The sequence below is a fragment of the Flavobacterium album genome (genome assembly GCF_003096035.1).
Taxonomy (GTDB): domain Bacteria; phylum Bacteroidota; class Bacteroidia; order Flavobacteriales; family Flavobacteriaceae; genus Flavobacterium; species Flavobacterium album.
Window position 1 is genome coordinate 673,358 of sequence record NZ_CP029186.1, and the last position, 57,671, is coordinate 731,028.

Genomic DNA, 57,671 nt, shown 5'->3' on the forward strand with positions numbered 1-57,671 from the left:
TATTCAAGATGGCTATCGTTCCGTTCCACTTTTGGGCACCGGATGTGTATGAAGGATCGCCTGCGCTTACTACCGCTACGATGAGCACACTGGCCAAGATTGCTGCTATTGCCGCTTTCTTCAAATTGCTGGTGGGCATGAACAATGAGATTCCGGGGTCGTATGTTACCGTAATAGGGATTGTTGCCGTATTGTCAATGACAGTGGGTAACCTTATGGCATTAAAACAGGACAACGTAAAAAGGATGCTTGCTTTTTCGGGTATCTCGCACGCTGGCTTTATGCTCATGACTTTCTATAACCCGATAGCTACACAAGGCACTCTGCTGTATTATACTGCGGCTTATTCGCTTGCCGGTATTGCGGCATTTGCTGTAGTGCTGTTTGTTTGCAGGACAAAAGGTGACGAAGACATTTACAATTTCAACGGATTGGGCAAAACACACCCGGTTATGGCTGGCGTTTTAACCTGTTCCCTGTTATCAATGGCGGGTATCCCGATATTTTCAGGGTTCTTTGCCAAGCTGTTCCTTTTCAACCAGGTGCTTGCGACAAACCACGTAGTAATCGTTATCATCGCTGTAGTAAACTCCATCATAAGCGTGGGTTACTACTTTAAGCTGATACTGGCCATGTACACTAAGGACGATACCGAAAAAAGGGAGCCGCTGCCGTTTATGTATGGTGCCGTAGCGATTGTTTCGCTATTAGTGAGCATTGCCATTGGACTTTGGCCTTCGATGGTTACAGGACTTATACGATAAAATTCCTTTATAAAATATACAGCGCATTGCTTTCGGGTAATGCGCTTTTTTGTTTTAGACCTAAAAGGTTCTGCGCAAGAAGTAAATTTTTCATTCAAAATAAGATTATATTCTTATAATGATTAAATTTGCTTTATGTATGCACTCATCGATTGCAATAATTTCTATGTATCCTGTGAAAGGGTTTTCCAGCCGAAGTGGCAGGGGAAACCTGTTGTGGTATTGTCCAACAACGATGGCTGCATTATTTCGCGCAGCGAAGAAGCAAAGACACTGGGCATCGGCATGGCGGTGCCGGAATTCAAGATCAGGCCGCTGCTGAAGGAATATAATGTAGGTGTTTTTTCGTCCAACTACCCGCTGTATGGCGACCTCAGCGAACGTATGATGGAAACCATGCGGATGTTCACCCCTAACGTAGAAGTGTATAGCATCGACGAGGCCTTTCTTGATTTTACGGGGATGAACATTGCCGATTTTCATGACTATGGGCTGCAGATGCGCACGCGCGCGTGGAACTGGCTCAGCCTGCCGATATGCGTTGGGATCGCGCCTACCCGGGTGCTTGCAAAGGCCGCCAACCGCATTGCCAAGAAATTCCAGGACAAGACCGGCGGTGTTTACGTGATCGATAACGATGAGAAACGCATAAAGGCGCTCAAATGGCTGAAGATCGGTGATGTATGGGGCATTGGCTACCGCTCTGCCCGCAAGCTGAAGGCGCTGAACATTAATACTGCTTACGACTTTATACAGCCTTACTTTGAGCAGTGGATCCGTAGGAATATGGGTGTGGTGGGCCTTCGCCTGAAAAGCGAGCTCGAAGGACAGTCGGTATTAGGCCCCGACCCTATTGATATCGATAAGAAAAGCATCGCCACGACACGGAGCTTTCCTAAGCAGCTTACCGACTACGACCTCATCCGTGAACGCGTTTCTACCTTTGCGACAGTAACGGCTGAGAAACTCCGGAAACAGGGCTCGTGCTGCCATACCGTAATCGTCATGCTGGTAGCCGACAAGCACAGCATCGAAAACCTGAAGTACCATTACAGCCGGGCAATGACGCTGCCCTTTCCTACCAATTCTGCACTGACGATAAACAATGCTGCCATACAGCTGCTGAAAACCCTTATGGATAGTACCGATACCATACGGTTCAAGAAAGCGGGCGTTATCGTGACGGAACTTATTCCCGAGGACAACAGGCAGTTTAACCTTTTTCTCGATGAGAACCCCAAGCACCTGGAACTGATGAAAGCCATGGACAAAGTAAACCGCAAAATGGGTGACCGCATGATACGCCTCGGAACGCAGGAAAAAAAGACATGGGACATGAAGCAGGATATGCTTTCTCCTGGCTATACCACCAAATTTGGCGATATCCTGACAATAAACTGCGAATCATGAAACAGGCATTGACATTCTTTCGGCCCGATGATGAGAGCACCCCGGGTTTGCCGTTTGTAACGCACGGCATTTCGGCAGGGTTTGCATCACCGGCACAGGATTTCATGCAGGAGCGCATCGACCTGAATAAAGAACTTGCCAAAAACTGGCTGACTACATTCTACATAAGGGTTTCGGGAAACTCGATGATGAATGCCGGGATAGCCGATGGCGACCTGCTCGTTGCCGACCGCAGCCTGGAACCTGCTGATGGAAAGATAGCCATTTGCCTCATCGATGGCGAGTTTACCGTAAAGCGCCTGAAACTGGATAAAGACTGCCTGTACCTTATGCCCGAGAATCCTGCCTACCAGCCCATAAAAGTGAGCGAAGAAAATAATTTTACGGTTTGGGGAATCGTGACGTATGTGGTGAAGAGTTTGTAAACTACAACTTTCTTTTCTTCCATTTTTTTGGTGATCGTGAAGTATGAAAAACACCAATATAAACAGTATATCCTCCTTGACAATATAATGTATGCCATAAGGAAAACGGTAAATGAAAAACACTTTAATTTTTCTATACCTATCCTGGAAAGCTAAAGGACTTAGGGCAATCTCACTTATACCCGCTTCAAGGCAAAGTTCAAAATCATAAGACAGGCCTTCCCGTTGCTCATCATACCACAGAATAGCATCTTCAATATCCAATAGTGCTTCATCGGTAAAATGAATTTTTATTTCCTGAGGCCTTTAATACGGCTTTTAACTTCATCCCATGTATATAGCTGGGTCTCGCCTCTTTCAAGTCTGTCAAGCCTAATGTCGAGTTCCTGCTTTATCTCATCTGAAAGTTCCAGGTCTTTTTTGGAAATGCTGTCCCATAGCTGCTCAGCAAGTATAATCTTTTCGGCATTGCTATATTTTTCAATATCTTTAACTTTCATGATACTGTTTTTTATAAAGATATAAAATTAATGATATATCTTTCAACTCCAAAATGACAAACGCATTGTTTGGTTATAAACTTTTGGGGTTTGTAACTGAAGCTGCGACCTGCCTATTCCGCAAAAAGGCTGTGACTTAAACTTATTTCGTCACGATCTGCATGGTTTCCCTGCTCACTTGGCGCACAAGCACTTCCTTATTCTTGGCAACGGCATCTGCCGATCTTTCATTGAAATGCCTGATCGTGTAGAGTGATACATTGTCGTTGTAGGTCACCTTGAACTTTTTGGAAAGAATGGTTTTTAGTTCCTGGAAGTTGCCGAACTTATCGTCCACACATACAGAGAAGCTTATCGCTGAATTCTGTATCAGGTGAACCTTCATTTTGTATTTGTGCAGCAGAGCGAATATCTCGCTGATATTTTCTTCCATAATAAAGGAAAAATCAAGCGACGAAAGCGATATTAGCAACTGGTCTTTTTTTACGATAAAGCATGGCGCATGCGGCTCAAGGTCGGCACCCTTGCTAACGCTGGTTCCCGGCAGCAACGGATTGACAAACGACTTTACGTACAGCGGGATTTCCTTTTTTTGTAAAGGCTGCAATGTTTTGGGGTGGATAACCGTAGCACCGTAAAATGCGAGCTCTATGGCTTCACGGTAGGATATCTGGTTTAGGAGCACGGCATTCTCAAAATAACGAGGGTCGGCATTCAGTACGCCCGGCACGTCTTTCCATATCGTTACGCTTTCGGCGTTAAGGCAGTAGGCAAAAATAGCGGCTGTATAATCGGAGCCTTCACGGCCAAGGGTAGTCGTAAAGTTATTTTCGTCGGAACCTAAAAAGCCTTGTGTGATGTTAAGGCTTTTCTTCTTTACATTTTTCGAAATAAGTTTCTGCGTCTGGTCCCAATCGACGATCGCATCACGGTAAGTGTTGTCGGTCTTGATGAACTCACGCACATCCAACCACTGGTTTTTGAGTCCGCGGTAATTAAAATAGTGGCTTACAATGGTGGTCGATACAATCTCACCCTGGCTCACGATCTGGTCGTAGACAAAGTTATAGTTGGGCGACTTGTTATTCTTCAGGAAGCTTTCGAGATCGGAAAAGATATGGTTCACTGCGGCAAACACAGGGTGCTTGTCGTCGTCAAAAAGGTCGATGAGTATCTGGTTGTGGTATTTTTTCACTTCCTGGATGGATGACTGCAACTCAGGTGATTTGGACACATAATCTTTTATCACCACCTCCAGCGCATTGGTCGTTTTGCCCATTGCCGAAATGACAAGCAGCACGTCCTCATGCCCTACCTGCTGCAATACCTCATACACATTTTTGATACCATCGGCATCCTTTACCGATGCCCCACCGAATTTGAATACTTTCATCCTGAATATAATTTAATACTACCTTTCAAATAATATTTAACCACATAGATACATAGGCTTATAATTATCTCCAAGGCTTACGATATGTTTATTTGCAAGTGCACATAATGAAGCGACGCTTCATCTATGAGCCACTTATGCCTCATTTGTCCTTAATAAAGCCATAATGGCTAAGTGCCTATGTGGTTAAATTTTTTTTAAAGCTTTTATATCTAACGTAAACTTTGTAATGCCTTCCTCGTTCATCTGCACTGTAAGCCAGTCCTGCAATATGGCTGCACCCGAACGTTCGTAGAATTGTATCGCGTGGGTGTTCCAGTTGAGCACTACCCACTCTACCCTGCGCACACCATCGGCTTTAGCGAATTTAATTACTTCCTTATAAAGCGCACTGCCAGCTCCGGTGCCACGCTTGTTTTCCTTCACGATCAGGTCTTCCAAATGAATAGTCCTGCCTTTCCAGGTAGAATAACGGTAATAGAACAGCGCCATTGCGATAACCTCCCCATCGGCCTCAGCCACAAATGTATGGAATAACGGGTTGCTGCCAAAACCGTCTCGCACCAATTCGTCTACCGTTACCACGACAGCATCGGGCTCTTTTTCGAATGCGGCAAGCTCTTTAATAAGGCCCAGTACAGCGGGCATATCTTCCTTTTTCCCTTCTCGGATAACCATAGTAATTCCTATAAAATAAGCCCAAAAATACGCTTTAAAAATGTTTAATGATAAGTTTCGGTTTCATATCACAAAAATTTCGATATTTGTGCCCTCAACACAACTATAACGTTTTCGTAATGGAAGAAAGAAATAAGACATTAGGCGAGTTCATCATCGAGAAGCAGGAGGATTTCAAATATTCTTCGGGTGAATTATCAAGGCTCATCAACTCCATAAGGCTGGCCGCCAAAGTAGTGAACTACAAGGTAAACAAAGCCGGACTGGTAGATATCATCGGGAAATTCGGCGAACAGAACATACAGGGCGAAGACCAGCAGAAACTGGATGTATATGCCAATGAGATCTTTATGCAGACGCTCATCAACCGCGAGATCGTGTGTGGTATCGCCTCAGAAGAGAATGACGATTTCCTTACGATAGAAGGTAATGATGGGTCGCATAACAACAAATATGTAGTGTTGATTGACCCGCTTGATGGCTCTTCTAATATCGACGTGAATGTTTCGGTAGGTACGATATTCTCCATTTACCGCAGGGTAACGCCGGTAGGCACCCCTGTAACGCTTGAGGATTTCCTCCAGCCGGGTGTGAACCAGGTAGCGGCGGGCTACGTGATCTACGGTACATCGACCATGCTTGTGTATACTACCGGAAATGGCGTGAACGGCTTTACGCTGAACCCGGCCATTGGTACGTTCTACCTTTCACATCCTAATTTCATGTTCCCAAAAGATGGAAATATCTATTCGATCAATGAAGGCAACTACGTGCATTTCCCGCAAGGCGTAAAAGATTATATCAAATACTGCCAGCTTGAGGAAGGCGACAGGCCGTACACCTCCCGCTATATCGGCAGCCTTGTGAGCGATATCCACCGCAACATGATCAAGGGCGGTATCTATATCTACCCGACCAGCTCGAAAGCCCCTAAAGGCAAATTAAGGCTGCTTTACGAATGCAACCCTATGGCGTTCCTTGCCGAGCAGGCAGGCGGCAAAGCTTCGGACGGTTTCGGGCGCATCATGGAGATACAGCCTACGGAACTGCACCAGCGCGTACCGTTCTTCTGCGGAAGCTACAACATGGTAGAAAAAGCAGAGGAATTTATGGCGAAATATAAATAAAAGCGGCTGAGTTGCTGAGTTTCTAAGGCACTTAGCCTTTTACCGGATATAAATAAAAATCCCCGACACGATAATGAGTCGGGGATTTTTATTATGTAAACGCAATCCTCAAAAGCTAAGAACCTAAGTATCTCAGCAGCTAAGAACCTCAAAAAATTACTTATTCATGTGCTGCATTTCATATACGAATGTATCGGCATCCACATTCAGTACAAGCAGCGATAGTGCTTTGTCAACAATATAATTTACGTTGCCGGGGGTGAAGCCGAGTGCAAGCGCAAAGCGTGTAAGGATCTCTTTTTGCTTTGGCCCAAGTATATGATCGGCATATACCATCCTTGAAAGGTCGTACAAACGCTCCAGACGCTGCACATGCAGGTGTGGCGGGTTGATAGGATATTTCAGGGGATTTGCCAGTATCTCTGCATATTCCTCCTGCGAAATTTCAAGCTGCTTGGCCAGTTTATCAAGGAAAAGCCTTTCTTCAGTACTAAGGTGGCCGTTTTCCATTGCAACCCTTACAATAGCGGAAAAGTGCCCTTTGTTCCTGTCTTTAAAGCCGCTATCAAATAGATCCGAAATTGACATATTGTATCTGTTAAAAATTTGGTGCAAATATACTTCTATATTTCAGCCTGATATAATTTTTTATAAGATTTTTGCCTAATCTCCCGTTATAGAAAGATTACCTTAAAGATAGTTCATAAAAATGATGTAAGTTTACATTTTAAACGAATTCAATACCATGTCCGATTTTTGGCTGTACTTCAATATTGGCCTGAAACATGTGCTCGACATCAACGGCTACGATCATGTGCTGTTCCTCATGGCGCTTTCGCTGCCCTATACTTTTAAGGACTGGAAAAAGGTACTGGTACTGGCTACGCTTTTCACCATTGGGCACACGTTGTCGCTGGTGCTGTCGGTATTTGGCGTAGTGACGGTAAATGCTGCCGTCATTGAGTTCCTTATCCCGGTAACCATTCTGATAACCGCACTTTATAACATTTTTAGATGGGCAAGGAAATCAGGCGGCAAAAACGACAGCCTTACCTTCATTTCGGTGACCACGCTATTTTTTGGCGTCATCCACGGCCTGGGCTTTTCCAACTATTTTAAAGTGGTGCTTTCCCCTGCCGCCGACGAAAAGCTGCTCCCGGTACTGGAATTTGCATTAGGCATAGAAGCTGCACAAATTATTATCGTGGTGGCTATGCTGCTGTTGTCGTTTGTGGTACAGGAATTCCTTCGGTTTGCAAAACGCGACTGGATCCTGGTCATATCGGCATTTATAGCCGGTGTGGTCGTGCCAATGATTATAGGAAGTGAGATATGGTAAAAAATTAATTAACCCGATAACTATCGGCGGGATTTTTAAATGAAAGAGAAGAAACAAAATAAATACGACAGGGCCTACCTGAGGATCGCCCGCGAGTGGGGACAGCTCTCCTACTGCCAGCGCAGGAAAGTTGGCGCAATTATTGTGAAAGACAGAATGATCATTTCCGATGGCTATAACGGGACGCCATCGGGATTTGAGAATTGCTGCGAAGACGACAGCGGCCTTACCAAATGGTATGTACTGCACGCCGAAGCCAATGCGATACTGAAAGTGGCCCGTTCAACACAATCGTGCGAAGGCGCAACGCTCTATATCACCATGTCGCCCTGCAAAGACTGCAGCAAGCTGATACACCAGTCGGGCATCAAAAGAGTGGTATACCAGGAAACCTATAAAGACAATTCGGGAATAGAATTCCTTGAAAAAGCGGGTGTAGAAGTGGCGTGCCTCCCGGACCTTGACCAGATACAATGAAAATAAAGAAGTTATATTTACCCATACTGCTGTCGGTTACCCTTTGCATAGGGTTGCTGCTGGGCAGTTTTCTTAATTTCCCTGCCGAAAAGCGCGGGCTGATAGGGAGTTCCAATAAAAGCAAGCTCAACAAGCTGATTGATTTTATTGACAGCGAATACATTGACGACGTGAATACCGATTCGATTGTTGACCTTACAGTGAACAGCATCCTCGAAAAGCTGGACCCGCACTCGGTTTACATTGCCAAAGACGAGATGGAGCAGGTTGCGCAAAGCATGAAGGGCGACTTTGTAGGTATCGGCGTGAATTTTTACATGTATAAGGATTCGGTTGCGGTGATCAAGCCCATACCGGGCGGCCCGTCTGAAAAGGCAGGCATCAGGGCCGGTGACCGCATACTGTTTGCCGGGAAAGACAAGCTGTTCGGGCGCAAATTGCCAAATGACAGCCTGTTCTCCAAACTGAAAGGCAAGGAGGGTTCCCAAATAGCCCTTACCATTTTCAGGAAAAGCGAGAATAAGAAATTCAACATTAACCTGACGCGCGATGTGGTGCCGATAAAAAGCGTTGATGCCTCGATACTGGTGGGCAAATCTACCGGTTACATCAAGATCAACCGCTTTGCAGAGACTACGTATGACGAGTTCCATACTGCGCTCGTGAACCTTAAAAAGCAGGGTGCCAGGTCGCTCATCATCGACCTGCGCGATAATGGCGGCGGCTACCTTGAAATGGCTGTGGAAATTGCCGACGACCTGCTGCCGGACAACCGTATTATCGTAAAGACAAAGAATAAAAAGAATCGCGAGGACATAACCAAAGCCACTAAAGGAGGTATTTTTGAAGAAGGGCCGCTGTATGTGCTGATCAACGAGAACAGCGCTTCGGCCAGCGAGATCCTGGCGGGCGCGATACAGGATAACGACCGTGGCACTATCGTAGGCAGGCGCTCGTTCGGGAAAGGGCTTGTGCAAAGGGAAATGCCATTGGGCGATGGCAGTGCTGTGAGGCTTACCGTGGCGCGCTACTATACCCCTTCGGGACGTTCTATACAGCGGAGCTATGCCGAAGGTGGTGAAAAATATTTCAGTGACTTCGAAAAACGATATGAAAGCGGCGAACTCTATTCGGCGGACAGTATTAAAGTTGCCGATACACTAAAATTCAAGACCCTGAAAGGCCGTATCGTGTATGGCGGCGGTGGTATTATCCCAGATCTGTTCGTGCCCCAGGAAGGCAAGCATGGCGATGAGCAGCTGGCCATGATCATGCAAAGCGGGGTTGTAAGCTATTTTGTATTTGAGCAGTTAGATAAAGAACGGACACAGTTCAAGGGGTTGCCTTCCAACCTTATTTCCGAAAAAGTAAATGCGACCGATAAATATTTTACCGCATTCGACACCTACCTGAAAAAGAACGGGCTGGTATTTAACCTTGCCAAACACAAAGATAGGGTAAAACGCTACCTCGCAGCCGAATTTGTACGCCAGCTGCTGAACGATAAAGAATATTATACATTGCTGTTGCGTGAGGATAATATGGTAAAGGCGGTTTTAGACAAAAAGTAGTTTTCGGTCGCAGTTTTCAGTCTGAGCTAATTCTGATTGAAATAATAACTGAACTTGCTATTTGGTTAAAGGGTCTTGAAGAAGGCAAAACCCAATTATACACTTGGGAAGAGGTTAAGAGTCATATAAATTCTTTACGTTGAAAGATCGCTTCGTCGTTCATCCCTGACTTTTCAGGCAGGCCCGCGATGACAGTGCGAATAGAAGCGCTAAACAGTAACACACCCTACAGGCAACCCGAAACCCTAAACCCGGAACCGACTAACTTTAAAAAGGAATACACTACTTTTGCCATTTTGGAGTTATACTGTAGTGATGCTGAAAAAGAGGTTTTTACTGGTGTTTTTATGTTGTTTTTCTGCGCTTTACGGGCAGGAGATCACTACGCCGTATAAAAACCGGAAAATAACCGCCGAACGTGACACGATAAAGATCGACAGCGTGAGCATCAACCAGGCGTTTTTTAAGTTGCAGGATGGTGCGGGGAAAGATATCGACACCAGCTATTACAAAGTTGATTTCCGGAATAGCACGCTGGTATTCCGCAATGGTTTTGCATCGCAGGACACCCTTACGCTGCGCTACCTCAGCTATCCCGACTACCTTACCAAAAAATACAGCATTTACGACCAAAGCCGCGTGGTGAGCAACGAGGCGGGAAAGGAAAACCTGTACAAGGTAACGCGCGACCCGCTCAATACCTTCAAGCCTTTTGACGGGCTTACCACCTCGGGCAGCATCACGCGGGGCATCACTGTAGGTAACAACCAAAGCGCTGTGGTCAACTCCAATCTCGACCTGCAGATTACCGGAAAGCTATCCGACAAGGTGAGCCTTCGCGCCTCGATCCAGGATACCAATATTCCTTTACAGCAGGGCGGCTATTCGCAAAAGCTGGATGAATTCGACCAGATATTCATCGAAATGTTCAGCGATACCTGGAACATCCGTGCAGGCGACCTTTTCCTGGAGAACCGCCAATCGCGTTTCCTTAATTTCAATAAAAAGGTACAGGGGCTTTCGACTGCTTTTACCTTTGGTAAAGAAGGTTCTAAAACCTCGATATTTACGGCAGCGGCATTGGTACGCGGCCAATATGCCCGAAGCACCTTTACCGGGCAGGAAGGCAACCAGGGGCCGTACAAGCTGCGCGGCCCGAATGATGAATTATACATTTTGGTAATATCCGGGTCGGAGCGCGTGTTCGTTAACGGCATCCTTTTGGAACGCGGCGAAAACAACGATTACATTATCGACTATAATGCCGGCGAGATCATCTTTACCTCGCTTTTCCCAATCACGTCCGAGATGCGTATCAACGTGGAATACCAGTATTCCGAGCGCAGCTATACGCGTTTTGTTACCTATGGCGGCGTTACCCATGAGCGCGAAGACTGGAGTATTGGCGGGTATGTATATTCGGAAAATGATGTGAAGAACCAGCCGTTGCAGCAAAACCTGAGCGCAGACCAGGTAGCCACATTACAGCAGGCCGGTGATAATGCCAACCTGATGACGGCGCCTTCTGCGTATGTGGATACCTATTCGGAAAACAAGATATTGTACCGTAAAACCACGGTGAACGGTGTCGAGGTTTTTGAATATTCTAATGACCCGGATGAAACTTTGTATAACGTTCGTTTCACCCTGTTGGGCAATAACCTGGGCAACTACATTTTGGCGAATGCCGCCGCTGTCGGCCGCATTTATGAATATGTTGCTTCCGTGGATGGCGTGCCGCAGGGAAATTACGAGCCTATCATCCGCCTTACCGCCCCAACAAAAATACAGATAGCCACAGTGCTTGGCAAATACAATCCGTCGGAGAAAACATTTATTGATTTTGAGGCCGGACTGAGCAACAACGACCTCAACTTATATTCGCCCATTGATGATGCCAATAATAAAGGCCTGGCCGGAAAGCTCGATGCCAAACAGCGGCTCTATACCGGGACGTGGGAACTGGATGCCTTTGTCAATTACCAGTTCATACAGAAAGATTTCAGGACCATAGAGCGGTTGTTCAATATCGAGTTTGGCCGCGACTGGAACTTAGCGAATATACTCACTACCAACTCGAACCAAACTTACCTGATAACCGGAACCACCTTTCGCCTCCCGCAAAAAGGGCAGGTGAATTACCAACTGGAAAAGCTCGATTTTTCGGGTGCCTTTACCGGGACACGCCATGTAGTAGATGGCCGCTTTAACTTTAAAAACCTGCTGGTTCAAAACCGCGGGAGCCTGCTGAATAGTGACAGCGATTATTCTACCTCGACATTCCTCCGAAATGAGGCTTTGGCCAAGTACCATTTCTCGAAAAACTGGGTAGGCGGCACCGTACGGCTGGAAGACAACCGCGAAAAGGTGAAGGCTACCGGGCAGTATACCTCACTGAGCCAGCGCTTCAGCGAGGTGGGCGCTTTCGTGGGCCGTGGCGACAGCACCAAGGTATTTGTTGAGCTGGGCTACCTGCGCCGCACCAACGACAGCCTTGTGAATGGGATGCTCAAAAAAGTGAATACGTCCAATTCCTACTACCTGAAATCGCGCCTGCTGCAAACCGAGAAGAGCGACCTTACTTTGTTTGCCAATTACCGCCGCCTGAAATTTGAAGACCCTGCGTTTAAAGACGAGCCATCGCTCAACTCCCGCCTTTTGTATAATGACAGATACTGGAACCAGCTTGTGCAGGTAACAACGGCCTACGAAACCACATCGGGCACCATAGCGCAGCAGGAATTTACCTATCTCGCCGTTGAGGCCGGACAGGGGGTATACACCTGGAACGATTATAACGGCAACGGCATACAGGAATTGCAGGAGTTTGAGGTAGCGCCCTTCCCTGACCAGGCGACATTTGTGAGGGTTTTCCTGCCCAACCAGGTATTTATCCGGACGCACCAAAACAAGTTTTCACAGTCAGTTACCCTGAATCCCAACCAATGGCAAAACGAGAAAGGTTTCCGCAAGTTCCTCTCCTATTTTTATGACCAGGCCTCCTACCTGATCGACCGGAAGATTGAGCGCAATAGCGATAACTTTGACCTCAACCCGTTTTCTACAAGTGAAGAAAACCTGCTGGGGCTCACATCGGGTTTCCGCAACAGCCTGTTTTACAACCGTGGGAAACAGGATCATTCGGTTACTTACACCTACATCAATAACCGCGCAAAAACATTGCTGACCGTTGGCTCTCAGGAAAACAGCAACAGTTCGCACCAGGTGCAGTATGCCCACCTCATACAAAAAACCTGGCTGCTTAGTTTTTCGGGTCAAACGCTAAAAGCAGAAACCAAATCGGAGAATTACGGAAGCAAGAACTTTGAGATCGGGGGCTATCTGGCGGGTCCGAAAGTGTCATACATCTTTTCACGAAATGCCAGCTGGGACCTTTTTTATGAATACCGCAGTAAGGAGAACCGCATCGGTGATATGGAAACGCTTTCGCAGCAGCGCTTTGGCACCTCGTTCAATTATGCTTCGGAAAAGCAGTTTACCGCAAGCGGCGAATTCTCGTTATATAAAAATGATTTCACGGGCAACCAGCTCTCCCCTGCCGCCTACAGCATGCTCGAAGGCTTATTGCCGGGACAGAATCTTACCTGGCGCCTGCTGCTGCAAAAGAATCTCACACAGTTTCTTGATATCAATATCAACTACCAGGGACGGAAGAGTGAGACCAGCAAGGCGATACACACGGGAAATATACAGTTGAGGGCTTATTTTTAAAGGTCAATGGATCGCGGATTTAGCGGATGTGCGCGGATTACCATTGTAATTATAAAAGGCATTGAAGTTTTTTAAACCTATAGCTACTGAGTCCTTAAAAACACAGGGATTCGGATGCTCCAGGAACCCTGTAAAAGAATTAATCAAATCTTTAAATTATTTAGTTGGCAGGTATTAAAGGATTGTCAGCAATTATATGCCGCTCCTCCGGAGCTCATAGGAGGGTTTCATTTGCATTTTGCTATAAATATTCCGTCCCTCCGGGACTCACGAGTGGCAGCCCCAGCGGGGCGGTATGTTTATAGAAACGTTGAAGTAAGTGGCTAGAACTCCGGAGGAGTGATATGGAGATCATTGCGGCTCAAATAATCATTCCATTTGTATACATAATAGCCTTAAAACAGAAAGGGGCGCTTCACGTCGAAGACACCCCTTTCAAAAAAAAACCAACTAGTTATCTTAAATACTTACTGCTTCATTATTTTAAGCGAAGCTGATGCCCCGTTAGCAGTAAGTACCTTTATGCTGTAGCTTCCTGCAGGAAGTTTCGACACATTTATTTCTATTTTGTCTCCCTGCGCTTTTTGCGAAATTACCTTTTGGCCCAGCAGGTTATACACCGCTGCTTCGGACAGGGTTGTATTATTGCTGATAGTTACAACATCATTTACCGGGTTAGGGTAGGCCACCAGGCTTTTCAGTTCAAAGTCGGAAGTACCAAGCTGCTCTTGTGCCATAATCATAAGCATATCGCTTTCGCAGCCATTTATGGTTTGCGTTACATGGTACATTCCGCCATCTTCAAGAACGGTGTCGGTACCCACTTCAATAAGGTCGCCGCCATCGTTGAGCATATACCATTTTATAGTGGCTCCAACAAACACTGATATTTCAAGATCGGCAATGGTTTGCCCTGCGGTGAATTGCTGTGTTTCATTACCTCCGGGTGTTGCCGGGATCGGATTTACTATTACATTGATGGTCTGCGGCGGGCTTTCGCACTCCCCGATGCTTTGTGTTGCGTTATAGGCTGTGCCGTTTACCAGCTCTGTCGTTGCCGGCAATTCGCCGCCTCCCGCTGCAAGGTGCCATTTCAGTGTAGTTCCTGCTGTAGTGTTTAGATCCAGGTCGGCCAAAGTTGCACCTTCACAGAAAGCCTGTGTTTCGTTGCTTGTCGATGGCCCCGGTACTGCGGTCACCGTTACCTCTATAGGAAGCCTTTCGCTCACACAGCCGCCCATGGTCTGGCTCACATAGTAGGTCGTTGTTGCAAGTCCCATATCCCCCGGTAGTTCAGCGCCGCCGGTGGGCACGGCATACCAATGCAATTGTGCGCCTGCCATTGGTGTGGCCATAAGGTTGGAAACCTCGGCGCCCGAACAGAAATCCTGTGTAGTGTCCGATGTTGTAGGCGCTGCCAGCGGAACATAGCTTACTGCTACTGTAGCCCTTGTGCTTTCGCAGCTACCAACGGTTTGCGACACATAATAGTTTCCTGCTGTAAGTATCGTAGTCGCTGCAAGCGGTGCACCGCCTGTTGGTGCAGCATACCAGTTTATAGTTCCTGTACCTGTCGCGGTAAGGTTGGCAACGGTAGCTTCTGAACAAAATTGCTGTGTGGCACTTGCTGTAGGCTGTGCAACGGTGGTTACGGTTACCGGTACCGGTATCCTTGCGCTTTCGCAGGCATCAACCGTTTGGGATACATAGTAGGTTGTGCTTGTAAGCGCTGTTCCGCCTGTAAGTGCTGTTCCGCCTGTTGCTGCCGCATACCAGTTGAATGTTGCACCTGCTGCGCCTGTTGCTACAAGGTTTGATACGGTTGCTGCATTACAAAATGATTGTGCTGAGGCCGTTGGCGCATCCGGGGCGATACAGCTGAACGCGTTATTAATGGCGTAGCCCCTGTTATTCTGGTGGTAGGCAAGAGAGAACGATGCCGTGGCCGAACGGGAGTAAGCAAAGTCGATGTTGGTATCGGCATATACAAAAGTATAGTCATTGGTATCGCCTGTATTGAAAGCCCTTGTAGCAACGATGGTCCTTGTACCTCCGGCAACGGTGTTGGATGTTACCGTCCAGTTGTTAATAGGATCTGTAGACGGGGCTATTCCAACGCCGTTGTGCACGGCATCGACCAAAGTAGTACCGTTATAATATACAACGTCCTTGCCCGCATGCATACCATCGCCTTGCACGAAAGAGCCGAACTGGAGGGCATACCACCTGTCTGACGGGCCGGTAAATGTAAGTGTAGCTGTTGATGTGGTGTTGTTCAGGTCGATTTTGGCCGTCATTCCTGTGAGCAGGTTGACAACTCCCGTGGTCTTGCTCTGTGCATAAAGGCCCGCACCGGACAACAGCACTGCCGCAATAAGTAACAGTTTTTTCATTGTTTAGTTTTTTAAAAGGTTAATGACTTCCTGGTTTTTGGTGAAAACCGCATAATCGTATGGGGTTTTGCCTTCTTTATCGGTTTGTTTTTTATCTGCCTTGTGCTTAAGCAGCAGCTTCATGAATTCAATATTTTCAAATTCAGTAGCATAGATGAGCGGGGTTATCCCGGTTGGGTCGGCAATATTCGGGTTAGCCCCTTTTTCGAGCAATGCTTTTGCCAGCCTCACGTTGCCTTTTACGGCCACCGCAGCAAGGGCAGTCCCACTGGAGCTGTCGTAGTCTACATTCTTTACATTTTTAATGAGGAATTCCGCCACCTCGTTGTTGCCGCGGTAGCAGGCAAGGATAAGCGGTGTAAAGCCCATCGGGTTTACCGCATTGATGGTGTCTTTTTTTATCGCCATAAGCGCTTTCATTTCTTCTACCGTTCCACGGCGGGCGGTATCGAATACATCCATCTTGGGGGCAGCCTGTGCATTGCAAAATACAGAGGCCAGCAGCGTGATAAGTACTATTAGTTTTTTCATGTGTTATTTGGTTAAGGAAAGGTTGTATGTGATCGTTACTTTTTCGGCTACTTTCTTGCTTACCATCTTTGGCACTTCAATGCCAAAATCGGCAGGCTTCACCTGGAAGTCGCCTGTGATAATGATGTTACTGCCGGATATGGAGACCTTGGCTGTATCGGTAATCTTTTTTGTTTTCCCGTGCATGGTAAGGTCGCCCGAGATATTGAATGTTCTTGGTTCCGATGTCAGCTTTGCCACATCCAGACCTTCTATTTTCCCTTTGAATGTCGCTTTCGGATATTTGTCGGTTTCGGCATAGCTTTCGTTGAAGTGTTCTTCCATCAGCGCCACCTTGAAACGGAAGCCTTTCATCAGCGCCAGTACCGCAATGTCACCATTGGATGCATCCAAAGCCGCCGAAGTACTTTTATTCTCTGCGGCAACTTCTTCAAAAGAAGGCACTGATGCTTCAAACTTCAGTACTCCCGCCCTTGTGCTGTATTTCTGCCCGTAGAACAATGCGGGGGTAAGTATTAGAAACAGAAAAAATAGGTGTTGTAACTTTTTCATTGTGTGTTATTCTTGATTTTCATTATTTAAAACCTACAAGGTTTTGAAACCTCGCAGGTTGGGAACTGTATCAATTCTCCGGTAGCCCATCCGCATTCCATTGCAGTATCAGGTTTATCTTGTCCTGCGGCATCCTGCCCGTTTGCGGCATTACGCCCGGCTCGCCATTCTGGCGCTGTATCCTTTGGAGCAGGTTGGTATTCTGTACTGCATCCTTAAGCTCGTTATACGTGCCTAATGGCCTGAACTCCGAAACACCTCCCGAGCCATGGCAACTAAGGCAGTTGGCCGCAATTATCGGCTGTATGTACTGCTGGTAAGTAACCGGGCCTTCTATTACCTGGTTGTCCTGCAGGTCTTCATACGTATTCGATTCACAGCTGTACAAACCCATTATAAGCAATGAAGCCGCTATATATTTTTTTATCCTTTTCATATTAAAAAACCCTGTATAAGTTAAACCCGAAAAAGAAATCGCCTTTACCCCAATCGCCCGACGCATGGGTGATGTAGCCGCTTTCGGTCATTGCCTGCGAATTGGTAAACAGCAGCTGGAAAATATGCCCGCCGGTCTCCACATCCAGTCCTACAGAGAGCGGGTTACTGTAAAAATCGGGCTTGTCGAAATTATATACATATTCCACGTTGAGCGACAGCCTTTTGGTCAGCTTTACCCTTCCGCCGGAACCTAACGAGAACTGGTTCTCATTCTCAACAGTTGGCTCATACAGGTTTTTGTGAATGAACGACGGCACCAGCTCAAACGAAAGCCTGTCCGAAAATTTCCTTGAAACAATTACCTGGCTGATATACGAAAGCCTGTCGGAAAAGCCGAGCTTCGGGTAATCCTTTTCGCTAAGTAAACTGTTCATATCGATAGTATTGTAGCCTACCACATCAACTGGAAAATTGTCACTCTGCCTTGCCACCCTGTATTTTAGGCCGGCTTCATACACCTTCAGCATCGTATGCCTTGACGCACTTACAGAAAGCCAGTCGGTAATGCCGTAAATCCCGCCAATTTTCGTGGTAGCCATATCAAAACCGAAAAACTCCGATATCCCACCCTTTACGGTTCCGAAACGGTGTGAGACCACAAAATAAAATTCCTTTTTGGCAGGCATTTTGGTAGTTTGAAGCGTTACCACCTGCAGTCCCTTGAAGACGGCGGTGGCGTAATTGTTTTCTACGCGCGTAGAGTCGAGCTCTGTAAGCAGGTCGTCTTGTGCATTGGCTGCCACACTGCCCAGCAGGCACACGGCAAGTAAAAGTATTCTCATCTTGGTTGGTAATATATTTATTCTTTGATCGTGCACTGGTCCAGCTTGACTTCGCCGAAAAGCTCATCGTAACCGATGCACCTTCCTTTTATGGTTACTGCCTTACCTGTGCTTTTTTTTTTGGGCAGCATGTCAAAGCCGCAAACCACAACAGAATCTATTGTGGCAACAGAATCTGAAACACCGGTTACTTTTCCCTTCACTTCAATAGTTTTATTCAGGTATTTTTGGTCGGCTGCCATTGCATCTTTTTTATACTCGCCTACCAACTTGCCTGCTTCCAGCGTACTGGCAGCCTCTTCGCTGCTGATATCCCTCGCATCTTTATACAGGTAGCCTTTGTAAAACCCTGCGGCCCCAAGGGCTATCACCAGGACTGCCGCAACTATTATTATTGTTTTTTTACGCATCGTCAAAGCATTGATAAGATGAGAACCCACGATTAATTTTAACAAAACTATTGAAGATAGCGAAGCCACAACTAAAATAATGATGGATGGGATTTTCTATTTAGAATTTGAAAGCCCTGAATGAGAATTTGATTAATGGATATAAAAGCAGTACAAGCACTGTATCTATAAAAATAGTCTATCAGGGAAGTAGGGTATTTGATTATTAAGATGTTGTAGTTATTTATGTTGCCTATATTAAGAAATAGTTTGCGAATTGCATGCTGCTTTTTATAAAAATGCAATAAAAACAATTATCAATTTAATCCAACCAATTATGCAAAAAAAATTACATCGCCGGCCATTTTTGGGCCGAATTAGCCACAGGCTTTTTTTATTGATTACCCTGCTTACTTTTACGGCAGGAATGAATGCCCAGATAACCTCTTTCCCATGGACGGAAACATTCAACAGCGACTCCCCCACACGCGCCAGCTGGACCCAGATTTATGAGCTGAACAACATGTCGTGGACGTTTACCCAGGATGCTACTACAGGAAGTTACAGCCTTGACCCTTATGACGGTGATTTTGCTAATTTCCCAGGCGACTCGCATAACTTCGATACTACAAAACTCGTGAGCCCAGTGCTGAACCTTACCAATATGAGCAATGTAACGCTGAACTTTGTTTACGTAAACCCATTGTGGAGCCCTGACCAAAACTGGCTGACCATTTATTACCGTACTTCCGCCGCAGATGCGTGGGTGCAATTGCAGGAATACCACAACGATGTAACCACCTGGACACCATCAGGAAGCATCAGCCTTCCCAATCCCTCTGCTACGTACCAGATAGCTATAGAATGTAAAACTGACTATGGCTATTCTACATTGGTAGACCAGGTTGTTGTTAACGGAACGGCAGGCGGTGTAAATGTTGCCAGCGTAGATGTAACAACGCAAGGAGGCGTACCTGCAACTATTACCACAGCAGGAGGTACATTGCCGCTAACGGCTACGGTAAACCCGTCAGGCGCTAACCAGGCCGTAACATGGTCGGTAGTAAGCGGCCCCGCTACAGTAAATACTTCGGGCGTTGTGACCGCCACCGGCAACGGCACAGTAACTGTAAGGGCAACCTCTGTAGGCGACCCGACAATATTCGATGATATCGTCATTACTATAAATGCCCCGGTTGCCGTTACCGGAATTATGATAGCAACACAAGGCGGTGTACCTGCAGAGATCACGACTGCAGGCGGCACATTACAGCTGACCGCAATAGTTAGCCCCGCAGGCGCCAACCAAGATGTAACATGGTCGGTAGTAAACGGATCGGCTTTTGGTTCTGTAAGCGCTACGGGGGTAGTTACCGCCATAGCGAACGGAACGGTCACAATAAGGGCTACATCGGTTGCCGACCCGACTGTATTTGATGATATCGCTATCACCATAAACATTCCTGTAGCTGTTACAGATGTTGTGATATCTACCCAGGGAAATGTTCCTGCTGAGATTACAACCGCAGGCGGCACACTCCAGCTTGAAGCTACTGTAAACCCTTCGGATGCCAGCCAGGACGTAACATGGTCGGTTGTAGCAGGGAGTGCTTTCGCTTCGGTGAACGCTTCGGGTGTTGTAACGGCAATTGCCGATGGTATTGTTACTATCCAGGCCACTTCGGTTGCGGACCCAACCAAGACCGACATACTTGATATTTTGATCGATACCGTGACACCTGTTACCGGTGTAGTGATCACTACCGAAGGCGATGTCCCAGCCGAAATTACAACAGGAGGCGGGACGCTACAGCTGGAAGCTACCGTAAACCCATCGGGCGCCAGCCAAGAAGTGACATGGTCGGTGGTAGCAGGCGGCGCTTTCGCTTCGGTAAGCGCATCAGGCGTTGTTACGGCAATTGCCGATGGCATTGTTACCATTCAGGCTACATCGGTTGCCGACCCGACTAAGACAGACATTATCGACGTTGTGATCAACACCGTAATACCTGTAGAAAGCGTAGAGGCAGGTACCGAAGGCGATGTCCCCGCAACAATCACTACAGCAGGCGGTACCTTACAGTTGGTAGCTGTAGTGAACCCATTGGGTGCTGACCAGGCAGTGACATGGTCAATAGTAAGCGGATCCGATTTTGCCACGTTGAGTGAAGACGGCCTGGTGACTGCCAACGCCGACGGAACGATTGTGATCCGGGTAACTTCGGTTAGCGACCCTACCAAATTCGACGATATCACCATAACCATATCAGGAAACCTTGGTACAGGCGACTTCAGCATCAACAGCGTAAAGGTGTATCCTAACCCTGTTACCGATGTAGTGCATATCACTGCCGCGGACGCGATAAAAACAGTTGAGATATACAACATGCTTGGCCAACAGATGGGTGCCAAAGCAATGAACGGTAATCAGGGCCAGATTGATATGGGATCATTCGCTTCAGGCAATTACATATTGAAAATAAACACTGAGAATGCTTCAAAAACGGTTAAGATCGTAAAGGAATAATACCATTTATGTATATAGAATAGTCCAATCCATTTAAACCTACAAGGTTAAAAAAAACCTTGCAGGTTGAGAACGTAATCATAGTTTATTGATTTCCTGCAAGGTCTTTAAGACCTTGCAGGTATAACTAAAAAAACTTTGGGCTATTTTATAGTTATAATTGGCATAAGAGATTCGTTTATTATAAATAGTAAACCCGCGGCCTTAAATAAGCTGCGGGTTTTGTTTTATTGATACGGTAAAGACTTAATGGCTCTCCGTATACTTCTTAAAGTTATTCAGTATCATCTGCCAGCCCTGTTTCTGGAACTCTTCCGGATGCTCGTTCTCGGCATCGAAAACCACGGTAACTCTCGTTTCCTCTCCAAGATCGGCAAAGGTAACGGTGCACGACCTGCCACCGAACGAGTAGGTGAATTTTTCCTTAGGTACCACTTCATCATAAACAGCCTCAAAGTCGAAACCAAAACTACCGTCCTTCGCTTCCATGCGGGCTTTGTAGGTTCCGCCCACCCTCATGTCGTTCTCAGCACTGGGGCACTGCCAGTCGTCTGCCGCGAAATTCCATTTGGTAATGTGCTCCGGATTGATATAATACTCCCAAACCTTGTTCCTGTCTGCGGCAATAGTTGCCTCAACCGTTATTTTTCCCATAATTTTTAGTATTAGTTATTTAGCATTACAAAGAAATGACAAACCTTTTTAAATAAAAGGGTGGATTAAAGTCAAAATAGAGGGGGATTTTTAGCCAATAATGGAACGCGGATGACGCGGATTTTGGCAGATTTACACGGATTTCCCTCCAGTGGGCTATCAGCCTTATTTCTTCCAATTTTCGAATAGTTCGTCAAGGCTGTTCAGTGTCATCGTGAATCCTTCTTTGAAGCCCATCTGGATCATCATTTCGAGATCGGCCAGTTTTTCATGCGTGATTTGGATCTCAACTGTGGTTGTATCGCCATTATCAAAAAAATCAAGGTTCCATTCAGATGTCGGCATGCCTTCGGCCAGGTTCCCATCTTCATCGCTAAAGGTATTCAGCTGCTTGAAATTCGTTTTTGGCGTGATAGAAGTATAATCCTGTACGCCCCAGTGCTTCTGCCCTTCCGGACTAACCATGGCATACAGCCTGCGGCCTCCTTCTTTAAAGTCCATCGACTTGGTTTCAGACTTCCACGGTTTTGGCGCCCACCACTGGTCCAGTAGCTCTTGTTTTGTAAAAACATCCCACACCAAAGCGCGTTCTGCGGCGAAATCCCTTGTTACATGTACTGTGTTTGTTTCCTTGTTTACAGTAAAATCGAAATTTAGATTGCTGTTCATGATTTATTGTTTTTAAGTTTAGCTAATACATCGTCGAGCTGGCTGAAACGGCTTTCCCAGATTTTACGGAATTGCCCAAGCCATTTATCAATTTCTTTCATTTTATCTATTTCAAGCTGGTAATAAATTTCCCTCCCTTTTTGCTCCTGCTTTATAATGTCGCACTCGGCAAGTATTTTCAGGTGTTTGGATACTGCCTGCCTCGTGGTGTCAAAATGCTCGGCAAGGGCATTGGGCGTCATGGCCTGCGCCGATATGAGCACCAGAATAGCCCTACGTGTAGGGTCGGCTATTGCCTGGAAAATATCTCTTCTCATAAGTTCATTTCAAATTATGCAATCATTCAGTTGCAAATATATACGCAATTATTTGGTTGCGCAAGTTTTTTGATAATTAATTTTATCTGGGCTTAATTCGTTCATATCTTTAGCATTGAGTTGAATGATTACTTAAAAAATATTGTATGGATTTTATTTTTATAGACCGAGCTACTAAGAGATTTCAAACTTTTACTGGGGATAAAGAAAGAGCAGAACATATCAAAAAGAAAACAGCGCAATTGCAAGTAGTGTATCCAAATTTTGAAATATATTATAATTTCAATAATCCTCCTGAAGAAGAGTTAGGAAGTGATTGGACACAAAACCAAGATATATATGATATAGCAATATTTAATTTCAACCAACTTGGAGGTGAAATATTAAGCGCCTGGAATCCCAATAGATAGTTTTACAAAGTTAAGTAAAACTGTTATTCAGTTAAAAGCTTTATCATTTCCACGTCGTTCCTCTCCACGCTTTCTGTTCTTCTTTATTGAGGAAGCTCCAGGCAACAATGCGGGTCGATTTGTTTCCGGTTCCCATCGGAATAGTTTTGATTTGTACAGCCCTGCTTTCTTCCAATGCTTTGTAGATTCCTTTCAGGTTGGATTGTTTGGATACCAGCGTTGTAAACCAAAAGCAGTTTTTGGCGACATCCCTGCTTTCGATGATCATATTATGTATAAACTGGTACTCCCCGCCTTCGTAAATGAGTTCGTTGCTGATCCCTGCAAAATTAAGCTCAGGTGTTTTCTCTTTTTTGCCTGAGAGGTTCTTTACTTTTCGCTGCGTGCCTTTTTGGGCATCGGCAGCGGAAGAATGGAAGGGTGGGTTACACAGCGTTACATCAATCTTTTCATCGGCACCAACTATGTTCCTGAAAATAAATTTAGTGTTGGTTTGCAGCCTGCATTCCACTTTGCCTATTAGTAATTCATTAGCATTCACAATGGCCTGCGCCGATGCTATTGACTTTGCATCAACATCCGACCCTATAAAGTTCCAGCTATACTCTACAATCCCTAATATCGGATAGATGCAGTTTGCGCCCAATCCGATATCAAGACATGTGATATTGTTCCCTTCGGGCATCCTGCCAAAATTGCTTTCCTTAAGCAGGTCGGCTATATAATGGATGTAGTCGGCCCTGCCGGGTATTGGCGGCGTTAGATTTCCGTTGGGAAAATCCCAGTGCTTTATTTCGTAGTAATGGTTCAGCAGTGCTTTGTTCAGGAGTTTCACTGCAACAGGATCTGAAAAATCCACTGAGGCATCGCCAAATTTATTGGGTTTTACATACGTATTCAATCCCGGTGTACACGCAATTAAGGCATCCAGATCGTAGCGCTCCCTGTTCCTGTTCCGGGGATGGAGTGTTGTTTTTTCCTTTTGGTTATTTTCTGGAGGCATAGTATATTTTGTTGGCACAATTTACGCAATCCGGCTGACATACCCTATGGCAAAAGGCGCAACATCACTGCTTGGTTTTGTCCAACTAAAAAAGCGGTCCCTTCCGGAACCGCTTTTAAGGGTATTGATTGGTTTGTTGAGTACTATTTCTTTACGATAATGAACTCAGAACGGCGGTTTTGTGCATGCTGCTCTTCTGTGCAGTTAGCACCGCAGTCCACCTTAGGCTGGCTCTCGCCATAGCCTTCGCCCGAGATGCGCGCCTTGGCTATGCCTTTGGAGATCACATACTGTACCGTAGATTTCGCCCTGCGGTTAGACAGCGCCATGTTGTATTTGTCACTGCCGCGGTTATCGGTATGCGATTTTACCATGATTACAAGCTCAGGGTATTTTTTCATTGTCTCTACTAAGTTATCCAGTACAAAAGCGCCTTCTTTGGTGATGTTGCTCTTGTTGAATTCAAAGAAGACATCGTCAAGCACGATCACCGGCTGGTCCGGAACTACAACGATCGGATCAAGGTCAAGGTTTACGTTAGCCTGCGGCCCTTTGCCTGCAGGTACCTTGGCTGTGCCGTTGCTGTATTTTTCCATGCTGCCCTGAAGCCCGTAAGCCCTGTTGCAATCTACAGTGTAGGTTACCATACCTTTGGCATCGGCTGTCCTGGTCTCGATCACGTTGTTCTTCTCGTCAAGTATCGCCACTTTGGCTCCCGGAAGCGCCTGAAGCGTCTTTTTGTCCCTTACCTGTACGATGGCTTCTACCGCGCATAATGGTGTCGCGCTGTAGATCTTGTCAAAGCCGTCACGGTTTGAGGAGAAGAAACCAATATTGTTCTTGGTGTTGAAGGTAAAGGCGAAGTCATCTTTAGGGCCGTTTACAGGGGCTCCTACGTTGATGGCATCGGTGCCTTTGTTAAGGTCGATCATGAACACGTCTAATGATCCGAAGCCTTTGTGGCCATCGGAGGAGAAGTACAGCTTGTTGTCATCGGTGATGAACGGGAAGCTTTCCCTTCCTGTGGTGTTCACTTTTGGCCCAAGGTTTACCGGCTCGCCGTAGCTGTCGCCGTTCACTTCTACTTTCCAGATGTCGTTGCCTCCCATAGTGCCTTCCCTGTCGGAAGAAAAGTACAATGTCTTACCGTCCTTGCTGATGGCAGGGTTGCCTGTCGACCACATTTTATTGTTGAACGGTACCGGTTCGATATCGCCCCATTTGCCGTTTACTTTTTTTGCCCTGAAAAGCCATACCTGGCCAAGCTTCAGGTTGTTTTCCCTGTCCCTCTCGTACTCTTTGCGCTCCTTGAAGCTCTCGCTCGAGAAGTACATCGTGTTGCCGTCGGCGGTTACAGAGGCCGGGCCGTCATGGTAGCGGCTGTTCACCTCAGGAAGCAATGCCGGCTCGCTGTAGGTACCGTTGGCATTGTAGGTTGCCGTGTACATATCAAGGAATGGCTCTTCGCTCCATCCGTAGTTCCTGCGTGAGGTATTCCTCGCGCTGGTAAAGTACAGCGTGTTGTCATCCGAAAGCACTGCCCCGAAGGAGCCGTATTTCTTATCGTTGATGTCAAGCACTTTCTCATCGAACAGCTTGGCCTGGTTCCTTAATTTAGGAAGGTAGTTCGGGTCTTTCTTAAATTCTACTGCCCTTGTATCACCAGGGGCCATCGATGCAAATTTCTGCATCTGTGCGTTGGCCTCTTCGTACTTGCCTTCTGCCTTGAGCATCTGGGCATAGCGCCAGTAGATCTCGGCATCGGTGCTGCCTTCTATGGCTTTAGGGTACCATTTTACCGCTTCCTTGCTGTTGAATACATTGTAGTAGCTGTCGGCTATCTGGGCGTATACGTAAGGGTCTTTCTTGTCCAGCTTTTCGTAAGCTTTTGCCGCGTCCACGTACTCATAGCGTGCGTAGAGCTTGTCGGCTGCCTCAAGGTCCTTGTTATCCTGTGCCGTTACTGCCATGGTGGCGAGCATAAAACTAAGTGTAATATATATTTTCTTCATTTTTCTTATGTCGCTTTTAGGTTAGAAATAACGTGGGGAACGGGATACTTTCTTCGGGAAGTTCACATCAAACAACAGCATGATCTCGTGCGAGGCAGGAGTCGATACTTTAAGGTCTGATACGATGTGGTCGTAGGCATAGCCGATCCTGAGGTTAGGGGTAATGGCATAGTTCACCATCCCGCCGTAAGAATCGTCAAGGCGGTAGGTTGCGCCTATCTCAAATTTGTTGAAGAACAAAAAGTTCAGTGAGCCGTCGATCGATGGGTCTACCCCAAAGGCCGACTTGATCATAAACGTTGGCTTCATCTTCAAATTGTCGGTAAGGTCAAATACATAACCTCCCGTTAAGAAGTAATGCGATACTTCCGATCCGAACTGGTAGGCAGTACCCTGGCCGTTTGGCCTCACTTCAAGGTGCTTGCTCTTGAGCATGTTCGGCACCGAGAAGGCAAGGTAGTATTTCTGGGTATAGTAGAAAACACCTGTACCGATGTTCAGGTAGGTATTGTTAACGTTCTCCTGGAAGGCAGGGTCACCCGGGTCCGGCACATAGCCGTTGCCGATATCGTCATAAAGGCCTACATTGTGCATGGTGGCACCGGCTTTTAAGCCCAGGGCAAGCCTGTGCTCGCCGCCTAATTTAAGGGTGTAGGAGAAGTCGGCATAAACGTTGGTTTCCTGCACAGGGCCAATCTGGTCGACGATGGCCGATAAGCCAAGGCCCACATTCTTGCCAACAGGGCTGTGGCCCGAAAAGGTGCCCGTGCTCGGGGAGTCCTGGATATCTACCCACTGCTTGCGGTACAATAACCCAAAGGCAAGGTTTTCCTTCGAGCCCGCATAAGCAGGGTTGATCACGTTCATGTTGTACATGTACTGCGTGTAGTGCGGATCCTGCTGGGCGCTCGCATCCAGCAGTCCTCCAAGAGCTAATAATGCTGCAAGGTAAAATTTCTTCATGTGTGTTTCTCTAAATTTAGGTTAGTGGTAAAGGACACATCCCCCCGCCGGGGCGGGGGGATCATCCAGTACTCTTTAATTTTGCCTGTTTATATAAACCCAGCCGGTCCTGCTTTCGCCGTTAGAACGCTCAATCATATAGAAGTACGTTCCTGTCGGAAGCTCCTCGCCGCCTTTACCCTGACCTTCCCATTGGTTAGTGTATCCATTGCCACGGCCGTAAACTTCCTGCCCGTAACGGTTAAAGATGCTGATTTTCCTTACATCAAGAGCCGTCAGGTCAAAGTTGTCATTCTTACCGTCATGGTTTGGCGATATACCACGCTGCACATCACAACTAGTATCAACCACATTTATTTCGCCTTCTATAGGGCAGGCAGCATCCCCGTTAGGTGTAACCGTTACGTGATATACACCACCGCGTGAGATAACAAGCTCAGAAGACGATCCTAAAGAAGCACCGCCTGCATCGGTCCATGCAAATGATACGTTGTCAGGGCTGTATACTTCATCAGTGAAAATAGCCTCAAGAACATATACATTATCATCGTTACAGCCTTCTGTAATAGCGATAACAGGTGTTGGTATTATCGTTACCATAAAGCTGTTCTCGTCGGTACAGTTTGGTGTAGTGCCGCTCTGTGCATACACATAGATCATTTGTGAATCTTCGATAGTACTTCCTACCGCAAGTGCCGTACCTGTTCCTCCAGGGCCTGTGTAGTAGTTTCCTACTCCAAGTGACGGAAGCACATAGCTGTCGCACACTGCCACATCACCCGGTGCATCGGCAACAGGGCTTGGATTGATTGTTACCGTAAAGGTATCTTCATCCGTACAGTTTGGTGTAGAGCCGCTTTGTGCATATACATATATTGTCTGGCTGCTGGTGATAGCCTCACCTGCGTTAAGCATTGTTCCTGTTCCGCCTGCAGCTGTGTAGTAGTTACCTACAGTAAGCGCAGGAAGCGTATAGCTGTCGCATGCAGACTGGTTGCCCGGCGTTACCACTACAGGGCTTGGCACTATTGTTACAGTGAATACATTATCGTCTGTACAGTTTGGCGTAGTGCCGCTTGTAGTAAACACGTGGATGTCCTGTGTGCCTGTAATCACTTCACCTGCACTAAGCATGGTTCCTGTTCCGTCAGCACCTGTGTAGTAGTTATTGTTTGCGCTAAGTGCAGGAAGCACATAGCTGTCGCATGCAGTAACATTATCCGGAGCATCAGCTTCCGGTGTCGGTGTTATCGTTACCACAAAGCTTTCTTCACCTGTACAGTTTGGTGTAGAGCCGCTTTCTACGTATACATAGATTGTTTGCGTAGTTGTCACAACATCACCTGCATTTAGCATCGTTCCTGTACCTCCGGCAGCAGTAAAGTAGTTACCCGCAGTAAGTGCAGGAAGCATATAGCTGTCGCATGAGGATACATCTCCAGGAGTTACCGCTACAGGGCTTGGTACGATAGTCACGGTGAACACATTATCATCCGTACAGCTCGGTGTTGTTCCGCTTACAGCCAAAATGTGGATGTCCTGTGTTTCAGTAATCACATCTCCTGCGTTAAGCATAGTCCCGGCTCCGTCAGCCTCTGTATAATAGTTATTGTTAGCGCTAAGGGCAGGAAGCACATAGCTGTCACAAGATGTAACATTTTCAGGAGCATCAGCTTCCGGTGTCGGTATAATTGTCACCGTAGTAGTACCTGTTGCAGTACATCCTGTATTGTCTATGGTCACCGCATACTCACCAGCTTCAGTAACTGTTATGGTATTGGTTGTGCCCGCAAAAGGAGCGCCATCTTTTGTCCATGTAAATGTTACATTCGCATCGTCATAGTTAGAGCCATCAACAGTTATAGTACCTGATGTGCCTTCGCACAATGCGAATTCCGGTGTAATAACGAATTCCGGCGTATTGTCCTGAACAGTTATCGTGAACGATTTCACACCATAACAATCGGTAAGGTTATTGTATATCCTTGCATAGATTGTCTGCTCATACTGTACAGTATTTGTATATGCCGTAACGTCGGATACGATCGGCTGCTGGCCATTATCTGCAAATTCCTGTGTTGTGTGGTAGGTTACCGTATAGTCACCTGTAATACCGTCAAGAATCACTGCCGTGTTTTGAGAAAGGTCAAACTCACCAAAACCGCTTGCATTACATGCTGTAAGGTTTTCAGGCGCGTTCACTATATCTGCTACCGGATCATAGAATTCTACAACCACAGTACCTTCTGTAGCACAGGTAGAGCCAATGAAAGTAGCTTCTACTTTATACGTACCTTCTTCAGTTACCAAGTATGATGTACCTGTAGCACCAGCTATTACAACATCGTCTTTATACCATACAAATTCAAAGTTATCCGGATCAAGCCCTGTTTCCAGAAGCCTGGTACCGCCTGCACAAACCGCGTTACCGTCTGCCTCAAGCGATGGCTCACCCAGTTCTGGCGTACCAATGTTAAAGCTGCCTGCCTGAAGGAATACCGCAGAGTTAAAGTTGTGGTCGGTTGCATTGGCAATAACCAGCTTGATGTTATACGAATGGTTCGGTATTACCGGAGACGTAGCCGTCATGATAACCGTTTGCCCGTTGTAATTGATAGGGTCAAAAGCGGTATCGTTATACTGCCCGAAATAAGCCTCATTTATAGCATCACAAATTCCGTTATCCGGGTGAATGTTAGTTACCTGGATTGGTATTGTCGTACTTGGCAATACTGCAAGGTTTGTAGATACACCGGTAGATAAGTCTGTCAATATAAAGGCAAAAGAGTCAGAATATATACATTCGAAACTTCCCTGATCATATTCTTCAGATGCAAAAAGGAAGTTGAAGTTAAGCTCATCGATAAGCGTCACGAAGTCGAAAGATATCCAGCTGGCATCATTACTGTTACCTGCAGGCAATCCTACAATGTCCTCAAGATCTGAATCGCCATCCCATCCAGGGAAGTTACCGGTTCCTCCAGGGAAATTGTTCGGGCCCGGCGCTGTATTAGCGTCACCTGATACAAGAACGATACCGTCAGTCATTGGGAAGCTCGATCCGTTTTGGGTAAAGTAAGCAATACCGTTTACTCCAATGGATTCACCAGTTCCGGACTGAACGTTGGTAATCTGTGCACATTCAGACCCTATAAGTACATCCTGAACCAATTCTTCTATAGTATACTGATCTGTTGATACTGCGATTGGCGGCGGAGGCGTATTGATACAGATTTCAAAGCTTGTGATATCTGTAGGATCGCTAAGGAATGTAGTATATACCCTTACATAATAGGTAGCGCCTATGGTTAATCCCGAAACGGTTTCGCTATCGTCGCCGCAAGCTATCTGGTTTAGGGTACCACAGTCTGCGCCTTCGTATATTACCGTCTGGAAGAATGCCCCAACCTGGTTATTGATATTTACAGCATGTGTAGTTGCCGTTGCAACGAACGAGTACCAAACATCATATTCTATGTCCATCCACGTTACACATGACTGGTCCTGTGACGAACCTGTAGCACCTGTAACGGTACCGGTAGCAAATACGTCACAATCTATACCGCTGTTCACATCTACTTCGGTTGCGCTGTCGCAATCGTCGTTCGCAATCAGTGTTGTAAAGGTTATTGGGCCGGACCAGGTACTGTTACCGTCAGTGCCGCCACAAATAGCCCTTACATAATAATCATATGATGTACCTGATGTAAAGTCATCACCTGTTACGGTTTCAGTAGCATTAAAAGGCATAGTGGTTGTTGCCACACCCGTATCTGTAGCCAGTGGCGCCGGATCATTCAGAGGCACTACATAAACTTCCCAGTTTGTTGCAGAGCCCATCTCTGTCCAATGCAGCATTGCTTCCGTAAGGCCAAGGCCGTCTACAAATAGGTTTTGCGGCTTAGGACACGGCGGAGGCGTACAGTCGGCCACACCTGTAAATATTGTCGTACCCGGAGTACCCTCGCCAAAATCCTTAACATAAATATCTTCGGCAAAAGGTGTATATACCGTAAGTCCCACCTGCTCTTCTTCCCATGGGAAACCGTCAGTGTTCCATACGATCTCGATAGGCTCGTTCGGGCATAAAGGAACTTGTACTGTCATGGTTTCCATACCCCAGTCGAAATCCTGCCCAATTGTTGCTACAGGTATACCGCCCTGGAAAATAGACATGGTAAAGTTACCCCATCCGCTGCTAAACTCATCGCGAAGCTCAAAAACATAGTTACATTGGTCTGCAGCGTCACAAACCATGCTGTGCAGGTCATAAGGGCCTGCCCAGTCGCTTGATGTAGATGCATCGCATATAAGCCTTACATAAAACTCGTAGTTGGTTGCAGGAGTCGGCAAGGCAACCTCAAACGGGTTTGTATTTGCCATTACACCTGTAGAAGATGCTGTTGGTGCGGGGTCTCCCTCAGGCACCACAAATACTTCCCAGTTTCCTGTTGCCGGGCCATCCCAGCCCACCATGGCAGAATCAATAGTATAATCGCTTGATGTAAGCCCTGTTGGCGCAATACATGCCGGCGCAGAACAGTCGATGCCAGTTGCAGTAAAGAGCATAGTATTAGGAGAGCCCGTTCCTGATGGCTTAGTAAATATTGTCTGCCCAAAGTTATTAACGATAGATACGCCTACTTCGGTAGACCAGTTGCCTCCTGCGTTCCAGAAAAGCTCAACCGGCTGGTTGGTACATAACGGGAAGCTTACTGTTTGGCTCGAACCGGTTGAAAGGCTTATTACACCTACTGTAGCGCCGCCTTGTGAAACAGTCATACTGTTGCCATTCCAGCCATCGCCGAAAGAGTCGGTCATTACAAAATTGTAAACACACTGCTCTGAAAGCGGACAAACGGCCGTAGTGAATGCAAATGGCCCTGCCCATGCACTATTGGTTGAACTATCACAAACAACCCTTACATAAAAAACATAGTTAGTGCCTGCTGTAAGGCCTGTTGTTACGTTTACAGGGTTTGTTGTTGTATTAACACCCGTTGTAGATGATGTTGGGCCAGGGCTTCCCGCAGGCACGACAAAATAATCCCAGTTACCAGTTGCAGGACCCGCCCACCCTAGTGATACGGAATCTGTAGAGATATTGGTAACCGCAAGTCCTGTAGGAGGCAAACATGCCGGGGTAAGACAGTTAACCATGCCTGTATATACGGTAGTGTTTGTTGTACCTGTTCCCGGCGGCTTGGTGAAGATAACCTGTCCGAAGTTGTTTTGGATAGCTACCCCTACCTCCTGGGTAAAGTTGCCTCCGTTGTTCCAGAAAAGGGTTAGCGGAATGCCGTTACATACCGGTACCGTTACCGTAACCGGGCCAGCCCCTCCTGTAAATGTAGAACCGATGGTTGCCAACGGTATACCGTTTTGGGAAACGGTCATTGTATTGCCGTTCCATCCGTCGCCGAATGAATCGGTCATTATAAATGTGTATGCACATTGTTCCGAAGCCTCACAAAGCGTGGTGTTGAAAAAGTATGGCCCGGCCCATGCACTGAACGTACCGTTACCGCAATCTGCCCTTACATAATATTCATAAGCAGTAGAAGAAGCCAAAGGTGTACCGTCAAATTCTGCAGTAACATGGAAATTAGTATTGATAGAAGCTGTAAGCCCGGCACCCGAAGGTATGCCGTCGCCCGGATCCTGCACTACTACCTGCCACGAGGTAGCGCTGCCTGGGTTAGTCCAGGAAAGGTCGGCAGAACTTAATCCAATATTCGTAGTAGGAAGGCCTACCGGCTTAAGGCAGTTTACCTGCTGGATCGTCAGTGTATAAGGAGTTGTCTGAGGATCAGCCCATGTTGATATAACAAAGTAATAAGTTTGCCCTGCCGTTACTGAGAATGTAGGTATCGATAGCGGTGCCGCATCGAAGCCTGTTGTAGCGCCACCGGCACAGTTTACCCCCACGTTAGCACAGCTGGTGTATACAAATATACCCGAATAAGCCCCATTGCCTGTAACATCTATACTTATGATGCCGTTTGCCGGAGCCGTATACGAATAGAACACGTCATTACCGTTAAGGTAGTTGTTCGTACTTCCGCAGCCCGATGCGCCAGGGCTGCCGTTTATGTTGTCTGCATAGTTACTTGTATTATCCGTATCCGAATAAGGAAGCGAAGCTATATTTATAGGAGCGCCACAACCTTCGCCAAGCGCCACCGTACTGAAGTTTACAGGGCCTACCCAGTTACCGGTATTGCCATCGCCACAGTTGGCCCTCACATAAAACTTGTAATCGGTATTTTCAGTAAGCGGGTTACCGGCGCTATCCGTTGTAGCAACATAAGGAGAGTTACCCGAATATGGGATACCTACACCTGTAGGAGCGCCCAATGCAGGAACAATATCAATGAACCACGATGTCGCAACACCCGTGTTAGTCCAGCTAAGCGTAGCCTGGTTAAGGCCAACCGCCGAAACTGCCAGGTTTGTAGGATCAAGACACTGCTGTACTACCATAACGTTATCTACAAGCCAGCGGTCGCCGTTATCTCCATTCATTACAAAAGCAAGGTATACCTGCTGGCCAACTGCCGATGCAGGTAAGTTTACCACTTTTTCAAGATAATCCGTCTGGAAAGGATCCGGGTTAAGCGTTAGCTCCGTCCAGGCCTGTACTTCTGTATAAGAAGCCGGGTCTAAAGGCGTAGTACCTGTATGCATCATGATCCTGTAGGTATTGCCATCATCCCCCAGCTGGGTAAGCCTTGACTGGAAACGCAACTGGGCATTGGTCTGCCCTAAAAACGGCTTTGTTATCAGCCAGTCTTCTGCAGTTCCCGTAGAAACGTTTTCCTTTTGGATGTAGGCAGCATGGCCCGTACCTCCAAAGGCAGGCGTAATTACACTGTGGGTAGCCACAGTCCATTGCTGGCTCGGACCGGCAACGTTTTTTTGCTGCCAGCCGGTGGGCAATGCGTTTCCGTTGCTCTCAAAAGTCTCCAGTGCGAGCTGCGAATAGCCACACCACGAGAGCAACGACATGAAAAATAATAGGGTAATTTTTTTCATAGAATTATATTTAGTAGTTTATGTTTAATTCTCGAAAATAAACAAAAAATTTAACTTATAACTTTCCGTGTTACATATAATTCATAAAATACTTAAAAAAAACAAAATTTATTTCATTTGTTATGAATATAAAAGCAAACTCTGCATTTCTTCGGGGTAACACAATAAATTCATTTATTTAAGTTTGTCTTCATATCTTTGGATGGACTGAATTGTACAATGGAAAAAAGGACTAAAATATATTTCGCTTCAGACCAGCATTTTGGAGCCCCTACTGCAGAAAAAAGCTTCCCTCGCGAACAAAAATTCGTAGCATGGCTGGATGAAATTAAAAAAGATGCCCAGGCTTTATTCCTTTTGGGCGACCTTTTTGATTTTTGGTTCGAATACAAAACGGTTGTGCCCCGCGGATTCATTAGGGTGCTGGGCAAGCTGGCCGAACTTCGCGACAGCGGCATCGAGATACATTTTTTTATAGGCAACCACGACCTGTGGATGGACGACTATTTTGAAAAAGAACTCAATATACCGGTACACCACAGGCCAAAAGAATTCCTCTTTAATAATAAGGTGTTCTTTATAGGGCATGGCGACGGCCTTGGACCCGGCGATAAAGGTTACAAAAGGATGAAGAAGGTGTTTACCAATCCGTTCTCGAAATGGCTTTTCCGGTGGCTGCACCCCGACCTGGGCGTAAAGCTGGCACAATACCTTTCGGTCAAAAACAAGCTGATATCCGGTGAGGCCGATGTAAAATTCCTTGGGGAGGATAACGAATGGCTGGTACTCTATTCCAAAAGGAAGCTGGAAACAAAGCACTATGACTACTTCGTGTTCGGTCACCGCCACCTGCCGATGATCATTAAGGTCGGTGAAAATTCCTCATATATCAACCTTGGTGACTGGATAGGGTATTTTACTTATGGTGTTTTTGATGGTGAGGCATTTGAGTTGGTGGAGTACAAGCAATGAAAAAACTCAGCAAAGACGATTTCCTCAATCTTCGCAGAAATCCCGAAATAATTCCCGGAATACATAATTACTGTGACCGTTGGTGCGAAAAATGCCCAAAGACAAGTCACTGCTCTGTTTTTATTACCGAAGAAGCTTTCAACGAAATAAACAGCAAAGAGCCTGATGCCTCAGAAAACCCGTTTGCATTAATGGAAAATATGTTCGAAATAACCCAATCGCTAATAGAGGACATGGCTGAAAAGCACGTCTTCGATCTTTCGGGTATTACTGAAGATGTTTCAGTGCAGGCCGAAAATGAATTTGAACAAGCCCGCAACCATCCGCTATCCAGAAAAGGAAATGATTATTTTAAAGCTGTAGATGTCTTACTCAAAGGGAATGGCAACTATTTTGCAGAAACCGCCGAAAGGCAGCTGATGATTTTTGGTGAAAGGGAAGAAAGTAAATTACTTACTCTTAAAGAAAGCTTTGAAACCATACGATGGTATTGCACCCTCCTGGCTGCAAAACTGCACCGGGCCATGGGCACATACCTTGACGATGATATTGATGAAGAGTTTACACGGGACGAATTATTCGGGACACTCAAGGTATCATTTATCGCTACTCAGCGTTCTATGGTAGCGTGGGCAAAAGTATTGGAGTATTTTCCGGATAAGGAAGATACTATACTGCCGTTGCTCGTAACCCTTGAACAAATATATAAAACGATCATTATAACGTTTCCGCAGACGATAACATACAAGAGGCCTGGTCTCGACGATTAATTCCTGCCAACTCCATTTAAATAATCAGATAACGCTATTATAAAGAGCGTGCCTTCCATAAGGTCTTTTATCTGGAACAACTCGTCTTCCGACACGGCAAGGTCAACTTCATTCAGAGGCGTTTTCAACAAGAATTTATGGCATTTGCCCCTGAGACTGCAACTGCCGCAGTCGAGTTTTCTGCAGGCATTATCTATAATATGATTAAATTCCTGTATCTCTTCTACCGAAAAATAGAACCCTGTTTCTTTAAATACGATCTGCACTCTGTCTTTTAGCACCACATTGTTTTTCTTCCAATGAAATGCCACACCAAAATCGTTGTGATAGATCTGCTCAATTTCCCTCATACTGCCGGTTTTGAGCAAAAATAATTATTTATTTAAAATGATTCTAAATTAAGGTGAATTATTTTCATGATAACAGATGGAATATATTTATGGCATCTTGACTGCGCTCGATGTGACAACGTAAATCAACAATATAAACGCATATAACATTAAGTACGGTTGTCAGTTCGAGCGCAGTCGAGAACATATTAGGTTTATTCTTCACATCTTATGTCTCTTAGCCTTAGCTGCAAACTCACCTCGCTATTCCACAGATTTTCATCAATGGAATAAGCGGCATCGAAGAAATCGCCTCCGCAGGCCAGGTCCATTTTGGAAGCAAGGCCAAAGCCTATCGCCGCAAAACCTTCCGACTCCCCCTGCCTTACATAAAGCCTCAGGTGACTCTCATCGCTGCCAATGGGTTTGCCAAAGCCCGTGTCTTTTAAATTACGGCTTAAAAATACAGGGGTCATATTGCCCGGCCCAAAAGGCTCGAACTGTTTTAAAAGGCGGTGAAATTTCGGCGTGATATCCGCCAATGTTATTTCGGCATCGATGCTTATCTCAGGAATCAGTAATGCCGGGTCTATCGTTTCGGATACAACGGCTTCGAATTTCTCCCTGAAATGCGGGTACTGATCTTCCAGCAGTGTGAGCCCCGCAGCATACATGTGCCCGCCGAATTGCTCCAGATGATCGGCACAGGCTTCGAGCGCATTGTAAATGTCAAAATCTTTTACCGACCGTGCCGAAGCCGCCAGTTTATCGCCGCTTTTGGTGAATACAAGTGTCGGGCGGTAATATGTTTCGGTAAGGCGCGATGCCACTATACCGATAACCCCCTTGTGCCAGTTTTCGTGAAAAACCACGGTGGTAAATTTATCGTGGTCGTTATTCGCTTCTATCTGCATGAGGGCTTCTTGTGTTATCTGCTTGTCAAGGTCTTTGCGGTCGGCATTCAGCACCTCTATCTGGGCGGCAAATCCCTCCGCCTGCTCCAGATTGAATTCCGTCAGCAGCTCTACTGCATAATTTCCGTGCTTAATCCTCCCTGCGGCATTGATGCGGGGTGCAATCACAAACACCACATCGCTGATGGTGAGCACCTGCCTTTTTAAATTCTGTATGAGCGCCTTTATGCCCGGCCTTGGGTTACTGTTAATAACATCCAGCCCGAATTTTGCCAGCACACGGTTCTCCCCTGTTATGGGCACGATGTCGGCGGCGATGGCTGTGGCTACCAGGTCGAGATACGGAATAAGGTCGTTTATTGTCTGCCCTCTCCTTTTTCCCAGGGCCTGGATGAGTTTAAAGCCTACGCCACACCCGCACAGTTCGTCGTAAGGATAATAGCAGTCTTCCCGCTTGGGGTCGAGCACCGCAATGGCAGCAGGCAGCTCATCTCCCGGGCGGTGGTGGTCGCAGATGATGAAGTCGATACCTTTTTCATTGGCGTAGGCGACTTTGTCAATGGACTTAATGCCGCAGTCGAGCGCGATGATAAGCGTACAGCCATTGTCATCTGCATAGTCGATGCCTGCGAACGAAACGCCGTAGCCTTCTTTATAACGGTCGGGTATATAAGTATCCACATTGGGATAAAACGACTTTAGATACGATGAGACCAAGGAAACCGCCGTAGTGCCATCTACATCATAATCGCCAAAGACAAGTATATTTTCATTATTAATGATTGCCGACTCAATACGCGCTACGGCCTTGTCCATATCTTTCATAAGATACGGGTCGTGCAGGTCGTTCAATGAAGGCCGGAAAAAGCTCCGCGCCTGCTCATAGGTCTCCACCCCGCGTTGTACAAGCAGCGATGCAACTACTTTATCGATACCCAGGGCATCGGTAAGGTGGTTTATTTTTTCGGGAGACGGTTGAGGTTTGAGGTTCCAGCGCATTGGTGAAAATTGAACCTCAAAATTACTATATTAAATCCAATTATCAACTGACCGGAATTTCCTGGCACTACTATTAAATTATTGTTATTCTGTAATTATTTACTATTCAAAAAATGCCGGCATGCAAAATTTGATATATTTGATACCAACCAATTTAACAATAATCTTATGGCCGAAAGACTGACCCCAGACGAACTAAAAGAAATTTACAATACCAATAATTTCGATGCCTATCCGCCGAACGTACTGCTTTATGATGCGAAATATAATTTCAATTCCTTAAAGTCGGCTCCGTTCTTTGGCGAAGAAACATTAGGGCTATACCCGAAGATTTATGAGAAACTGGCCGAAAAAGGCTATGCGCCCGCTTTGTACGAACTAGGCCTGCTGTATTATAATGGCGAATGGTGGCTTGAAAAAGATTATGAAAGTCGGCCAACTATCATCTAAAAGCCGCTGAACTTGGCGATATGGATGCCATGCTTGAACTGTATATTTATTACAATAACGGCATTGGTGTAGACAAAGACACCCAAAAGGCATACGACTATTGCGTTAAAGCTGCCGAAGCCGGGCAGAGCAGGGCGTGCTATAACCTTGGCGCTTTCTATGCTACAGGTAATGGTGTAGAAATGAACCCGGAGAAATCATTAGAATGGTATAAGAAGGCTTCTGAAGGAGGCAACGGCAGAGCCAGCGCTACGATTGGTATCATGCACAAAACCGGCGATGGCGCCCCTCAGGATGATGCAAAGGCGGAAGAATATTTTGAAACCGCAGAAGACCAGGGCTTCGATGTGGATGACCTGCTTGACATGATGGAGATCGACCGTTATTAGAAATATGTAAATTATAAACAAAGGCCGGATACAGCAATTGTATCCGGCCTTCTTATTTTATATCTACATGAGAGATGTGCATATACAGGCACAACGATTTTAATTTCACGCAAAGTCGCAAAGCCGCCATGACTCATACCAAAACAATATTTTTTTAAACCGCAAAATATTGCTCCGCAGTGTTTTAAAGATCTATTTTTTCCTCGCCACAAACCGTAGTACTGATCCTTTGCCATTATGGTAAATACCTTCGCTTAACTCAATTTCTGTTTCGGTAAGCTCAATAAAATCATAGTTTGGAAAGTCTGATTGTATCTCTTCTATCGAGAACAGCATTGCAATGTCTTTTGGCCCGCCAACTTTCTCGTCTATGGCGAGATATTCAAGGTGTTTCTTGCTGAAGGCTTCGAATATAATGATACCGCCGCTGCGCAAAAGGGTGTCAAGAGCCTTATGATAGGAAGATTTGATCTCCGCAGGAAAATGCGCATAGATCAGCGCAATGGCGTCAAATTCAGCCGGAGCATATTGGAGATTGGGCAGCTCCCCCACCTTGTAGTCTATTTCCACATGATGCTTTGCCGCAAGATGCCGGGCTTTATCTTTCCCTATCGCGCTTATATCGAATGCTGAAACCTTCCAGCCATTCCGAGCCGCAAAAACGGCATTGCGCCCTTCTCCTTCCGCAGGGAATAGTATTCTTCCCGGCTGCAGCTTTTCCAGTTGCTCTTTAAAATAATTATTTGGGGTTTCGCCATAAGCAAATTCCTCGGCGTTATATCTTTCATCCCATCTTTCAACCCACGCATCCTTCATTTTTTCTTCTGTTTAATTTTAAGTATATTTAATCAACTCCATTTAGCATACCTTTTATGCACACAGATAAAAGTTTATTTCACGCAAAGCCGCTAAGACGCAAAGTTGGGCGCCCTAAACATTGCATTACAATGCTTTGCGGCTTTTTACGTGCTAAATTCGGCATGAGTCCTGGCGGCTTTGCGACTTTGCGTGAAAATAAAAACAGGTATATTGACTAATATCATTTTTTATAGATTGACATAAAGGGGTGTTATAATTCACTTCTATAAAAACGATACCTTAATCTTATTTTCACGCAAAAACTTCACAACCTCTTTATTATTACCCATCAGGGTAACCTTCTTCAGGTTGGGGAAGTATTTTACATCCTCAGCCGACACCACGTCGAACACATCGTCCTCGCCATCCCAGTGCGGTATCAGCTCATGGTAGATCTCATCGCCACCATCGGCCCTCAGCTCCTTAATGTCCCAAAGCAGCTCCAACGGAATATCCAGGTTTTCAAACCACGCTTTTACCTCGGGGATCATTTCATAGCTGATCTCTTCAAGGTCGATCTCACGGCCTTTATGGTTCTTCACGAATTCATACACGTCAAATTTCGGGAGCAGCAACTCATCTTCATACATCAGGCGCTGTACCACCATAAGCTTGAAGTTAAGGTCGGCATTCATCTTTATATTTCCGGTTGGCAGCGAAGCAAGTTTTTTCTTTACTTTCGGATTATAGAGGGCAATGTTGCGCTCCTCAAGGTCGATTACTTTGCCCATATCCAGCAATCCGGCAGGCAGTTCTTTGAACGGGTTTTTCTTTAAATAGATCCTGCCGCTGACTTTCAGGTTTGCAAAAGATTCCGGCAGGCTTTCCAACTGCGTTTGCTGCAGGTTCAGCTCTTCGAGCCCTGTCATCTGGCCGATCCAGTCGGGCAGCTGCTTTAGTGGGTTATTGGAAAGGTTGAGCACTTTCAGGCGCTTCATTTGCAGGAGTGCTTCCGGCAGCTCGGTTATTTTGTTGCCCGAAAGGTCAAGCACCTCGAGCAATTCCATTTTAGCAATATCATCGGGTATGGCGGTAATAAAATTGCCTGTAAGGTCGAGTTTGTGCACCTGCGTAAGTTTGGCAAACGCTTCCATATCGGTAAAATTATTATGCTTAAAGGTAACCCGCTTCAGGTCGGCAAGCTTATCAAGCCCCGGAGGCACTGTGTCGAGGTTGTTGTCACTCAGGTTAAGCTCGACAAGGTACGGGTAGCCCTGTATCATATCGAGCGCTTCCGGGAGCAGCGACTTATTATTGGTCACCGATAGTATCACAATGTCCTTCAGCGCTGCAAAGTCTTTGTTGAACCATTGGTTTTCCGACCAGCTCGTCCGCGGCTCGCCATAGCCGTAGCTGCGGAAATCGCGCAGGTTAATGCATTGCAGCACACCGGATATCCCGCCATTGTATAGTGCCAGCACTTTCTCTTTATCTTCTTCGGAATTACCCAGCCTGTGGATGTATTCCTTGTTCAACGGATTGGCAGTGAACCACTCCGTGAGCGTGGCAATGTAGTCTTGGGCTTTTAGCTTATACACGTGCTCCATCGGGTTGGGGTGGCTGTGGTAGTTACTTTCCACAAAATAAGTCTCGTCTTCTGCTAAAGGGCCCAGCTTGTCCTGCAGCATCTGCACGGTGTCCCCTCCCAGGTAATTATGGTGGTATTGGTAGATGGCATTTTCATCATCCCTGTATTTTTTGAATTTTTCCTCACTGGCCGCAAGCATCTTTATTTCCACACGGAAGTCTTTCCCGTATTCAAAAGTGCTAATATCAATAATAAGATACACGCGCTCCTTTGCCGGATTAAGTTCGCTGTAAATGATATAGCCGAACGGTGTGATGTATTCGGGTTGGCGCTCTTTGGAGTTTTCAAAGAATAAGTTTAGGAACGGGAGGTGGGAATGGTTGAGGGGGTGCATTTTGTTGTAATTAGATTGAATTTATTTTCGTATTATATGCTTCAACAAGTTTTAATATAATGGATATACAAAAATGAATCCACCATTAGCGCTTCAAACGTGAGTGGCAATTTTCAGAAAGGGATTGATTCTGAGGTTACAGCAAATGAATATTACAAAATCACTTACTTTTTAACCAAGACATGACACTCGATGCATATAAAATTTTTGAACTTTTAGCTTTGCCACCAAAAAAATCAACTCCAACCATCTCGATTAATTGTTTTGCAGTAATTTTTGGATGAATTTGTAATATTTTATCTATTTTCTCCATTTTAGGTATGACCTTAGCTAACTTTCTCAATAATGCAGCTCGTTCAAGAATATTTAATTTTTTTAATTCCTCTCCAATGGGTGTGAGTACTTTTTCATCATCAATTATACCTAGTAAAATTAAATCCGCCGCGGCCTTGCTCTCGATTCCGGTTGGAATTTTATCTACCGATTTTAATATTTCATTGAAGGTCATTCGTGGTAATGCATTATTTGTAGAAATAGATATTCGAGACCTACCTCTCCCTTTTCGTGGTTCTACAATTTTAGTTTTTATGTCTATTTCTGAAAGCAAAAACCAACTAATCAAATATAATGCATAGGTTTCCCAAGTTTTATCTTGATACTCTTGTTTAAAAGTTTCCTTCAAGACATTTACAATATCATCTTTGGTTATAAAAACTAAATTTCTTCTCTTTAAATTTAAATACGGTGTATAATTTTGAAATTTTTGTGTTATAAATAAAATAAAACCATCATTAGTTATTGCAACATTACCTTTAGATATGCTATAATATTCATCGTTTTTTTGAACTAATCCCAGATTTCGTAATTCAATTAATATATTCTCGAGCGTAGTTTTACCAATTTTTTTTGGATGTCTTTTATGCAATGATTCAATGGTGACTTTCTCATTTTTATCAAAAAGAAGAAAAACCTCTAAACACAAATTCACTCCTTGTCTCAATAGAAAACTCTCACCAATGGGAGGTATAATATTTGTGACTAAGTAATCGCGGAAAATATCCCAATAAATATTATAATTAATCCCAGACTTAATTATTAAACGTTTATGGAGTAAAGAATCCACGACTTTACTATCGATAGACTCACCCACTTCGGAGATTTCGAAAAACTCGCCATCATATGCCTTTTGTGCTATTAGTTTTAAGCCTTTTAATTCATCAGGTTCAATTCGTTCTTTATCCTTTTCAAATAAATCTTTAATATTTAAATTCGACTCAATTAGTTTATCCTTTTTTAATCCTTGCTGAATCTGTTCATAGATATGAATACATAATTTTTTAGTTAACCACGGCAAACCTTGAGAACTCTCTTTAATTCTATTTTTAATTTCTCTATCTAATTTTCCAATCGATTGCTCAAGTTGTTTAATAATTCCATCTATCTCTTTTTCTCCAAATTCTTTAATAATAAACTCTCTTGACTGCTCTTTGGCTTGTTGCCAATAAAAATATGCAGGATCATCGTTTGGAATAAAAAATTCTGACTTCCAAGAAAACCCAACTATAATATTTGGTTTTTTATCTGACACATCACTTAAGAACTTATAAAAAGATTTGAATAAGTCCTTCTTCCTGAATACATCCTCAAATTGATCGAAGATTAGAACTAAATATTTATTTTCCGATTTCAATACCTTTAGATATTCATTAATGCTATCTGAAGTAAGTAAATCGGTAGTGGACGTGAACTCAATAGTTTGATTAAAAAAATTTTGACTTATAAAACCTTGCTCAAAAGCGGAATTAATAATTTTATTAAATGAAAGAGCAACAAAGTTATCCGATAGTGCACTCCTAGTATCTATAGCAACTGTGAAAAATTTATTTTTATAATGCTTATTCCTACATCTTCCCTTTATTTCAAGTAATAAAGAACTTTTACCCCATCCAGATTTACCATTCAGATAAAAAATTCTTTTATGTGACTTATTAGTGTGTATTTCTTTGAAATATTCTAAGATTTGTGTTCTTATAGTGTCTCTTCCGACGAAATGTTTATTTTTAGATGAGGCAGGTAAGTAATCATACCAATTTTCACTTTCTTGGACTTCTGAGATAGTTTCGATTAAATTTTCACTCTCAATTAGATTATGTCTTGGTTCAGAATAACCTTTAGTAATAAAAATTTGTTCGAGTTTATTTATCTCGCTTACTTTAGACGAAATCAAGTCTATAACATTTTTGGTTACCTCGGCTTCATTATTAATCGCATTTATAACAATGAATTTAGTAGGCAGCAAATTGGATTCATTTATTAGATAAATTAAAAAATCTCCCATATAAGTGACAACCAAAACCTTTTTTGAAATGGTGTACGGTTTTAGGCTTTGCAATGGCTCAAAAATCATTTTAGAATTCAGCAGCATTTCTATTATATCTTCCGGTTCAAAAAAAGAAAGATTTTTATATCGCTCATCATTTCGATACTCGACTAATAATCCGCCTGCGTCATACTCTAACTCATTTGTCCTAAAAAAATATCCAAAATCTGCCTTATGATGGAAAACATTTGCGAAAAATGTTCTTAACTCAATTGATGAAACTTTCTCTTTAGCTTTACATTCAACGTATAAAATTTCATCTTTTCTTTGTCTATGCTCCGCAAGTAAATCTAACTCCATACCAGTAAACCTAATATTTTGCTTGATTTTATATTGGTGAGTGGAAAGCAAGTTCCGAATAAGATCCTCGAAACAATTACCTTGTGCCTTATTTGACGAACCTTCTTCTAATATTATTTTTATTTCTGTCTTCAAGGATTTTAGTATTTAATATTAGTGAAATGAGCATTGAATAATTTGTACTTAATTCTTTTCTTTCCGCTGCCCTATAAATCCCCCCACTACAACCACTATCTCCCCTTTCGGCTCTTTCTTAGTAAAATGCGCCAGCACTTCGGCAGCGGTACCGCGAACGGTTTCCTCGTGCAGTTTGCTCAGCTCGCGGGAAACGGAGACAGGGCGGCTTTCGCCAAAGTACTGTACAAATTCGGCAAGTGTCTTTACCAGCTTGTGTGGCGACACGTAGAATATCATGGTGCGGGGTTCTTCGGCTAATGCCAAAAAGCGGGTCTGGCGGCCTTTCTTGTCGGGCAGGAAGCCTTCGAATACGAATTTTTCATTGGGCAGGCCGCTGTTCACCAAGGCAGGTACGAATGCTGTAGCGCCGGGCAGGCATTCAACGGGGATGTTGTTCTCCACACAGGCACGGGTAAGCAGGAATCCGGGATCGGAGATGGCCGGTGTGCCTGCATCGGATATTAGGGCAATGGTCTCGCCATTCTGGATGCGCTGTATGATGCCTTCCACCGTTTTGTGCTCGTTGTGCATGTGGTGGCTGTGCATGTGCGTGCCGATATCAAAATGCTTCAGCAGCTTGGCGCTGGTACGGGTATCCTCGGCAAGTATGAGGTCGGCTTCCTTCAGCACTTTTATGGCGCGGAAGGTCATGTCCTCCAGGTTGCCGATGGGCGTTGGGACGATGTAGAGTTTTGACATTAGCTGAACCTTTTCTCTACCAGCTCCATAAAGCGGGCCTCATATTCTTCCTTGCCGCTCCAGTTGTTATAATCGGGCTTCACAAGGTCCTCGATGAACGCTTTGGCCTCATCGAACGAGTTTTGTGTATTGATCTGCGACACCACGCGGTTCAGGTCTTCGCTGCTGCCCCCGAAAAGGTTCTTTTCAAAAGCAATGCGGTCATTAAGCGCCAGGTTGATCGTCTTCCCGAAGGCATCGTTTACCGGCCTTGGAGCGACAGGTGTGGCAATTGGAGTTGGTGCAGGTGTTTCCGGCTGCGGGTCTTTCTTAGGTTCCCAGGTGCGCCAGTCGTCGGCAGGTTTTTCTTCCGCTGCGGGTTCAGGCTGTTTTGGCTCTTCCTGTTTCGGCTTTTCTTCTTCCGCCGGTTTTGAAGGTTCCCAATTGCGCCAGTCATCGGCTTTTTGCTCTTCCTTTTTCGCTTCTTCGGCTACAGGTTTTGGCTCTTCTTTCTTTTCGTCACCTTTCTTTACAAATTCAGGCTCTTTATAATCGTGGTAATCCTCGAATGTGATCTCTTTCTGCTTTTGCGGTGTTTCCGGCGCAGGTTTCCTTTCGAAGGCAAATTCAATATTTGTCCCTGTATCTTCCGTTTTTGCCGAAGTATCAGGCGCTATCGTTATTACTTCAGCATCGGCAGCTTCCTCTTCCTCTTTTTCGGTGCTCTTATCTTCTTTTTCAAAAACGGCAACAGCACCTTCTTCCATAGCTTTTATCTCGGCTTCGGGCTTTACTACCTCAACTTCCTGTTCCGGTTCCGGTGCTTCTTCTTTCTTCTCTTCCTGTTTGGCTTCAAGAGCAGGAGCTTCTTCTTTAGCAGCTACAGGGATTCCCTGTTCCGGTTTTTCCGTTTCTTCCTTCTCTTTTTCGGCTGCCGGGGCTTCTTCCTTACCCGCCGTTACGCCTTCGCCACTTTCATTTTCCTTATCTTCTTTTTTATCGTTTTTCTCCAACTCTCCCCCTTCGGGGGTTGGGGGGCTTTTCTTCTTCTCTTCCCTGGCTTTTGCCTCAGCAGCCTCTACTTCATTCGCATGCACATGAGGCAGCTCTTCCATACCGTATACTTCTTCCAGTTTTCCTTCTGCCGAAGCATACCCTATAGTAGGCTTCACATCAGCAAAATTGTCTTCCACAAAACGCAGCACCGACAGCTTTTCATATAGTTTGAGCGTCTCGTCCCGGAGTTGATCCAGCTCGGCCCTGTTCTTCAATTTTAATATGCGGTGTGCAATGCTGATGAGCTCGGCTTCTAACTTTTTCTTCATAACTTTTAGGATTACAGGAAGTGGCGCAATACTTTTTTAATAAATTTGTTTTATACAAAGTAACAGAAAATGTTTCTGTTTTACAGCCTGAAAAATACAAAATGTTTCTCGAAAATACAGTAAACCATAAAGAACAATTCGGGTGGATCGAGGTCATCTGCGGGTCGATGTTCTCGGGCAAGACCGAAGAACTGATACGCAGGCTGAAGCGCGCACAATTTGCCAAGCAAAAGATCGAAATCTTCAAGCCGGCCATCGATACCCGCTACCACGAAGAGATGGTGGTGTCGCACGATTCCAACGAGATACGCTCTACGCCTGTAACCTCATCGTCCATGCTGCGTATACTGGCGCAGGGCTGTGACGTGGTGGGCATCGACGAAGCCCAGTTCTTTGACGAGGAAATTGTAGCGGTATGCAACGACCTTGCGAATAACGGCATCCGCGTTATCGTGGCAGGTCTGGATATGGACTTTAAAGGCAATCCTTTCGGACCCATGCCGGCACTTATGGCTACGGCAGAATATGTGACGAAAGTCCACGCTGTATGCACCCGCACCGGCAATCTGGCCAACTACAGCTTTCGCAAAGCCAATAATGACAACCTGGTGCTTTTGGGTGAGACGGAAGAATATGAGCCATTAAGCAGGGCTGCGTATTTTGAGGCGATGAAACAGCACAGTCACTTGACTCCAAGTTCCTCGGCCCCTGAAGGGGGAGCTACAGAGAATACGGAAAAGTTGTGAATTTAAATTTCTTATTTATGGAAAAGAAAAAATCAGAGGAATTCGACGAAATTATAATCACAGATTTCGTAAAAAGCTTGTCTGTTGGGTCAGAAATATCCGCGGACTTTGATTACCGTGAAGAAATTACCAAGCGTCTAATCGAGAAACATAAATAATAATTTCATCCATATTCGTTATCTTTGATAAAACTTGCAGATTATGAAGTCAGAGAAACTTAAGATTAATGTTGCCCAACGCATACTAAATCTTTCTAATGATAAGCTTTTGAAAAAGATTTCCGATATTTTGGATGAGGAAAATATTATCGGTTATGATGGAGAAGGCAATCCTGTCTCTCATGAAGAATATATCTCTGATATAAAATCAGCTTTGAAACAGTTTAAAGAAGGCACTTTAGAAACTTACACCAGTGACGAAGTAAGGCAACGCATTTTAGGCAAATGAAAGTTGTATGGAGAAAAGAGGCTTCAGATGATTTAGAAGTCATTTACGAATATATTTTTAAAGACAGCCCGCAAAACGCCGTTATGGTTTTCAATAAAATTCATGATCTTGCAGAGACGTTAGTTATTTTTCCGGAAAAACACCCTGTAGAACCTGTATTCGACGATCCTGATATACGCTTTTTGGTAATTTGGAATTACAAGATCATCTACACTTTTGACAAAAAATCCATTGCGATATTACGTGTATTTGACACAAGGCGAAATCCTAAAAAACTAAAGCCTTGAGCATCCCAATAAAAAACATAATTCCCGCCATACATTCCGGTTTTGAAGGAATGCACCCCGGCGTGGCCATCGACAACGTTTCTATAGACAGCCGGTCGCTTCAAAACAACTCCGGGACATTATTCTTTGCGCTTAGTGGGCAGAACCGCGACGGGCATATGTACATAAAAGAGCTGATCGATAAAGGTGTGCTTAACTTTGTGGTGAGCTACATTCCGTTTGAAGTGCGCGGCAAAGCCAATTTCTTTGTGGTGAACAACACCCTGAAGGCATTGCAGGATTTTTCCATATATTACAGGCAGCTATTCGATTTACCAGTGATCGCCATAACCGGCAGCAGCGGGAAGACCATTGTAAAGGAATGGCTTAACTACCTTTTAGGCCCTGACTACAACATCATCCGGAGCCCTAAGAGCTACAACTCGCAGGTGGGTGTGCCGTTATCCGTCATAGGTATTAATGAAAAGCACAACCTGGGGATATTCGAGGCAGGTATTTCTACTACAGGCGAAATGGAAAAGCTGCAGCCCATTATCCGTCCTGAGATCGGGATACTCACTAACATAGGCCCGGCGCACGATGAAGGATTCGCCGACAGGCAGGAAAAAATACGCGAGAAACTGAAGCTGTTTACCGGTGTAAAGCTACTCATCCTTCAAAAAAACATCGATGTCGAAAAGGAGCTTGACGCAGCTGTAAAAACATTCACATGGAGCTTTGGCGAAAATTCCGATGTCCAGATCGTAACGCAGCACGACGGTGGGAACACTATACTGTCGGTAGTATACCATGACCAAAGCTTTGATATCAGCATCCCGTTTACGGATGCGCCTTCGATAGAAAATGCCATCAGCTGCCTCATGGTGCTGTTGCATTTCGGCTACAGTCACGAGATCATAAAGGAGCGCATGGCAGGCCTCTACCCCGTTGAATTACGACTACAGGTAAAGAACGGCATCAACGGGTGTACGCTTATCGACGACAGCTACAGCAGCGATTACCAGTCGCTTAAAATAGCGCTCGACTTCCTTGAGCAGCACAAAACACACAGTAAAAAGCAATCATATTATCCGATGTTTTCCAGAGCGGCTTTGAAACCGAAGAGCTTTATGCTAAGGTCGCCAAACTGCTTTCGGGGCACAATATCAGCCAGGTTATAGGCATTGGGGAGACCATCAGTAAACAGTTGGCCGACTTCCCGAATTTCTTCCCTTACAAAACCACGCAGGAATTCCTGTCGCATTATAAGGCAGGCTCTTTTGAGAACGAAACGATACTGGTAAAAGGCGCACGGAGCTTCCGGTTTGATGAGATCGTGGTGTTCCTTGAAGAGAAAACGCACGAGACCGTACTGGAAATCAACCTCAACGCCATTACGCACAACCTGAACTTTTATAAAAGCAGGCTGAAGCCTGAAACCAAAGTAATGGTGATGGTAAAAGCTTTTGGCTACGGCAGCGGCAGCTATGAGATCGCCAAAGCACTTTCCCATCAAAAAGTGGATTACCTGGGTGTGGCCTTCGCCGACGAGGGTATCGCATTGCGCAATGCGGGCATCAATACGCCTGTGATTGTGATGAACCCCGAGAGCAGCGCGTTTGCGGCTATGGCAGCTTATAACCTCGAGCCGGAGATCTATTCGGCAAGGGAATTGAAAGCTTTTATTGCCGTGGCACAGCAGAAGAACCTTTCTAACTACCCTATTCATATAAAACTCGACACCGGGATGCACCGCCTCGGGTTCCAGGAAAACCAGCTGGAAGAGCTTATCGAGCTGTTGAAAAACAACAACCTTGTCTCGGTAAAAAGCATTTTTTCACACCTGTCGTCCAGCGATATGCCGGATTACAGGGACTTTACGCTTGACCAGATCGGAAAGTTCGAAAGCTGGTCGGAGCAGCTGATGGAAGCATTAGAGACCAACCCAATACGCCATATACTGAATACCTCGGGCATCTATAATTTCCCTCAGGCACAGTTCGATATGGTACGCCTGGGCATTGGCCTTTACGGCGTAGGCAATGACGAGACCGAGCGCAAAAGCCTGGAGACCGTCGGCACCCTGAAGACCGTTATCCTCCAGATAAAAGACATTGAGCCCGGCGAGAGCATTGGCTACAGCCGACGGTTCATCGCGCCCGGAAAAATGCGTATCGCAACATTGCCGATAGGATACGCGGACGGCATTCGCAGGGGCTGGGGCAATGAAAAGGGCTATGTTACCATCAATAATAAAAGGGCGGTGATCACCGGGACTATCTCCATGGATATGATGATGGTGGATGTAACCGACATCGACTGTAAAGAGGGCGACAGGGCAGTTATTTTTGGCGCATCGCCTACCGTGGTTGAAATGGCGGAAGCATTAGGCACTATACCGTATGAGATACTGACGAGTATCTCGCAAAGGGTTAAACGGGTGTTTTATAAGGAGTAACTACGGACAATACTGCTGTGTATCTTCACCGACATAATCAATATGATATTCTTCAGGAACGGAAAGGTTTATTAACTCAACCAAATTTGCTATATTCTTTTGGTAATAATGATGAAGACTAATTTGTTTTGATATTGCACCATATCTAAAGCCTATAAAATACTCGCTCCCGCTCGTGGCCATAATGCAATTATTAAAATAAGAATCCTCTAATGACTGGAACTTTATAGATTTGGTTTTTTCAAATATATCCTGTCTCATTTTAGAAATATAAACTACATTATCTTTCTCATCTACAAGTCCTTTTACACTTACTACAATTTCTTCATTTGTAATTTTATAGCTATCTATCCCTTCAACATGATTATAGGTACTGAAATATAATTCAAATCTTTCTGTTCCTTGCGCATACAAATCATTTATACTTATAAATGCAAGAATCAATATCCTAAGAAACTTCATATGTTGTCATTTACTTGAAATAGTCAAATGTATTATAATCTTTAACCATATTTCACATCCCTTTAAGCCTTTTTGAAGAAACTGTGCAATTTTCTTTCGTACCTTAGCGATACATCAAACCAAAAAATATAGCTTATGGCATTTTTCAAGGAATTTAAAGAGTTTGCCCTCAAAGGGAATGTGGTGGACCTTGCTGTCGGTGTAGTGATCGGTGCCGCCTTCAGCGCTATTGTAAAATCATTGGTAGAAGATATTATCACGCCTTTGATACTGACACCCCTGCTCGAACGCGCCGGCCTCAAGAACATACAGGAACTCACCTGGGGCGCCGGGGTAAAATACGGTAACTTCCTGTCGAACGTTATTTCATTCTTTATCGTGGCATTCGCGCTGTTCCTTATTGTAAAGCTTATCAATGCCATGCGAAGGAAGCACGAAGAGACACCGGCTGCGCCACCTGCGCCTACCAACGAGGAAAAGCTCCTTATGGAGATACGGGACGCGCTGAAAAGCAACCCGAGGCTTTAATGTTTCGTATTCAAACCATTACAGGCATACCGTATATGCAAACGTAAAGGCAAATCATGTAAAATTCCACGTAGGTAAGTTTTTATTTTTGGTAAAACTGTAAAGACTGAATATGGAACACATGATGAAAGCAGCGTTGAAAACGCGTGGCGGCGAATTCGAGATCAGCCAGGTGGAAATGCCGAAAATCCCTGAACCCGATTGGGTTTTGGTAAAAGTAAAGGTATCCGGAATTTGCGGTACCGACCTGCGGCACTGGAAAAAAGAGGAACCGGAACTTGAATGCAGGATTGTGGGTCACGAAATGGCCGGTGAAGTGGTTGAAGTGGGCACCGCTGTAAAAACAATAAAGCCCGGCGACCGCGTTGTGGTAGAAACCCTTGTGGGCGACGGGACCTGCGAATGGTGCAAGGCGCAGCAATACAACATTTGCCCGCACCTGTACCAGGTAAGAATGGAAACCGTTTCACGCACATTTGCCAACTATGTGATCGCGCCGGCAAAAAAATTGTATAAGCTGCCGGAGCATGTGAGTTTTGAAGAAGCGGCACTGCTCGACACGTTTTCGGTTTGCATGCATGCGATACAGCTCAGCAGTATTAAGATAAATGACAAAGTGGTGGTTATCGGCAGCGGCTGCATTGGGCTGGGGCAGCTTCAGCTCGCAAAAAACTCCGGTGCCGATGTGCTGGTGATCGATGTGGTAGACCATTCACTTGAGGTAGCCAAAGAACTTGGCGCCGACAGCATTGTAAATACGAAAAATGAAGATGCCTATGCGAAAGTTATGGAGTTCACCGGATACAGGGGCGCAGACATCGTTTTTGAATGCGCGGGAGGATCTTCCATGCCTGAGACACTTCCTTTAGCTACCAAATTGGCAAGGATAGGCGGCAAGATCGTTATTGTCGGCGGCTTTGATGCCGGGATAACCGACATTGGCCTGGAGTGGCAGCGCATGCAGATGGGCGAAATTCAGCTTATACTAAGCGCGAGCTATGCCTTTTGGGGGATTTATCCCGAAATGCAAATGTGCCTCGACCTGCTGGCCAACGGTAAGCTGAACGCTAAAAAAATGATTACCCATCGCTTTGCGCTGGACGACATTAACAAAGCCTTTGAAACGGCGCAGGATAAAGAGGGCACAAAAGCTGTTTTTGTCGCGCTGAATGTATAGGCCACAAAAGACGTTTCCGTTACACTACATATTCTGATGTCTAACTAAACCGCTCCATGAGGGCGGTTATTTTTTACCACGAATTGCACAAATTTGCTTCCGGAATGTATCATTTTTTATTTCACGCAAAGGCGCAAAGCCGCTAAGACTTATGAGACTATATTTTATGCCGCAAAGTCATTGCAAAGCAATGTTTAGGGTGCTCAACTTTGCGTCTTAGCGCCTTTGCGTGAAACAATTTAATCTGCGTGCGGATAGAAGGCTATGCCAAATAAAATTGATTCGACTATAACCTTTGTGAATCTTCGCGGCTTCTTTGCGCATCTTTGGGAAATAGCAATCCTCCTTTTCATAATTTGTGGAATTCGTGCAATTCGTGGCAAAAAAACAATTTCATTCACTACTTTTGACATTCACTTAAATCATTTTTAAATATGAAAGTTGCTGTTGTAGGCGCTACCGGAATGGTAGGCGAAGTAATGCTGAAAGTACTGGCTGAAAGGAATTTCCCGATAACCGAACTGATACCCGTGGCTTCGGAGAAGTCGGTGGGCAAAGAGATCGAATTTAAGGGAAATAAATACAAGGTGGTGAGCCTTGATACGGCGGTAAGCATGAAGCCGCAGATAGCGCTTTTCTCGGCAGGCGGTGATACATCGAAAGAATGGGCCCCGAAATTTGCCGAAGCAGGAACGACCGTGATCGATAACTCCTCTGCATGGAGGATGGACCCGACGAAAAAGCTGGTTGTGCCGGAGATCAATGCTGGTGAGCTGACCGAAGACGACAAGATCATTGCCAACCCGAACTGCTCTACGATACAGATGGTGCTGGCACTGGCGCCGCTGCATAAAAAATACAATATCGAGCGCGTGGTGGTATCTACCTACCAGTCGGTTACCGGCACTGGCGTTAAGGCAGTGAAGCAGTTGGAGAACGAATATGCCGGCATACAGGGCGAAATGGCCTACAAGTACCCGATACACCGCAACGCTATCCCGCAGATCGACGTGTTCGAGGACAATGGCTACACCAAGGAAGAAATGAAAATGACCCGCGAGACCAAGAAGATCCTGGGTGATGATTCGATAAAAGTGACGGCAACCACCGTGCGCATCCCAACCGTGGGTGGGCACAGCGAATCGGTTAACGTGGAGTTCAGCAACGACTTTGATGTGAACGAGGTGCGCAGCATCCTGCACAATACGGCGGGCATTACCTTACAGGATAACCTCGACACGTTCACCTATCCGATGCCGCTTTATGCAGAGGGTAAAGACGATGTGTTCGTGGGCCGTATCCGCCGCGACGAGAGCCGGGACAATACATTGAACATGTGGATTGTGGCTGATAACCTCCGCAAAGGCGCTGCTACGAATGCGGTGCAGATAGCGGAGTATCTTGTTGCTAACGGTTTAGTATAAAAGAAATTAAAGTATATTTATGACCTGTGATGCCGGAAGGTGTTGCGGGTTTTTTAATTCTCAATACTACACACTTTGCTTTGTCGTTCACATTAAAAACCCGTCTATGAAAGTATTCTCTTTATTTGCATTTCTGTACCTTCTTTCGGGCGCCGCCACTGCCCAGATACAGACCATAGATGACTGCAGGATTGCTGACCACTTCTCCCGGAATGCCGTAGATCCTTATATTCTCATCAACAATATTCATCTTTCGGAACCCATAGATGGCGAAGCGGAACAGATAATCCACCTGGGCGATTACACTATCAAATGGATCAATACGGAGGAAGAGGAAGTCAAAATAAAGATAGGTGAAGACCTTTTCAGCCTGAAAGGGCAGAAAACACTTAATGATACGGAAGATACGGAAAAAGGTGAAGTTGATTTTGCTAACAACTGGGAGCAGGCAAGGCTTTACAATTATAACGGACGGGAACTTATTGTCATATCAATGATATACCACCCATGTGTTGGCAGGGGCTGTGGCATTAAATTCATTTTGGTTTACGATCTCAGGACAAAAACAAAAAATTTCTTTGGATGCTTCAGGGGAACCAATGCCGCAGACTTATACAATTTTGGCGATGGCAAATTGCAATATGCCGGAAATACATACCATGAGGGGTTTGATGGGCCTGCTGACGATATGACCATAAGTTATATGAAAACGCTTTATGAGTTTAACGAAAACGGTATTTTTTCACAAAATAAAGATCGTAGTGGAAATCCCTATTTTATTAAAAACATATCATATCTAGTAAAAAAACAAACCACAACCGAAGCAAACTGGCCTTATAAAATGTAATAACACTTATTAACGCTTTATGACCTCCATTCCCTTCCTCCACATCGACTGGACCACCATCCCAAAAGAAGAGCATCCCGGTACAACAGGCACCTCCTTTTGGCAAACGCTGGAATTTGACGGCCTCCGGGTACGTATCGTGGAATACTCTGCCAACTACCTCGCCGACCATTGGTGCCAGAAAGGCCATATCGTTTATTGCCTGGAAGGATCATTTGTAAGCGAGGAAGAAAGCGGCGGCTCTACAAAACTTAGTGCCGGTATGAGCTACATCGTTTCGGACAGCCTCAGCTCGCATCGCTCAACATCGGTTACTGGCGCAAAGCTGCTGATCATTGACGGGGACTTTTTGAAGAGTTAACGTGTTGTTTCTTCCATTTCGACGCAGGAGAAATCTCAGGATTTATTGAGATTTCTCCAATACGCTGCGCTCCGGTCGAAATGACACGTACCTCCGTTCCCTGAAAAAATCTGCGTATATCCGCGTCATCCTCGTTCCATTCTCAACTAATGCAACTTGATTGCATTTTGTATCGCTTTTTCATTTAACTTTGCAATAATGAAAAGAAAGTTCGCCATATTCAACCTGGCCCTGATGGCTGTTGTGCTCCTCACGACGGCTTACCAGTCTTTTCACGCGTTTAGCCACAAGCATTTCGCAGAAACCCATCGCCACAGCTTTAAGAAAGAGACTAAACAATTTAGTGCCGCCGATCATGAGCATGAAGACGATTGCTCTGTCTGCGATTTCCATTTCGACTACTTTGTAGCGCCGCAGGAATTCTGCCTCAGGCTCGACTTCCCTTTTAAACCCATTCCCTACTCTTTTAGCAGCATAGAAGGCAATACGGCATTCGCCGGAAGCCTGTTCTCGCACAGGGGGCCTCCTACCGTATAGGCCTCACCCGACCCCTCTCCACACGAGGCTGAAAGCCGAACTGGCGAAGCAAAGGAGAGGGCACTCAAACCTGCTTACTCATACACTAAATGTTTCCACACAATTTGTCGGCCATTAGATTATGAATAATACCGTCCTGCACCCCTCTCCTTTGGAGAGGGGCCGGGGGTGAGGCCATTGCAGGATAAAGAATTCATATTCCCCTTTATCCAGACAATCATGCGAATTTATATTCTCCTCCTCGCCTTGCTGGCAGGAAACGGGTGCGCGTATTCCCAGCATATCATTAGCGGGAATGTGGCGGCACCGCAAAACAAACCGCTCGATGGGGCGCACATCCATATTGAAAAGTTGCACGGCGTGAGCGCTCCCGATGGGCATTACGAACTAGATAACGTGCCTTCCGGGCACCAGCGCGTCGTCATTTCCTATATCGGGTACAAAACAATGGACACTCTTGTGGATGTGATTGCCGATGTGGTACTGGATGCTGTGTTGAAACCCGAAAGCACACAGCTTGAAGAAGTGGTTTTATCAGAAAATAACGCCGTACCCAAAAACACGGTACACGAGCAGCGCCTAAAAACCGAAACCATTGAAAAGTACAGCAATGCCAGCCTTGGCGATGCCCTGAAGGAGATAGCCGGCGTGTATTCCCTAAAGACGGGGAGCACTATTGTAAAACCGGTGATCAACGGGTTGCACAGCAACAGAGTTCCTATTATTTCGAACAATGTTCGGCTTGAAGACCAGCAATGGGGAACCGAGCATGCGCCTAATCTCGACATCAATACGGCGGGAAAGGTTGCTGTGATTAAAGGTGCTTCGGCACTGCAATATGGCGGCGATGCGATTGGTGGGCTGGTGCTGGTGGAGCCGGTATCCGTGCTGAAGGACACGCTGTTTGGCCGCACGATTATGACTGCCGACTACAATGGCCGCGGTGGGACATTGTCTTCTGCATTGCACCAGGGGAATGATAAAGGCTGGGCGTGGAATGCGAACGGCACCTTCAAATACATGGGTGACCGCCAGACCCCTGATTACGTACTCTCCAATACCGGCAACCGCGAGACCAACTTTGCAGGCGATGTGAAATACATTGGCAATACTTATGATGCCTCGGTTTCCTACAGCTTTTACAACGCCACTATCGGTATCGCAAAGGAAACACATATTGGGAATGTAGCCGACCTCGTACGGGCCATCAACAACGGTCAGCCGGATGTGGTGGAGCCTTTCACTTATACCATAGGCGCGCCACGGCAGGAAGTGCTGCATCATTTGGCGAAGGCCAATTTTAACAAGCAACTGGATAACGATAGTTCGCTGTCGCTGCAATATGCCTTCCAGCTCAATAACCGGAAAGAATATGACCTGCGCCGCGGTGATTTTGCCAACATCCCGGCACTCGACCTTACGCTGGCGACCCATTCGGTGAATGCCGACTGGAAACAGGAGAAGGATAACACGACATTGAAAGCCGGCTTGAGCGGATCGGCACAATTCAATGATGCGAGTCCGGATACAGGGATTCGCCCCCTGATACCTACATATGATAAATACGATGCCGGGGTTTATGGCATTGCATCCCATTCCTTTTCGGAAACCCTGAGCGGTGAGGCCGGGCTACGTTATGATTTTTCGCACATGAGCGCCACGAAGTATTACCAGAAAACCCGTTGGAACAGCCTGGGTTATAATGGTGTTTTTGACCGTTTCATTACGGCAGATTACGGTTCGCAATGGCTTACAAACCCTGAGTTTACCTACCATAACATCTCTGCCAGCCTCGGGATACGGA

At 45.5% G+C, this 57,671-nt stretch carries 51 protein-coding genes (2 of these 51 running past the window's edge); 26 read left to right on the top strand and 25 right to left on the bottom strand.

Features of this window, described 5'->3' with window-relative positions:
* The 3 genes from HYN59_RS03040 to HYN59_RS03050 form a co-directional block, all read left to right on the top strand.
* On the top strand, positions 1-764 hold the 3' portion of the coding sequence (locus HYN59_RS03040) for an NADH-quinone oxidoreductase subunit N (RefSeq protein ID WP_108776858.1). The gene continues 634 nt to the left of window position 1, outside the view; only the last 764 of its 1,398 coding nucleotides appear in the window; its start codon lies off the left edge, out of view; its stop codon occupies positions 762-764.
* A 135-nt stretch (positions 765-899) separates the two neighbouring features.
* Complete coding sequence (locus tag HYN59_RS03045; protein ID WP_108776859.1) at positions 900-2,174, top strand: Y-family DNA polymerase; 1,275 nt, start codon at positions 900-902, stop codon at positions 2,172-2,174.
* On the top strand, positions 2,171-2,599 hold the full coding sequence (locus HYN59_RS03050) for a LexA family protein (RefSeq protein ID WP_108776860.1): 429 nt from the start codon (positions 2,171-2,173) through the stop codon (positions 2,597-2,599). The genes HYN59_RS03045 and HYN59_RS03050 overlap by 4 nt, the downstream gene beginning before the upstream one ends.
* Positions 2,600-2,889: 290 nt before the next feature.
* Here HYN59_RS03050 and HYN59_RS03055 read toward each other — a convergent pair whose 3' ends face one another.
* The 3 genes from HYN59_RS03055 to HYN59_RS03065 all read right to left on the bottom strand — a co-directional run bounded on the left by HYN59_RS03055 (position 2,890) and on the right by HYN59_RS03065 (position 5,170).
* Positions 2,890-3,099 carry an addiction module protein gene (locus HYN59_RS03055; protein ID WP_108776861.1) on the bottom strand — a complete coding sequence of 70 codons (210 nt, stop codon included), beginning with the start codon at positions 3,097-3,099 and terminating at the stop codon, positions 2,890-2,892.
* Positions 3,100-3,241: 142 nt separating this feature from the next.
* Positions 3,242-4,492 carry an aspartate kinase gene (locus tag HYN59_RS03060; protein ID WP_108776862.1) on the bottom strand — a complete coding sequence of 417 codons (1,251 nt, stop codon included), beginning with the start codon at positions 4,490-4,492 and terminating at the stop codon, positions 3,242-3,244.
* A 186-nt stretch (positions 4,493-4,678) separates the two neighbouring features.
* Complete coding sequence (locus tag HYN59_RS03065) at positions 4,679-5,170, bottom strand: GNAT family N-acetyltransferase (RefSeq protein WP_108776863.1); 492 nt, start codon at positions 5,168-5,170, stop codon at positions 4,679-4,681.
* 119 nt (positions 5,171-5,289) lie between these two features.
* Here HYN59_RS03065 and fbp point away from each other — a divergent pair, with 119 nt between their 5' ends.
* Positions 5,290-6,297, top strand: coding sequence for a class 1 fructose-bisphosphatase (fbp, locus tag HYN59_RS03070; RefSeq protein ID WP_108776864.1), 1,008 nt, complete (start codon positions 5,290-5,292; stop codon positions 6,295-6,297).
* A gap of 156 nt (positions 6,298-6,453) precedes the next feature.
* Here the strand turns inward: fbp and HYN59_RS03075 are convergent, their stop codons facing one another.
* Positions 6,454-6,885 carry a tellurite resistance TerB family protein gene (locus HYN59_RS03075; protein WP_108776865.1) on the bottom strand — a complete coding sequence of 144 codons (432 nt, stop codon included), beginning with the start codon at positions 6,883-6,885 and terminating at the stop codon, positions 6,454-6,456.
* Between the two features lie 157 nt (positions 6,886-7,042).
* Between HYN59_RS03075 and HYN59_RS03080 the strand changes: the two genes are divergently transcribed.
* The 4 genes from HYN59_RS03080 (at position 7,043) to HYN59_RS03095 (ending at position 13,416) form a co-directional block, all read left to right on the top strand.
* Positions 7,043-7,636, top strand: a complete 594-nt coding sequence (locus HYN59_RS03080; protein ID WP_108776866.1) for a HupE/UreJ family protein — start codon at positions 7,043-7,045, stop codon at positions 7,634-7,636.
* A 39-nt stretch (positions 7,637-7,675) separates the two neighbouring features.
* Entirely contained in the window at positions 7,676-8,113 is a 438-nt protein-coding gene (locus HYN59_RS03085; protein WP_108776867.1) for a deoxycytidylate deaminase, read from the top strand.
* Positions 8,110-9,684 (top strand): S41 family peptidase, encoded by a 1,575-nt coding sequence (locus tag HYN59_RS03090; RefSeq protein WP_108776868.1) that lies wholly within the window; start codon positions 8,110-8,112, stop codon positions 9,682-9,684. The genes HYN59_RS03085 and HYN59_RS03090 overlap by 4 nt, the downstream gene beginning before the upstream one ends.
* 315 nt (positions 9,685-9,999) lie before the next feature.
* Positions 10,000-13,416, top strand: coding sequence for a porin family protein (locus HYN59_RS03095; RefSeq protein ID WP_108776869.1), 3,417 nt, complete (start codon positions 10,000-10,002; stop codon positions 13,414-13,416).
* A 467-nt stretch (positions 13,417-13,883) separates the two neighbouring features.
* Here the strand turns inward: HYN59_RS03095 and HYN59_RS03100 are convergent, their stop codons facing one another.
* The 6 genes from HYN59_RS03100 to HYN59_RS03125 form a co-directional block, all read right to left on the bottom strand.
* A complete protein-coding gene (locus HYN59_RS03100; RefSeq protein ID WP_108776870.1) occupies positions 13,884-15,809 on the bottom strand; it encodes an Ig-like domain-containing protein in 1,926 nt (641 codons plus the stop codon).
* Between the two features lie 3 nt (positions 15,810-15,812).
* Positions 15,813-16,340: an ankyrin repeat domain-containing protein gene (locus HYN59_RS03105; protein WP_108776871.1), complete on the bottom strand. Its 528-nt coding sequence runs from the start codon at positions 16,338-16,340 to the stop codon at positions 15,813-15,815.
* 3 nt (positions 16,341-16,343) lie between these two features.
* The gene (locus HYN59_RS03110) at positions 16,344-16,892 is read right to left on the bottom strand and encodes a YceI family protein (RefSeq protein WP_108776872.1); all 549 of its coding nucleotides are present in this window, start codon (positions 16,890-16,892) and stop codon (positions 16,344-16,346) included.
* Positions 16,893-16,962: 70 nt separating this feature from the next.
* Complete coding sequence (locus tag HYN59_RS03115; RefSeq protein WP_108776873.1) at positions 16,963-17,328, bottom strand: hypothetical protein; 366 nt, start codon at positions 17,326-17,328, stop codon at positions 16,963-16,965.
* Position 17,329: 1 nt separating this feature from the next.
* Positions 17,330-18,172 (bottom strand): DUF5777 family beta-barrel protein, encoded by an 843-nt coding sequence (locus HYN59_RS03120; protein ID WP_108776874.1) that lies wholly within the window; start codon positions 18,170-18,172, stop codon positions 17,330-17,332.
* A gap of 17 nt (positions 18,173-18,189) precedes the next feature.
* Positions 18,190-18,582 carry an OB-fold protein gene (locus tag HYN59_RS03125; protein ID WP_108776875.1) on the bottom strand — a complete coding sequence of 131 codons (393 nt, stop codon included), beginning with the start codon at positions 18,580-18,582 and terminating at the stop codon, positions 18,190-18,192.
* Between the two features lie 316 nt (positions 18,583-18,898).
* Here HYN59_RS03125 and HYN59_RS03130 point away from each other — a divergent pair, with 316 nt between their 5' ends.
* Positions 18,899-21,088, top strand: coding sequence for an Ig-like domain-containing protein (locus tag HYN59_RS03130; RefSeq protein WP_146185847.1), 2,190 nt, complete (start codon positions 18,899-18,901; stop codon positions 21,086-21,088).
* 246 nt (positions 21,089-21,334) lie between these two features.
* Here HYN59_RS03130 and HYN59_RS03135 read toward each other — a convergent pair whose 3' ends face one another.
* The 3 genes from HYN59_RS03135 to HYN59_RS03145 all read right to left on the bottom strand — a co-directional run bounded on the left by HYN59_RS03135 (position 21,335) and on the right by HYN59_RS03145 (position 22,728).
* Entirely contained in the window at positions 21,335-21,742 is a 408-nt protein-coding gene (locus HYN59_RS03135; RefSeq protein ID WP_108776877.1) for an SRPBCC family protein, read from the bottom strand.
* 165 nt (positions 21,743-21,907) lie between these two features.
* On the bottom strand, positions 21,908-22,411 hold the full coding sequence (locus HYN59_RS03140) for an SRPBCC family protein (protein ID WP_108776878.1): 504 nt from the start codon (positions 22,409-22,411) through the stop codon (positions 21,908-21,910).
* A complete protein-coding gene (locus tag HYN59_RS03145; RefSeq protein WP_108776879.1) occupies positions 22,408-22,728 on the bottom strand; it encodes an ArsR/SmtB family transcription factor in 321 nt (106 codons plus the stop codon). Before HYN59_RS03145 ends, HYN59_RS03140 begins: the two co-directional genes overlap by 4 nt.
* A gap of 146 nt (positions 22,729-22,874) precedes the next feature.
* On the opposite strand from HYN59_RS03145, the gene HYN59_RS03150 reads away from it, so the two are divergent.
* Complete coding sequence (locus HYN59_RS03150) at positions 22,875-23,138, top strand: hypothetical protein (RefSeq protein WP_108776880.1); 264 nt, start codon at positions 22,875-22,877, stop codon at positions 23,136-23,138.
* Between the two features lie 43 nt (positions 23,139-23,181).
* Here HYN59_RS03150 and rlmF read toward each other — a convergent pair whose 3' ends face one another.
* The 4 genes from rlmF to HYN59_RS03170 all read right to left on the bottom strand — a co-directional run bounded on the left by rlmF (position 23,182) and on the right by HYN59_RS03170 (position 34,151).
* Positions 23,182-24,141 (bottom strand): 23S rRNA (adenine(1618)-N(6))-methyltransferase RlmF, encoded by a 960-nt coding sequence (rlmF, locus tag HYN59_RS03155; protein ID WP_108776881.1) that lies wholly within the window; start codon positions 24,139-24,141, stop codon positions 23,182-23,184.
* Between the two features lie 143 nt (positions 24,142-24,284).
* Positions 24,285-26,153 carry an OmpA family protein gene (locus HYN59_RS03160; protein ID WP_108776882.1) on the bottom strand — a complete coding sequence of 623 codons (1,869 nt, stop codon included), beginning with the start codon at positions 26,151-26,153 and terminating at the stop codon, positions 24,285-24,287.
* Between the two features lie 21 nt (positions 26,154-26,174).
* A complete protein-coding gene (locus HYN59_RS03165) occupies positions 26,175-27,116 on the bottom strand; it encodes a PorP/SprF family type IX secretion system membrane protein (RefSeq protein ID WP_108776883.1) in 942 nt (313 codons plus the stop codon).
* 75 nt (positions 27,117-27,191) lie between these two features.
* Positions 27,192-34,151, bottom strand: a complete 6,960-nt coding sequence (locus tag HYN59_RS03170; RefSeq protein WP_108776884.1) for a choice-of-anchor L domain-containing protein — start codon at positions 34,149-34,151, stop codon at positions 27,192-27,194.
* 219 nt (positions 34,152-34,370) lie between these two features.
* On the opposite strand from HYN59_RS03170, the gene HYN59_RS03175 reads away from it, so the two are divergent.
* Both HYN59_RS03175 and HYN59_RS03180 read left to right on the top strand, forming a co-directional pair.
* Entirely contained in the window at positions 34,371-35,123 is a 753-nt protein-coding gene (locus HYN59_RS03175; RefSeq protein WP_108776885.1) for a UDP-2,3-diacylglucosamine diphosphatase, read from the top strand.
* Positions 35,120-35,893 carry a hypothetical protein gene (locus tag HYN59_RS03180; protein ID WP_108776886.1) on the top strand — a complete coding sequence of 258 codons (774 nt, stop codon included), beginning with the start codon at positions 35,120-35,122 and terminating at the stop codon, positions 35,891-35,893. Before HYN59_RS03175 ends, HYN59_RS03180 begins: the two co-directional genes overlap by 4 nt.
* On the opposite strand, the gene HYN59_RS03185 is transcribed toward HYN59_RS03180, so the two are convergent.
* A complete protein-coding gene (locus tag HYN59_RS03185) occupies positions 35,890-36,243 on the bottom strand; it encodes a hypothetical protein (RefSeq protein ID WP_108776887.1) in 354 nt (117 codons plus the stop codon). The two genes, HYN59_RS03180 and HYN59_RS03185, sit on opposite strands and share 4 nt — an antisense overlap.
* 194 nt (positions 36,244-36,437) lie before the next feature.
* Entirely contained in the window at positions 36,438-38,135 is a 1,698-nt protein-coding gene (recJ, locus tag HYN59_RS03190; RefSeq protein WP_108776888.1) for a single-stranded-DNA-specific exonuclease RecJ, read from the bottom strand.
* 168 nt (positions 38,136-38,303) lie between these two features.
* Between recJ and HYN59_RS03195 the strand changes: the two genes are divergently transcribed.
* Positions 38,304-38,585, top strand: coding sequence for a hypothetical protein (locus HYN59_RS03195; protein WP_146185848.1), 282 nt, complete (start codon positions 38,304-38,306; stop codon positions 38,583-38,585).
* A gap of 20 nt (positions 38,586-38,605) precedes the next feature.
* The gene (locus HYN59_RS03200) at positions 38,606-38,974 is read left to right on the top strand and encodes a tetratricopeptide repeat protein (protein ID WP_108776890.1); all 369 of its coding nucleotides are present in this window, start codon (positions 38,606-38,608) and stop codon (positions 38,972-38,974) included.
* Positions 38,975-39,166: 192 nt separating this feature from the next.
* On the opposite strand, the gene HYN59_RS03205 is transcribed toward HYN59_RS03200, so the two are convergent.
* The 5 genes from HYN59_RS03205 to HYN59_RS03225 all read right to left on the bottom strand — a co-directional run bounded on the left by HYN59_RS03205 (position 39,167) and on the right by HYN59_RS03225 (position 46,614).
* Positions 39,167-39,790, bottom strand: a complete 624-nt coding sequence (locus tag HYN59_RS03205) for a class I SAM-dependent methyltransferase (RefSeq protein WP_108776891.1) — start codon at positions 39,788-39,790, stop codon at positions 39,167-39,169.
* A gap of 266 nt (positions 39,791-40,056) precedes the next feature.
* Complete coding sequence (locus HYN59_RS03210; protein ID WP_108776892.1) at positions 40,057-41,754, bottom strand: leucine-rich repeat domain-containing protein; 1,698 nt, start codon at positions 41,752-41,754, stop codon at positions 40,057-40,059.
* 160 nt (positions 41,755-41,914) lie between these two features.
* Positions 41,915-44,569 carry a restriction endonuclease gene (locus HYN59_RS03215; RefSeq protein WP_181369499.1) on the bottom strand — a complete coding sequence of 885 codons (2,655 nt, stop codon included), beginning with the start codon at positions 44,567-44,569 and terminating at the stop codon, positions 41,915-41,917.
* A 48-nt stretch (positions 44,570-44,617) separates the two neighbouring features.
* Positions 44,618-45,310, bottom strand: coding sequence for a 16S rRNA (cytidine(1402)-2'-O)-methyltransferase (rsmI, locus tag HYN59_RS03220; protein WP_108776894.1), 693 nt, complete (start codon positions 45,308-45,310; stop codon positions 44,618-44,620).
* Entirely contained in the window at positions 45,310-46,614 is a 1,305-nt protein-coding gene (locus HYN59_RS03225; protein WP_108776895.1) for a hypothetical protein, read from the bottom strand. The genes rsmI and HYN59_RS03225 overlap by 1 nt, the downstream gene beginning before the upstream one ends.
* Before the next feature lie 101 nt (positions 46,615-46,715).
* Here HYN59_RS03225 and HYN59_RS03230 point away from each other — a divergent pair, with 101 nt between their 5' ends.
* From HYN59_RS03230 to alr, 5 genes are all read left to right on the top strand, one after another.
* On the top strand, positions 46,716-47,360 hold the full coding sequence (locus tag HYN59_RS03230; RefSeq protein WP_245895656.1) for a thymidine kinase: 645 nt from the start codon (positions 46,716-46,718) through the stop codon (positions 47,358-47,360).
* A gap of 201 nt (positions 47,361-47,561) precedes the next feature.
* Positions 47,562-47,807: a hypothetical protein gene (locus tag HYN59_RS03235; protein WP_108776896.1), complete on the top strand. Its 246-nt coding sequence runs from the start codon at positions 47,562-47,564 to the stop codon at positions 47,805-47,807.
* Positions 47,804-48,094, top strand: a complete 291-nt coding sequence (locus HYN59_RS03240; protein ID WP_108776897.1) for a type II toxin-antitoxin system RelE/ParE family toxin — start codon at positions 47,804-47,806, stop codon at positions 48,092-48,094. Before HYN59_RS03235 ends, HYN59_RS03240 begins: the two co-directional genes overlap by 4 nt.
* The gene (locus tag HYN59_RS18420; RefSeq protein ID WP_425433063.1) at positions 48,091-49,254 is read left to right on the top strand and encodes a Mur ligase family protein; all 1,164 of its coding nucleotides are present in this window, start codon (positions 48,091-48,093) and stop codon (positions 49,252-49,254) included. Before HYN59_RS03240 ends, HYN59_RS18420 begins: the two co-directional genes overlap by 4 nt.
* 26 nt (positions 49,255-49,280) lie before the next feature.
* On the top strand, positions 49,281-50,531 hold the full coding sequence (alr, locus tag HYN59_RS18425) for an alanine racemase (protein ID WP_425433064.1): 1,251 nt from the start codon (positions 49,281-49,283) through the stop codon (positions 50,529-50,531).
* On the opposite strand, the gene HYN59_RS03250 is transcribed toward alr, so the two are convergent.
* A complete protein-coding gene (locus tag HYN59_RS03250) occupies positions 50,532-50,993 on the bottom strand; it encodes a hypothetical protein (RefSeq protein ID WP_108776898.1) in 462 nt (153 codons plus the stop codon).
* A 135-nt stretch (positions 50,994-51,128) separates the two neighbouring features.
* Here HYN59_RS03250 and mscL point away from each other — a divergent pair, with 135 nt between their 5' ends.
* The 7 genes from mscL to HYN59_RS03285 form a co-directional block, all read left to right on the top strand.
* Positions 51,129-51,521 carry a large-conductance mechanosensitive channel protein MscL gene (gene mscL / locus HYN59_RS03255; RefSeq protein WP_108776899.1) on the top strand — a complete coding sequence of 131 codons (393 nt, stop codon included), beginning with the start codon at positions 51,129-51,131 and terminating at the stop codon, positions 51,519-51,521.
* A gap of 112 nt (positions 51,522-51,633) precedes the next feature.
* Positions 51,634-52,698 carry a zinc-dependent alcohol dehydrogenase gene (locus HYN59_RS03260; protein ID WP_108776900.1) on the top strand — a complete coding sequence of 355 codons (1,065 nt, stop codon included), beginning with the start codon at positions 51,634-51,636 and terminating at the stop codon, positions 52,696-52,698.
* A 434-nt stretch (positions 52,699-53,132) separates the two neighbouring features.
* A complete protein-coding gene (locus HYN59_RS03265) occupies positions 53,133-54,122 on the top strand; it encodes an aspartate-semialdehyde dehydrogenase (protein ID WP_108776901.1) in 990 nt (329 codons plus the stop codon).
* Positions 54,123-54,228: 106 nt separating this feature from the next.
* On the top strand, positions 54,229-54,969 hold the full coding sequence (locus HYN59_RS03270; RefSeq protein ID WP_108776902.1) for a hypothetical protein: 741 nt from the start codon (positions 54,229-54,231) through the stop codon (positions 54,967-54,969).
* 19 nt (positions 54,970-54,988) lie between these two features.
* On the top strand, positions 54,989-55,330 hold the full coding sequence (locus HYN59_RS03275) for a DHCW motif cupin fold protein (RefSeq protein WP_108776903.1): 342 nt from the start codon (positions 54,989-54,991) through the stop codon (positions 55,328-55,330).
* 198 nt (positions 55,331-55,528) lie between these two features.
* Positions 55,529-55,867, top strand: coding sequence for a hypothetical protein (locus HYN59_RS03280; RefSeq protein WP_108776904.1), 339 nt, complete (start codon positions 55,529-55,531; stop codon positions 55,865-55,867).
* Between the two features lie 219 nt (positions 55,868-56,086).
* On the top strand, positions 56,087-57,671 hold the 5' portion of the coding sequence (locus HYN59_RS03285; RefSeq protein WP_108779628.1) for a TonB-dependent receptor. 791 nt of this gene lie beyond the right edge of the window; only the first 1,585 of its 2,376 coding nucleotides appear in the window; it begins with the start codon at positions 56,087-56,089; its stop codon lies off the right edge, out of view.

What these genes read in the sequence shown, in the direction of transcription:
- HYN59_RS03045 (WP_108776859.1), top strand. Translation starts at nt 900, where the DNA reads ATGTATGCACTCATCGATTGCAATAATTTCTATGTATCCTGTGAAAGG.
- HYN59_RS03050 (WP_108776860.1), top strand. Translation starts at nt 2,171, where the DNA reads ATGAAACAGGCATTGACATTCTTTCGGCCCGATGATGAGAGCACCCCG.
- HYN59_RS03055 (WP_108776861.1), bottom strand. Translation starts at nt 3,099, where the DNA reads ATGAAAGTTAAAGATATTGAAAAATATAGCAATGCCGAAAAGATTATA.
- HYN59_RS03060 (WP_108776862.1), bottom strand. Translation starts at nt 4,492, where the DNA reads ATGAAAGTATTCAAATTCGGTGGGGCATCGGTAAAGGATGCCGATGGT.
- HYN59_RS03065 (WP_108776863.1), bottom strand. Translation starts at nt 5,170, where the DNA reads ATGGTTATCCGAGAAGGGAAAAAGGAAGATATGCCCGCTGTACTGGGC.
- fbp (WP_108776864.1), top strand. Translation starts at nt 5,290, where the DNA reads ATGGAAGAAAGAAATAAGACATTAGGCGAGTTCATCATCGAGAAGCAG.
- HYN59_RS03075 (WP_108776865.1), bottom strand. Translation starts at nt 6,885, where the DNA reads ATGTCAATTTCGGATCTATTTGATAGCGGCTTTAAAGACAGGAACAAA.
- HYN59_RS03080 (WP_108776866.1), top strand. Translation starts at nt 7,043, where the DNA reads ATGTCCGATTTTTGGCTGTACTTCAATATTGGCCTGAAACATGTGCTC.
- HYN59_RS03085 (WP_108776867.1), top strand. Translation starts at nt 7,676, where the DNA reads ATGAAAGAGAAGAAACAAAATAAATACGACAGGGCCTACCTGAGGATC.
- HYN59_RS03090 (WP_108776868.1), top strand. Translation starts at nt 8,110, where the DNA reads ATGAAAATAAAGAAGTTATATTTACCCATACTGCTGTCGGTTACCCTT.
- HYN59_RS03095 (WP_108776869.1), top strand. Translation starts at nt 10,000, where the DNA reads ATGCTGAAAAAGAGGTTTTTACTGGTGTTTTTATGTTGTTTTTCTGCG.
- HYN59_RS03100 (WP_108776870.1), bottom strand. Translation starts at nt 15,809, where the DNA reads ATGAAAAAACTGTTACTTATTGCGGCAGTGCTGTTGTCCGGTGCGGGC.
- HYN59_RS03105 (WP_108776871.1), bottom strand. Translation starts at nt 16,340, where the DNA reads ATGAAAAAACTAATAGTACTTATCACGCTGCTGGCCTCTGTATTTTGC.
- HYN59_RS03110 (WP_108776872.1), bottom strand. Translation starts at nt 16,892, where the DNA reads ATGAAAAAGTTACAACACCTATTTTTTCTGTTTCTAATACTTACCCCC.
- HYN59_RS03115 (WP_108776873.1), bottom strand. Translation starts at nt 17,328, where the DNA reads ATGAAAAGGATAAAAAAATATATAGCGGCTTCATTGCTTATAATGGGT.
- HYN59_RS03120 (WP_108776874.1), bottom strand. Translation starts at nt 18,172, where the DNA reads ATGAGAATACTTTTACTTGCCGTGTGCCTGCTGGGCAGTGTGGCAGCC.
- HYN59_RS03125 (WP_108776875.1), bottom strand. Translation starts at nt 18,582, where the DNA reads ATGCGTAAAAAAACAATAATAATAGTTGCGGCAGTCCTGGTGATAGCC.
- HYN59_RS03130 (WP_146185847.1), top strand. Translation starts at nt 18,899, where the DNA reads ATGCAAAAAAAATTACATCGCCGGCCATTTTTGGGCCGAATTAGCCAC.
- HYN59_RS03135 (WP_108776877.1), bottom strand. Translation starts at nt 21,742, where the DNA reads ATGGGAAAAATAACGGTTGAGGCAACTATTGCCGCAGACAGGAACAAG.
- HYN59_RS03140 (WP_108776878.1), bottom strand. Translation starts at nt 22,411, where the DNA reads ATGAACAGCAATCTAAATTTCGATTTTACTGTAAACAAGGAAACAAAC.
- HYN59_RS03145 (WP_108776879.1), bottom strand. Translation starts at nt 22,728, where the DNA reads ATGAGAAGAGATATTTTCCAGGCAATAGCCGACCCTACACGTAGGGCT.
- HYN59_RS03150 (WP_108776880.1), top strand. Translation starts at nt 22,875, where the DNA reads ATGGATTTTATTTTTATAGACCGAGCTACTAAGAGATTTCAAACTTTT.
- rlmF (WP_108776881.1), bottom strand. Translation starts at nt 24,141, where the DNA reads ATGCCTCCAGAAAATAACCAAAAGGAAAAAACAACACTCCATCCCCGG.
- HYN59_RS03160 (WP_108776882.1), bottom strand. Translation starts at nt 26,153, where the DNA reads ATGAAGAAAATATATATTACACTTAGTTTTATGCTCGCCACCATGGCA.
- HYN59_RS03165 (WP_108776883.1), bottom strand. Translation starts at nt 27,116, where the DNA reads ATGAAGAAATTTTACCTTGCAGCATTATTAGCTCTTGGAGGACTGCTG.
- HYN59_RS03170 (WP_108776884.1), bottom strand. Translation starts at nt 34,151, where the DNA reads ATGAAAAAAATTACCCTATTATTTTTCATGTCGTTGCTCTCGTGGTGT.
- HYN59_RS03175 (WP_108776885.1), top strand. Translation starts at nt 34,371, where the DNA reads ATGGAAAAAAGGACTAAAATATATTTCGCTTCAGACCAGCATTTTGGA.
- HYN59_RS03180 (WP_108776886.1), top strand. Translation starts at nt 35,120, where the DNA reads ATGAAAAAACTCAGCAAAGACGATTTCCTCAATCTTCGCAGAAATCCC.
- HYN59_RS03185 (WP_108776887.1), bottom strand. Translation starts at nt 36,243, where the DNA reads ATGAGGGAAATTGAGCAGATCTATCACAACGATTTTGGTGTGGCATTT.
- recJ (WP_108776888.1), bottom strand. Translation starts at nt 38,135, where the DNA reads ATGCGCTGGAACCTCAAACCTCAACCGTCTCCCGAAAAAATAAACCAC.
- HYN59_RS03195 (WP_146185848.1), top strand. Translation starts at nt 38,304, where the DNA reads ATGGCCGAAAGACTGACCCCAGACGAACTAAAAGAAATTTACAATACC.
- HYN59_RS03200 (WP_108776890.1), top strand. Translation starts at nt 38,606, where the DNA reads ATGGATGCCATGCTTGAACTGTATATTTATTACAATAACGGCATTGGT.
- HYN59_RS03205 (WP_108776891.1), bottom strand. Translation starts at nt 39,790, where the DNA reads ATGAAGGATGCGTGGGTTGAAAGATGGGATGAAAGATATAACGCCGAG.
- HYN59_RS03210 (WP_108776892.1), bottom strand. Translation starts at nt 41,754, where the DNA reads ATGCACCCCCTCAACCATTCCCACCTCCCGTTCCTAAACTTATTCTTT.
- rsmI (WP_108776894.1), bottom strand. Translation starts at nt 45,310, where the DNA reads ATGTCAAAACTCTACATCGTCCCAACGCCCATCGGCAACCTGGAGGAC.
- HYN59_RS03225 (WP_108776895.1), bottom strand. Translation starts at nt 46,614, where the DNA reads ATGAAGAAAAAGTTAGAAGCCGAGCTCATCAGCATTGCACACCGCATA.
- HYN59_RS03230 (WP_245895656.1), top strand. Translation starts at nt 46,716, where the DNA reads ATGTTTCTCGAAAATACAGTAAACCATAAAGAACAATTCGGGTGGATC.
- HYN59_RS03235 (WP_108776896.1), top strand. Translation starts at nt 47,562, where the DNA reads ATGAAGTCAGAGAAACTTAAGATTAATGTTGCCCAACGCATACTAAAT.
- HYN59_RS03240 (WP_108776897.1), top strand. Translation starts at nt 47,804, where the DNA reads ATGAAAGTTGTATGGAGAAAAGAGGCTTCAGATGATTTAGAAGTCATT.
- HYN59_RS03250 (WP_108776898.1), bottom strand. Translation starts at nt 50,993, where the DNA reads ATGAAGTTTCTTAGGATATTGATTCTTGCATTTATAAGTATAAATGAT.
- mscL (WP_108776899.1), top strand. Translation starts at nt 51,129, where the DNA reads ATGGCATTTTTCAAGGAATTTAAAGAGTTTGCCCTCAAAGGGAATGTG.
- HYN59_RS03260 (WP_108776900.1), top strand. Translation starts at nt 51,634, where the DNA reads ATGGAACACATGATGAAAGCAGCGTTGAAAACGCGTGGCGGCGAATTC.
- HYN59_RS03265 (WP_108776901.1), top strand. Translation starts at nt 53,133, where the DNA reads ATGAAAGTTGCTGTTGTAGGCGCTACCGGAATGGTAGGCGAAGTAATG.
- HYN59_RS03270 (WP_108776902.1), top strand. Translation starts at nt 54,229, where the DNA reads ATGAAAGTATTCTCTTTATTTGCATTTCTGTACCTTCTTTCGGGCGCC.
- HYN59_RS03275 (WP_108776903.1), top strand. Translation starts at nt 54,989, where the DNA reads ATGACCTCCATTCCCTTCCTCCACATCGACTGGACCACCATCCCAAAA.
- HYN59_RS03280 (WP_108776904.1), top strand. Translation starts at nt 55,529, where the DNA reads ATGAAAAGAAAGTTCGCCATATTCAACCTGGCCCTGATGGCTGTTGTG.